The organism is Bradyrhizobium sp., assembly GCF_030646015.1.
In the GTDB taxonomy this organism is placed as follows: domain Bacteria; phylum Pseudomonadota; class Alphaproteobacteria; order Rhizobiales; family Xanthobacteraceae; genus Bradyrhizobium.
This window is the reverse complement of the sequence record NZ_JAUSLT010000057.1, coordinates 1-53,982: the sequence shown is the minus strand read 5'-3', so window position 1 is coordinate 53,982 and position 53,982 is coordinate 1. Positions and strand designations below refer to the sequence as shown.

Here is a 53,982-nt window from a genome sequence, read left to right as displayed (position 1 = left end):
CGCACCAGCGCTGCCACAGGAAACCGTGGCGCCGCCGTGTGCCGAAATCGGACAGCCGCAAGCCGTCCAGTTTTTGCAGGCGCTCGACCTTGGTCCACAGCTTGGCCTTGGCGCGGGCATAGAGCACGTCGAGGGCGAAGCGGCCCTGGCCCTTCATCGCCTGGCGCGAGCGCAACTCGTTGAGGATGGCGAGCGCCGGAATCTCCCACATCGTGGTGTGGGTCCACGGCCCGTGGAAGTGCAGTTCGTACTGGCCGTCGACCTTGCGCAGTTCGTATTCGGGCAGCCGGAACGCGGCCAGCCAATTGATGAAATCGGGCGAGAACATCTGGGTCTTGCCGTAGAAGGTATTGCCGGCGAGCCAGATCAGCTCCTTCTTGGCAAACCTGATCGAGCGGGCATGATCGAGCTGGGCGCGCAATTCCTGCTCGTCGATGATTTCGCCAAGCCGGACGTGGCGGCTGCGGTTGATCACCGAGAAGGTGACCTGCTGGTCCGGATAAAATTCCCGGATCATCTGCAGCATCAGCAGCTTGTAGAAATCGGTATCGAGCAGGCTGCGCACGATCGGGTCGAGCCGCCAGCCATGATTGTAGGTTCGGGATGCAATGTCGGTGACTGCCATAGGGGAACCCTAGCCCGCCGGGAGCCCCGCAACCAGTGCCGTTTCGGCCCGGCATGGCAGCTCAGCGCGATATCCGGTGCCTGGCCTGGCTGACGGCCGCCCGGACCCCAGTCCAGTCAGGCTTTTCCGGCGCAAATTGCCGCCGCAGGAAGGTCACCAGCTCGGCGAGCTGGTCGTCGTTCATGCTGTCCTTGAAGCCGGGCATGTAGCCGAGGTCGCTGGTCGCGGGTGCTGCGATGCCGTGCAGGATCACCTGGATCAGATTGTCAGGCACGGCGCTGTGCAGATTGCTGTTCAGCGCCAGCGACGGCCGGCTGCCGAACAGCGGCGCGCCGCCTACCGCATGGCACACCGCGCAGGCGCCTTCATAGAGCCGGGCGCCGAGGGGCGATGCCAAAGCCACCCGGGAAAGGGTCGATTTTTCCAGCTGGGCGGCGAGCGCGGCCTGTGCCGGCTGACCGATCGCAGTCTCGTTGAAGGACGCGAGATAGACCGCCATGGCGCGGATGTCCTGGTCGGGCAGGGCGGCAAGCTCCTTCACCACAGGCGCCATCGGCCCCGCGGCCACGCCGTGCAGGCGGGATTCGCCGGTTCGCAAATAAGCATAAAGCTCGTCTTCGCTCCACGGGATCGGTGCATGCGACAGCGACGTCAGCGGTGGCGCCTCCCAGCCCTCCGCAATACCGCCGGCGAGGTAGGCATCGGCTTTTTCCGCGCCCAGCGCATTGCGCGGCGAATGGCAGGCGCCGCAATGGCCGAGGCCCTCGACCAGATAGGCGCCGCGATTCCATGTCGCGGATTTGGTCGCGTCGGGCTGGAAGGTGCCGGGCTGGTGGAACAGCGCGTTCCATCCCGCCATCAACGGCCGCAGGTTGAAGGGAAACGCCAGCCTGGTCTCCGGCGTCTCGGCGCGCACCGCCGGCTGCGCCATCAGATAGGCATAGAGCGCCTGCAGGTCGGCATCGCTGGTCCTGACGAAGTGGGTATAGGGAAACGCCGGATAGAGATGCTTGCCGTCGCGATGGATGCCCTCGCGCATCGCGCGCTCGAAGGCGGGGTACGACCACGCGCCGATCCCGGTCTCGACATCAGGCGTGATGTTGGTGGCGTAGATGGTGCCGAACGGCGTCTCGATTCCCCGGCCTCCGGCGTTGACGGCGCCGTTCACCATGGTGTGGCAGACCGCGCAGTCGCCGAGTGCGGCGAGCTGCTGGCCGCGCGCGATCGTGGCCGCCGAATACGTCGACGGATCCGGCCGTGCGATCGGCGCGATCGCCCGCCATGGCAGCACCGCCGTTGCGACGCCCACCACAGCCACACATAGCGCCGCAGCGGTCGCGAAGGCGCCGCGCCGTCCGGCGGATGGATTTTTCCATCGGTCGTTCGGAGCGGGCGATTGCGGCGCGGGCAGCGGCATCGGAGTTGGCGCCACATCCTGTCCCCCGCGCAATCCCGCCAGGATGCGCTCCGGCGTGAACGGCAGTTCGCGAAACCGCACGCCCGTCGCGTCGAAGATGGCGTTGGCGATGGCGGCAGCACTCGGCACGGAAGCGGATTCGCCGACGCCGAGCGGCGGCTGGTCCTGCCGCGGCAGCATCAGCACGTCGATTTTGGGGACGTCGGGAAATTTTATGATGGGGTAGGCGCCCCATTCGCGCGCTGTCACCGCATGGCGGTCGAACGAGACTTCTTCCATCAGCGCGCGGCTGGTCGACTGGATCACGTTGCCATGGATCTGATGGCGCACGCCGTCCGGATTGATCATCAACCCGGAATCCTGCCCAGCCACCACGCGGGTGACGCTGACGTCGCCGGTTAGCTTGTTGACGGCCACGTCGGCGATCCAGGCCGACCATGCCGCGCCGTATCCTGGAAACTTGCTGTGGACATAGAGCGCATAGGCAAAGCCGCGCCCGCGCACGATGTCGCCTTCGGCTTCCGGTTCTTTCCAGACCGGGCGAGGGGCCCAGCCGGCGCGCTCTGCGACGGCGTTGACCAGATCGACCGCGCGCTGGTCCTTCAGGTAACGCAGCCGGTACTCGATCGGATCGACGCCGGCCTCGGTGGCGAGTTCGTCGATGTAGGATTCATGGGCAAAGGTATTGGGCAGCGCCGAGACGCCGCGAAACCAGGATGCCCGCACGATCGGGGGCATGTCATGCGCCACCACCCGCATCGCGTCGTAATCGTAGGGCGGGATCGCGGTGCGGTCGCCCATCTCGAACACGGCGGGGACCGGCGCGACGGCACCGGTCAACAGCAGCGCCAGCGTGGGTGCACCATTCGATGGATAGCGGGTTGTAAAATCGTAAGCTGCGACGCCGCCGTCGGCGTTCAACCCGCCGTTGACGTCCATCAACTGCGCGGTGCCCTTGGGCTCCCAGGCGTGTTCCTGTTCGCGCGTCAGCTGCACCCGTACCGGGCGGCCGACCGCGCGCGACAGCAGCACCGCATCCGCCGTGACATCGTCGGCGCAGTTGCGGCCGTAGCAGCCGGCGGCCTCCAGCCGGATCACGTCGATCTCGCTATCCGGTTTTTGCAGCAGCAAGGCGAGATCGGTGCGGAGGATGTGGGGATTCTGTGTGCCGGACCACACCCTGATGTGGCCGTCCTTGTAATCAGCGACCGCGCAGGACGGGCCGATCGAACCGTGCATCTGGTACGGCCAGATGTAGGTGCGCTGCATCGGCGTGTCGGCCGCTGCAATAGCGGCATCGACGTCGCCCTTGTCGATCAGAACGCGGGGCGCCGAAGGATTGGCGCGCAGCGCCTTCTCGATGTCCTTCAGGTCAGGCAGCGTCGGGGTCGGCTTCCAGCTCACCTTCAGCTGCGCGGCGGCCTTGATCGCGTTTTCCTCGCGCTCGGCGACCACGCCGACGAAATCGCCGATCCGCACCACCGCCACCAGTCCCTTGATATCGCGGACCGAGCTTTCGTCGACCGCGATCAAGCTGGTCCCGACAAAGGCGCCGACATCGACGCCGGCGTAAGGTGGCCGCACCACGCGGCCGTGCAGCATCAGGGGCACGCGCACGTCGTGGACATAGACCAGTTCGCCGGTCGCCTTTGCCGGCAGGTCGGTGCGCGGCACCGATTGCCCGACGATGCTGTAGGCCTCCACGGCTTTCACGGGGACGTCGTCGGCAAGCTCGAGGCGAATGGTCTCGCCGGATATCAGTTCGCCGTAAGAGACGCTGCGATTATCTTTGCCGCGGATCAGGCCGTCCTCGATGACGAGATCCCCGACCTCAAGCTCCAGCCGCTCCGCGGCGCGCGCCACCAGGAAATGCCGTGCCTGCGCCGCGGCCTTGCGCAGCGGCACCGCCGTAATCTGGATGGTCTCGCTGGCGATGGTCGCGCCCTGATTGGGAACGAGCGCGGTATCGCCGAGTACGACGATCACGCGGGCAAAGGACACGTCGAGTTCTTCGGCGACGATTTGCCCGAGCGCGGTGCGGATGCCGGTGCCGAGATCGACATGGCCATTGAAGGCCGTGACCGAACCGTCTGCCGTTATCTTTACAAACGTATCGAAGTCGCCGTTCGCGCCGGAGCCAGCCGGGCGAACCACCGACAAGGAGCCGGGCAACGTCTTCATCGGAGCGTCCGGATCGGTCATCAGCTCGCCGCCTCGGCGAGGTGGCCCGCCGCCCGCATCGCCGCGCGCATGATCTCGATATGCGCGCCGCAGCGGCACAGATGATAGCGCAGCGCTTCCATGACCTCGGCCTCGGAAGGATGCGGCGTGCGATTGAGCAGCGCCTTGGTGCTGATGATCATGCCGTTGAGGCAATAGCCGCACTGTGCGGCCTGTTCGGCGATGAAGGCCTGCTGCACCGGATCGGGCCGGTCGCGCGAGCCGAGACCTTCGAGCGTCTCGATGTCGCGCCCGACGCATCCCTCGATCGGGATCACGCAGGCGCGCGCCGCCACGCCGTCGATCAGCACGGCGCAGGCGCCGCATTCGCCGAGCCCGCAGCCGTATTTCGGTCCGTTCAGTTCGAGGTCGTTGCGCAGAACATAGAGCAACGCGGTATCGGGGTCGGCGTCGATGTCGTGGATCCGGCCGTTCACCGTCAGGCGGATCGTGCTCTGCGTCATGTCAGTGGTCCCGCTGCAACGGTTGCGCTGCAAAAACATCGCCTTGAAAGCCGAGGCGAAGATACCGTTTGCATACAAACGTGCAAGCGCACCGTCGCGTGGTCAAATCCATTGCCCGGTTTATGAACAAGGCTGCGAGGCAAACTGCGGTTTTTGGCGGCAGCGGCGGTTTTCGCATGCGCGGGCGCTTGACAGCTTTCGGCGGCGCGCGCAACATCGTTCGTATACGAACAAGATGGCGGTAGCGGCAAAACACGACAGGTTCGCTGCCGCAACGCCGTTGACGATACGCCGCACCTGATCTCCGACAGTTTGACGCTGGTTTTGAGAGCTTGTTCATGCTGACTGAACCGACAAGCGCTGCCGACGACAAGATCCGCTGCGATGCTTGTCCCGTGATGTGCTACATCAAGCCCGGTGCGGCGGGCGCCTGCGATCGCTATGCCAATCACAATGGCGAACTGGTGCGGGTCGATCCCCATATCCTCCTGGAACGAACGGTGTCGCATGGCGGACGGCTGGTGCCGTTCCAGGCCGGCGGCGACTGGGACGGCAAGCTGGTGCACGAGCCCGATGTCTTCGTCACCGCGATCGGCGCCGGCACCACTTATCCTGATTACAAGCCCGCGCCCTTCATCGTTTCCTCGGAAGTCGACGGCGTCGACATGGTCACCGTCGTGACCGAGGGCATCTTCAGCTATTGCGGCGTCAAGGTGAAGATCGACACCGATCGCTACCTCGGCCCGGAAACCGCGACGGTTCGCGCGCAGGGCGAGGCGATCGGCCATGTCTCGACCAGCGAATATGGCTCGCAGATGCTGTCGCTGGGCGGCGTGCACCACCTCACCGGCGGCTCGAAGAAGGAAGGCCGCGTCACCTGCGACGCGCTGATGGACCTCAGTAACTGCAAGCCGGTCGAGCTCACCATCGACGGCGGCGCCACCGTGGTGGTGCAGGCCGGTTATCCCCCCATCGTCAACGGCGTGCCCGAGGAGCGCATGCGGGTCGGCTGCGGCTCGGCGACCATCGGCATGTTCGCCAAGCAATGGCACGGCAAGGTCGATGAAGTCGTCGTCGTCGACGACCACATCACCGGCGTGCTCTCGGAGCACCAGGCCGGCAAGGTGCTGGATATCCCCGACAGCGGCATCAAGATGAAAGGGCGGCGCTCGACGCCGGGCCGTTATTTCCAGGTCGCCGAACCCGGCACCGGCTGGGGCGGCACCAGGATTTCCGATCCGTTGTCGGTGCTCGGTCCGTTCGATGCCAGGAAGGCGCGCCCGGGCTTGACCATGCTGATGGTCTCCACCACCGGCGAGCACGCGGCTTACTACGAACTCGACGCGGCGCTGCAGCCGGTCGAAAGGCCCATGCCGGTGGATCTAAGATTGTCGGTCGAGCGGATCCAGGAGAATTGCGAGCCGGCGCTGTGCACCGTGCTGTTCATGGGCGGGGCGGGCGGATCGTTGCGCGCCGGGGTCACCGACAATCCGGTACGGCTGACGCGATCGGTCAAGGACGCGCTGACGCGCGTCACCAGCGGCGGCGCGCCGGTCTATGTCTGGCCCGGCGGCGGCATCACCTTCATGGTGGACGTCACGATGTTGCCGGCCGGGGCCTTCGGCTACGTTCCTACTCCGGCGCTGGTGGCGCCCATCGAGTTTACCCTGAAATTGTCGGACTATGCCGCGCTGGGCGGCCATATGGACCATGTGCGTCCGCTGACGTCGTTGAAGGACAGCACGGAAACGCGCATCATGCCTTCGCCGCAATCCAATGGGGAACCGCGGTCATGACGCGCCTTCCGCAAATCAGGTTGCTGGCGGACGGCAAGCGGCTGCATCTGCAGGACGGTCCGATCGACCTGATCGTGGAGGCCGTCGGCAGCGAGGCCGACCGGCGTGCGGCCTACGACGCGGCAGTGCGGCGCTTTACCGGATTGCTCGACGAACTCTGCAGTGAATTGCCGCTGTTGCGGCGGGTGGCCGATGCAGACCGGTGCCTGCTGCAAGGCGTGGTCGCGCGCCGCATGCATGCCGCGGTAGCACCTTTTGCTGCCGCACACTTCATTACGCCGATGGCGGCGGTGGCAGGCTCCGTCGCCGAGGAGATTCTCGGTGCGATGACCGGTGTGGCGCGCCTCGATCGCGTCTATGTCAACAATGGAGGCGACATCGCGCTGTATCTGGCCGACGGCGAACGCTTTTCGGTTGGCCTGATGGACCGGCCGGACGCCTCGGGAACGATGCGAACGATTTCGATCGATGCCGATGAACCCTCGCGGGGGATTGCGACTTCGGGACGCCACGGGCGCAGTTTTTCGCTCGGCATCGCCGATGCGGTAACCGTGCTGGCAGAGACCGCGTCGCAGGCCGACGCGGCCGCCACTATCATCGCCAATTCAGTCGATCTGCCCGGACACCCCGCCATCATGCGTTGTCCGGCGCGGGATTTGCAGCCCGACAGCGATCTCGGCGCGCGGCTTGTCACCCGCGGCGTCGGCGAATTGTCGGAAGCCGAGATTGCGGCGGCGCTCGAAGCCGGTGCGGCGTGTGCGCGCAGGCTGCTCGCGATGGGGTTGATCGACAGCGCCATATTGCGCTTGCATGGCGAAAGCCTGGTCGTGGCGCCGAAGGCGATCGAACCGACCGTATTGCAGGCGCCGGCCGCTGCAAGCGCGATGGAAAGGTTGATGCATGCGTAGGCGAGTTCGAAAACAAGGCGTAGCACGATGAGCGCGATCATTCGCAAGATCGTCACGGTGGTCGAGGAGACCTTTCTTGAAATGGGTCAGACGGTCTCGCCGCCGACCCGGCGCGCGGCGGCGATCGCCGTGATCGAAAATCCATTTGCCGGCCGCTACGTCGAAGACCTCTCGCCCCTGATTACGATCGGCGAGGAACTCGGCGAGTTGCTGTCGAAAAAGGCCGTGGCCGCGCTCGGGATCGACGGCGCCAGGGCGCAGAGCTACGGCAAGGCGGCCGCGGTCGGCGAGAACGGCGAACTCGAACACGCCGCCGCGATCCTGCATCCCAAGATGGGCGCGCCGGTGCGCAAGGTTCTGGGCAAGGGCGCGGCCCTGATCCCGTCCTCGAAGAAGCGCAGCGGGCCGGGCACGACACTGGATATCCCGCTCGGCCACAAGGATGCGGCGTTCGTGCGCAGCCATTTCGACGGCATGGAAGTCATGATCAACGACGCGCCGCGCGCCAACGAGATCATGGTCGCGGTCGCGGTGACCGACAGCGGCAGGCCGCTGCCGCGGGTCGGCGGATTGACGGTCGCGGAAGTCAAAGGCGAAGACGGTCTACGGTAATTCTTTCAACAGTGGAGGGTTAAGGGATGCGACGCAGATATTTGTTAGGCGCGGGATTGGCGGTCATGGTCGCGGGCATGGCGCATTCCGCCTTTGCCCAGAGCGGCGAAATCAAGATCGGCGAAATCAACAGCTACTCGCTGTTGCCGGCATTCACCGAACCCTATCGCAAGGGCTGGCAGCTGGCGCTCGAGGAAGTCAACGCCGCCGGCGGCATCAACGGCAAGAAGCTCGTGGTCGTCTCCAAGGATGACGGCGGCAAGCCCGCCGACGCGCAGACCGCCGCCAACGAGCTGGTGTCGAGCGAGAAGGTGGTGATGCTGACGGGCACGTTCCTGTCCAACATCGGTCTTGCCGTCTCCGACTTCGCCAACCAGAAGAAGGTGTTCTTCCTCGCGGCCGAACCCCTGACCGACGCCATCACCTGGTCCAAGGGCAACCGCTACACCTTCCGCCTGCGTCCTTCCAACTACATGCAGGCAGCGATGCTGGTGGAGGAAGCCGCAAAGCTGCCCGCAAAACGCTGGGCGACGATTGCGCCGAACTATGAGTACGGCCAGTCCGCGGTCGCGGTGTTCAAGAAGCTGATGTCGGAAAAGCGTCCCGACATCCAGTGGGTCGACGAGCAGTGGCCGCCGCAGGGCAAGATCGACGCCGGCCCGGTGGTGCAGGCTGTCGCCGCCGCCAATCCGGAAGCCATCCTCAACGTCACCTTCGGCGCCGACCTGGTCAAATTCGTGCGTGAAGGCAACACCCGCGGCCTGTTCAAGAATCGCGCGGTGGTGTCCTTTCTGACCGGCGAGCCGGAATATCTCGATCCGCTCAAGGAAGAAACGCCCGAAGGCTGGATCGTGACGGGCTATCCCTGGTACGACATCAAGACGCCGGAGCACGACAAGTTCATCAAGGCCTATCAGGCCAAGTTCAGCGATTATCCGCGGCTCGGCTCGATCGTCGGCTACCAGACCATCAAGGCGGCCGCGGCGATCCTCGCCAAGGCCAATTCCGACGATCCGGAGAAGCTGATCGCGGCGGCTGAAGGCTTGTCGATGCCGTCGCCGTTCGGCGAGATCACCTTCCGCAAGATCGATCACCAGTCGACGCTCGGCGCCTATGTCGGCAAGACCGCGGTGAAGGACGGCAAGGGCATCATGGTGAACTCGGTCTATCGCAAGGGCTCGGATTATCTGCCGAGCGATGCGGAAGTCTCGAAGATGCGCCCGAAGGAGTGAGTTCTTTCTTCTCCCTCTCCCCGTTCTTCACGGGGAGAGGGTTGGGGTGAGGGGCTCTCTCGACAGATTCGATCTTGCGGATAGTCCCCCTCACCCGGATTGCTTCGCAATCCGACCTCTCCCCGCAAGCGGGGAGAGGTGAAGGAACGACCTCATCCTGAAGAGCGCAATCTTGCGCGCGCCTCGAAGGATGAGCGCCATCGTAAAGAACGCGCCTAACCCGGACCATCAATGGCCTTTTACTTCGTCCAGTTCCTGACCGGTCTTGCCAGCGCGGCGTCGCTGTTTCTGGTGGCGTCGGGGCTGTCGATCATCTTCGGCGTGACGCGGATCGTCAATTTCGCCCATGGCGCGTTCTACATGCTCGGCGCCTATGTGGCGTTCACGCTGACCGAACGGTTTTCCGGCGCGCTGGGTTTCTGGGCCGGCATCGTGCTGGCGTCGCTGGTGGTGGCGGTGGTCGGCGTTCTCGTCGAGATGGTGCTGTTGCGGCGAATCTATCACGCGCCCGAACTGTTCCAGTTGCTGGCGACCTTCGGGCTGACCCTGATGGTGCAGGATCTCGTGGTGATGATCTGGGGACCGAACGACCTGCTCGGCCGCCGCGCGCCCGGGTTCAAGGGCGCGGTCGAGTTCTTCGGCCAGAACATTCCGACCTACGATCTGTTTCTGATCGCGCTCAGCCCGATCGTGCTGGGATTGCTGTGGCTGCTGTTCCAGCGCACCCGCTGGGGCGTGCTGGTGCGCGCCGCGACGCAGGACCGCGACATGGTGGCGGCGCTCGGCGTCAATCAGAAATGGCTGTTCACCTCTGTGTTTGCGCTCGGGGTGTTTCTCGCTGCATTGGGCGGCGCGCTGCAGATCCCGCGCGACGCGGTGCATCACGCACTCGACCTGCGCATCATCGTCGACGTGTTCGTGGTGGTGGTGATCGGCGGCCTCGGCAGCATCGTCGGCGCCTTCGTCGCCGCCGTGCTGGTGTCGGAGTTGAACGCGTTCGGAATCCTGATTTTCCCGAAAATTTCCATCATCCTGGTGTTCCTGGTGATGGCGGTGGTGCTGATCGTGCGGCCATGGGGGCTGTTCGGCAAGCCGGAGGCCGCCGCGCGCCGCACGCCGGGACTGACCGTCAATCCCTGGCGTCCCCTGACATCAGGCGAACGTCTCGCCGCGTGGGCTGGCCTTGCCGTGGCGGCGATGCTGCCGCTGGTCGGCGGCAATTATGCGCTGACGGTCGGCTCGGAAATCGCGATCTTCGTGATCTTTGCCGCCAGCCTGCATTTCCTGATGTCGGTCGGCGGCCTCGCCTCGTTCGGCCACGCCGCCTATTTCGGGCTCGGCGCCTATGGCATCGCTTTCCTCGCCAAGATGGCGGGCTTGCCGATGATCGTCTGCCTGCTGCTCGGCCCGCTCTTGGGATGTCTCGGTGCCGCGATCTTCGGGTTCTTCGCGGTGCAGCTGTCCGGCGTCTATTTCGCGATGCTGACGCTGGCCTTCGCGCAGATCGTCTGGTCGGTCGCGTTCCAGTGGGTCGCGGTGACCGGCGGCGACAACGGCATTTTGGGCCTCTGGCCCGAGAAATGGGCGGCAGGGCCGGCCAGCTTCTACTGGCTGTCGATCGGCGTCGCCGCACTCGCGGTCGCGGCATTACGCATCATCGTATTCTCGCCCTTCGGCTACGCGCTGCGGGCGACGCGCGATTCACTGTTGCGCAGCGAGGCCATCGGCATCGACGCCAAGCGCATCCAGTGGACCGCGTTCGTCATTGCCGGCACCGTCGCCGGTGTTGCCGGCGCGCTGTTCGCCTACCTCAAGGGCAGCGTGTTTCCCGACAGCCTCGGCATCTCGCTGTCGGTCGATGCGCTGGTCATGGTGCTGCTCGGCGGCGTCGAGACGGTGTCGGGCGCCGTGATCGGCGCCATCGTCTACAAGATGCTGTCGATCTGGCTGGTCAGCCAGACCGACCTTTCAAAACTGGTGCTGGGCGGCGTCATCGTGCTGATGGTGGTCGCGTTCCCGAAGGGCATCGTCGGCATGCTCGAAACGATCCGTAACCGGCGCCGGCCCGAACTGCCAAAACCCGCGGTGCTGAAATCCGGGATCGAGAGCGCCGAATGAGCACCGCGCCCACATTGCTGTCGGTCGAAGGCCTGAGCAAATCCTATGGCGGCGTGCATGCCGTGCGCAACGTGTCGTTCGCGCTTCAGGCCGGCGAAATCCTGGCGCTGATTGGCCCCAATGGTGCCGGCAAAAGCACCTGCTTCGACATGCTGAACGGCCAGACCACCCCCGGCGCCGGCCGCATCACCCTGCTCGGCGGCGATACCACCGGCAAGAAGCCGCGCGAGATCTGGCGGCTCGGCGTCGGCCGTACCTTCCAGATCACCGCGACGTTTCCGACCATGACGGTGCGCGAGAACGTCCAGGTCGCGCTGGTGTCGTATGGCCGGCAGTTGTTCAACCTGTTGAAATCGACGCCGCAATTCGCGCGCGACGAAGCCGGTCGCCTGCTCGAACTGGTCGGCATGAGCGGCTATGCCGAGCGGCCCTGCGGCGAACTCGCCTATGGCGATCTGAAGCGGCTCGAACTCGCCATCGCACTCGCCAACCAACCGAAGCTTCTGCTGATGGACGAGCCTACCGCCGGCATGGCGCCGCGCGAGCGCATCGAGCTGATGCGCCTCACCGCCGGGATCGCGCGGGAAAAATCGATCGGCGTGCTGTTCACCGAGCACGACATGGACGTGGTGTTCGAACATGCCGACCGTATCCTGGTGCTCAACCGCGGCAGCCTGATCGCCGAGGGCTCGCCGGAAGAGGTCCGGCGCAACCCGCAGGTCCGCGCCATCTATCTCGGCGAGGGGCTGGTCTACGACGCGCGGCATCGCGAGGGGGCGCCTTCATGAAGCTCAGCGTTCACGATCTCAACAGCCACTACGGTCCCGCCCACATCCTGTTCGATGTCGCGCTCGAAGTCGGCGAGGGCGAGGTCGTGGCATTGCTCGGACGCAACGGCGCCGGCAAGTCCACCACCTTTCGCTCGATCGTCGGGCTGGTGGCGCAGCGCAGCGGCCGTATCGTGTTCGAGGGCAAGGACGTTTCGGACCAGCCGACCCATACGATCGTCAGCCTCGGCCTCGGCTATGTGCCGGAAGAGCGGCGTATCTTCACCGACCTCACGGTCGACGAAAATCTCGAAGTCGGCCGCCAGCCGGTCAGGCCGAACGCGCCGCACTGGACCCGGGAAAAGCTGTTCGCGCTGTTTCCGAACCTCGCCGAGATGCGCAACCGTCCCGGCGGCCGCATGAGCGGCGGCGAACAGCAGATGCTGACCATCGCGCGCACGCTGATGGGCAATCCGTCGCTGGTGCTGCTCGACGAGCCGTCCGAAGGGTTGTCACCGAAAATCGTGGAGCAGATGGTGGCGGCGATCCTGACCATGAAGCAGGCAGGCGTCAGCATCGTCCTCTCCGAGCAGAACCTGCATTTCGCCCGATTGATCTGCGACCGTGCCTATATCATCGAGCGCGGCCGGATCTGCTATTCCGGCACCATGGCCGAACTCGACGCGCGTCCCGATATCAGAGACACGCATCTGGCGCTGTGAAGAGGGGCGGGGAACACGCATGACCAGGAGTGTTTCGCCGAAGCGCAGCCCGAAGCCCTCGCGGCCACCTTATGTGCTCGAGGAGCAGGTCGGCTTTATTCTTCGCCAGGTCTGGCAGCGCCACGCCACCATTTTCGCCAAGGAAATCGGCATCAATCTCACGCCGACGCAATGGGCGGCGCTGGCAAGACTCACCGAGACCGGACCGTGCTCGCAAAACGCGCTCGGTCGCCTGACGGCGATGGATGTCGCCACCATCAAGGGCGTGATCGACCGCCTCACCGCGCGTGGCCTCACCGAAACCAGCCCCGATCCCGAGGACGGCCGCCGCCTGCTGGTCAGCCTCACCCGCGCCGGCCAGCAGATGGCGGAGAAGGCGGCACCGAACGCGCTGGCGATCACGCGTGAAACGCTGGCGCCATTGGATGCGAAGGAACGCGAGACGCTGCTGGCGCTGCTCAGCAAGCTGCGCTGATCAGTTCGCCGTAGGGTGGGCAAAGGCGCCCTTGCGCCGTGCCCACCATCTTTCCAGGAAACGAAGAGCGGTGGGCACGGCGCGAAGAGCGCGCCTTTGCCCACCCTACGCGTTCTACGCTTTCTTATTCTTGTCGTTCCTGTTGCTCGACCTCGCTGCGGCCTCCTGAATCCGATCCAGCAGCCGCAACAGCTCTGCCGTGTCGTCTTCTATCGGCCTCGAGGGTTTGGGGAAGGGGATCACGTCAGACATTGGCTGGTTCCTTACTCTACACGTCCGCGCCGTATCTCCGTTCTCGCCCGCGATTGCTGCGTTTCTGCGACATCAGTTCTTCGTTGGATCAGAAGTTCGCCACAATTTTCTCAAACTTCGACAGGTGCGGCCTGACAGGTTGCGCTGATCGGGCGCGGTGGCGACGTGTGCTGGCAGGCCGGTTGCGAGGCGTGCGGCGGCTGGGCAGGGCGGTTCACTCGTCCGCGACCGGATTGCGCAGCACGCCGATGTTTTCGATCTCGACCTCGACCACGTCGCCGGGCTTGAGGAAAACCGGCGGATTGCGGGTGAAGCCGACGCCGGCCGGCGTACCCGTGGCGATCACGTCGCCCGGCACGAGGTCGAAAATGGTCGAGCAATATTCGATCAGTCGCGGGATCGAGAAAATGAGCATCGAGGTATTGCTCGATTGCACCACGGCGCCGTTGACACGCGTTTCGAGCTTGAGCTTGGTCGGGTCGCCGATCTCGTCCGGCGTGACCAGCCACGGCCCGAACGGACCGGTGCCGACGAAATTCTTGCCCGAGGCGATCTGCTGCGCATGCCGTTGCCAGTCGCGGACGCTGACGTCGTTGTAGATCGAATAGCCGGCGATGTGATCCCAGGCGTCGGCCTGGCTGATGTGGCGGCCGGCCTTGCCGATCACCACGGCGAGCTCGCCTTCCCAGTCCAGATTGTCGGACACTTTGGGCCGGATCACCGGCGCATTGTGGGCGACTTGCGAGCGCCAGACCCGCAGGAAGATCGGCGGGAATTCGGTAATCTCGCGTTTCATGCCGAATGCCACCGCCTCGTTGTGATGATCGAGGTAGTTGCGCACGGCGCAGACGATTTTTTCCGGCCGCGGGATCACGGGCAGAAAATGTATGCCGGCCAGTTTCAGGTCCGGTCTGTGGGCGGCGACGATCGCTTCGCGTTCGGCGAATTTGGGGCTGGCGATGAAATCAACCAGCGAGCCGCCGAGAACCTTGCCGAGGTCGACGACCTCATCGCCCCGCACGGCTCCCCATGTTTCCGTTTCCTGGCGCAAGAACGAAATGAGCTTCATGACGTGCGATCCCCTGATCTAACCGAAATCCGATTTGCGCAAAAAATACTATTTTCGAAAATGATACAAGCGAATTCCGGAAGAGGGCACGGAACGGGCGCGTCTGGAGCCTGACCCGGGTCCGGCCGGCCTAGCTGTCGCTGAACAATTCCGATGCGTATTTGACGACGTTGTCGGTCGTCGTCTGGATGTGGCGGGCGATCAACTCGCAGGCGCGGTCGGCGTCCCGGCCGATCGCGGCCTTCATCAGCGCCCGGTGCTCGCCGACCTTGTCGCGCGGTCGCGGCCGCAGCCTTGCCGAGATATTCCGGTAACGCTCGGCACGTTCGAACAGCGACTGCCGTATCCCGAGCAGCGTCGGCGAGCCGCATGCGCCGACCAGGGATTCATGAAACTCCCGATGCGCCACTTTCCATTCGGGATTGTCGGCGTAGTCCTCCACGGCGCGGCCTTCGATGATTCCAAGCCGGTGGATTGACGAAATGACCGCTATTTCCCAGTCATCTCCGCCATTTTCGATGGAGCGGCGGATCAGGTCGACGTCGATCAGGATGCGGGCGCGCGTAAGGTCGATCAGATCCGCGATGGAGACCGGCGCCACCTTGAAGCCGCGCTGCTCCTCGGCCACCACCAGCCCCTCGGCGACCAGGTTGGTCAGCGCCTCGCGCAGCGTCGTGAAGCTCGCGCCATAGGACAGCCGCAGCGCATCGAACTTGAGCACCTCGCCGGGCTTCAGCCCGCAGCTTACGATTTCACTGCGCATCCGGTGCGCGATATCGGAAGCGAGCGTCTTTCCGAATTCCTTTCGGCGCTTGAAGGCCGTCACGTTCATGTGGAATCGCTCTCCGACTGGCGGGCACTCTAGCGGTGCAAAATTGCTGTTGCAATAATTTTCGCAAGAGCTAGTATTTTCGAAAATCAAGGGCAGGAGCGGGGCGAAACGCGTATGAAGGCAGTATTGGTGCATCGTCCCGGCGGCCCGGAAGCCCTGCAATATCAGGACGTCCCGCCGCCCCAGCTCGGCGACAGCGACGTGCTGATCAGGGCAGAAACCTTCGGGGTCGGCCAGCCCGACAAACTGATCCGCAGCGGCGTCTACAAATGGATGCCGCCGCTGCCGGCCAATCCCGGCAACGATTTGGCGGGCCGGATCGAGGCCATCGGCAGCGGTGTGCGCGACATCAAGGTCGGGCAGAAGGTCTTGCTGAGCGCCCGCGATCTTCACCAGCGCGGCGGCTGTTACGCCGAACAGGTAGCCGCGCCGGCGGACGCCATCCATCTGCTGCCGGAACAGGTCGATCTCGAAGACGCGGTGTGCCTCGCCAATTACCAGGTGGCGTGGGCGTTGCTGAATGAATGCGGCGCGGCGCGGCCGCCAAAATCGGTTCTCGTCATCGGCGCCGCCGGAGGCGTCGGCTCATCGCTGGTGCAACTGGCGAAGCTGGCGGGAATGACCGTGATCGGAACCGTCAGCTCGCCGGAAAAATCCGCCTTTGCGAAGTCGATGGGCGCCGACGGCATCATCTACTACCGCGATGAAGACGTCGTGGCACGCACCCGCGAGCTGACCGAAGGCCGTGGCGTCGATCTCGTACTCGACCATGTCGGCGGTCCCGATTTCTTCCGTCATCTGGGCGTCCTCGACAAATGGGGCACGGTGGTCTCGTACAACGCCTTCGACGGATTGCCGACGCAGAATATGATGGAGGAAATGCGCAAGCACCTCGACGTCTGCCCGGCGATCCGGTGCTTTTCATTTCACATCTACGATCACGACCGCGACGGCCGCCGCAACATCATGCGTCGCATGATCGGGCATCTGGCGGACGGAACGATCAAGCCGGCGATCTCGGCGCGCTTCAGGCTTTCCGAGGTGCGCCAGGCCCACGAGCTCCTGGACTCCGGCAAGGCGCTCGGAAAAATCATTATGCGGCGCGACTGACGCGCGGGGCGGCGAGAAGCAGATTCAACAAAGTGCTCTTGGGGTGGGATGCGATGATAGCGGTAAAACGTCTTCGGCATGCGACGTTCGTGACTGATAATATCGAACAGCAGGTCGAATATTATCAAGGGATCATCGGGCTCGGCATCGTCGAAAGACAGGCTGACCGCGTATGGTTTGCTTCGGAAGCCGGCGAACTCACGCTTGTCCTGCAGAAGGGGAGCGCGTCCGGCTGCACCGGCATGGCCTTCGAGATTGGTCCGGGCGCCGAACTTGGCGAGGTGGGCCGGCAACTCCAGGCCGCCGGCATCAATTCGGAGATCCGCTCCGACCATTTGCCCGGCATCGCGCGGACGCTGGTCTTTACCGATATCGATGGACGGCGGATCGAACTGTTTTCGCAATGGCAATTCACCGTGCCGGACGAGCAGGTGCGGGGGATTGCCGTCAGCAAACTCGGCCACATGGCGCTTTACGCGCCGGATCCGCATCAGACTGCGAATTTCTACCAGGATGTTCTCGGGTTTCGCGATTCCGATCGCATCGAGGAAAATTTCGTCTTCATGCGCTGCGGGTTCGAGCATCATGCCCTCAATTTTGCCCGCGGCAGCGATGCCCGCCTGCATCACATGGCGTTCGAGCTGCGCGACGCATCGCACATGCAGCAGGCATGCGATCTGCTCGGGCGCAGGAAGATCAACCTTCTGTGGGGACCGGTGCGACACGGCCCCGGGCACAACATCGCAGCCTATCATCGCAATCCCGACGGATACCTCATCGAGCTGTTCTACGACATGGATCGCATGGTCGATGAGGAGCTTGGATATTACGAACCGCGCCCCTGGCATCGCGACCGGCCGCAGCGCCCGAAGACCTGGATCGGGTTGCCTCGCGACGTATGGGGGGTAGGTCCATCGCCGGAAGCGACTGAATTCTCGCCGAGGATGCGCGGCGCGAAGTGAACGCGACAGATTTCTTGAAAAAAACAACAATCGACATCGGGGGAAACGGGAATGAACGCAACCGCGCGCAATTCGGATCGCCGTCGCTTTGTCAGGCGGCTGTTCGCCATGCTGTTGGCCGGCGCCATCGCAGCGTCGGTCGCACCGGCGATGGCGGATGACTATCCCAGCCGGCCGATCCGGCTGCTGCACGGCTTCGCGGCCGGCGGCGCCGCCGACACCATGTCGCGCATCATGGCGAACGGACTTTCCAAACGTCTGGGCCAGCCGATCATCATCGAAGCCAAGCCGGGCTCCGGCGGCAATCTCGCCGCCGGCGTCATCGCGAAGGCGGAGCCGGATGGCTACACCATCGGGTTGGTCACCGGCGCTCACGCGATTTCCGGGGCGCTCTACAAATCGCTTCCCTACGAGTCGGTCGACAGTTTTGAGATGATTTCGACCATGGTCTATTATGCGCTGGTGGTCGCCGTTCGCGCCGATTTCGAGGCGAAATCGCTGCAGGAGCTCATCGCACTAGCCAAGGCGAAGCCGGGTAACCTCAGTTTTGGCTCGGTCGGCTTCGGCAGCACCCATCATCTCGCCGGCGAGCTGCTGGATATGATGGCCGGCATCAAGATGGTCCACGTTCCCTACCGCGGCGATTCCCTGACCGTCACGGCGCTTCTTGCCGGGGATATTCCCTTGATCATCGGAACCACGGTCCTGCTGGCGCCGCAGATTGAAAGCGGTGCGGTTCGAGGACTGGCTGTCACCTCGCCGACCCGCACGCCGTTGCTTCCGAACGTGCCCTCGGCCGACGAAGCGGGCGTCAAGGGATACGATGTCCGGACCTGGGCAGGGCTGCTGGCGCCCAAGGGCACGCCAGCGGCGATCGTCAAACGTCTCCACACCGCGGTTCGCGAAACGCTCGCGGACCCCGAAACCAAAGCCGCGCTGGAGAAGGCGACCGGCGGGGACGTGCAGGCGAGCACGGCGGAGGAGATGCGCGCTTTGATCCAGTCTGAAATCAAGAAATGGGCCGATGTGATCGAGGCCGCAAAGATTCCCCGGCTCTGACGATCAGGCGGCTTCAAGGGTTCTGCGCGTTTCGCGGCGCTGATCGGCTGGCGGCCGCGACGGTTCAATCGCGTCCGGGCCACTTCGCCCGATAGCGGATCTCGCTGCCGTCGGGGTGCGTTTGCCACGGTCCGAGTTAGGGGGCATGCGGCGCCTTGCCGGACAGTCCGATACGAAATACGCGATCGGGCTGGCCCTTGATCTTGACCTGCAGCTGGCGAGTGGCGGTGCGAAAGGCGAGTTCGACGTCGCCGACGATCACGCTTCGATCGCCATCGCGGCGGAACTGGTTGAACCTGGTTTCGCCCGGCATAAGGTTCCGATCGGTCTGCAATTCGATCGCGATGTCCTGCGCGGCAGCCGGCAGTGCCGCGCCCGCGGGTAGGCGAACCTCGAACTGGAGAATCGGGTTGGCGGCATTCGGGTTGAGCCAGGGCGTGGCGGTCGAAACCGCGTACCAGAAATACGCACCGCCCGCGACGGCGCAGAGCGCCACGACGACGCCGAACGCCTTGAGGCTGTTGCGGGCAAGCCCGCCGGCATCGTTGCGGCCACGCCATCGCATGCCGAGCCAGGTGCCGATCACCAGGCCCACCAACGCGCCGGCCGGTGCGAATACCAACAGCGCCAGCAGGCCTGACATAATCGGGTCGGCCTGATTTCCGAAGCCGCCGAGTTCGAGTACCAGCAGCGTGGCGAGGAAGTCCGCCACTGCGCCGATGACGCCGCCGATGATGTGGAGTGAATTCTTCATCCTTTGCCTATAACTGACGTCGGCGGCGATGGCACGGTATTGTGGCGAACACTGAATTGCGTCAGATTCGCGATACAACCGGTCGATTTCGAATGCCGGCAACATGGGTGGGGCAGGCCATGATTACACGTCGTTTCTTTTGTGGGTGTCTTGCCGGAGCACTTCAGTTCGCCGCAACCGCGGCTCGGGCGCAGACGACCGAATGCGCGGTGTTCACGCCGGATCGCCAGAAGTCGACCGCGCCTGACGATGCGATTGCGCGGCTCAAGGCCGGCAATGAGCGGTTTACGGCGGGCAAGTCGATCAATTGCGATCTGATGGCGCAGGTGAAGGAAACCGCCAGCAGCCAGTCGCCTTACGCCGCCATTGTAGGCTGCATCGATTCTCGCGTGGCTCCCGAACTGGTGTTCGATCAGCGTATCGGAGATGTGTTCTGCGCGCGCGTGGCCGGCAACTTCGTCAACACGGATATCATCGGCAGCCTGGAATATTCGGTCAAGGTTGTGGGCGCCAGGGCGATCGTCGTGCTGGGCCATAATTCGTGCGGCGCCATCAAGGCCGCGGTGGACAACGTCAAGCTCGGCAATATCACGGCCATGCTGAAGAATTTTCAGCCGGCGCTGGCCACCCTGACCAAGGCGGACGGCCACCGCGACTCGCATAATTATCCGCTGGTTCAGAAGGTCGCCGAGGCGAGCGCGCGGCTGACGGCGGAGAGCCTGCCCAGGCGCAGCCCGATCATCAAGGCGCTGGTCGACGCCAAGCAGCTGAAGATCGTCGCCGCGATGCACGACATCACGACGGGCAAGGTGAGCTGGCTGTCCTGATTACTGGATACCGAGGCGCGCCGTGACCGGCTGCTGTTTGCCAGCCGGCGCCGGCGCGCCCGACGGCGCGCTTGCGACCGTCGCTTCCGTGCGATAGCGCGGCAGCTGATCCTCGAGCGAGTAGAACACGCACAGCGCGAGGCTGGACCATACCGCCAGGCTGAAATACAGCGACATCCACGCGATCTCGTCCTTCCACTCGGCCAGGTCGTGGGTCACGACCCAGCGCGTGCTGACGTCACGCAGGCCCTCGAGATGTGTCAGAAGCGAGCTGCCGTCGCCCTCGGCTCGCCACCGGTTCAGATACATCGGGACGTCGACGGTCATGAGAAACGCCAGGTAGGCCGCGATGCCGATAATCGAGATGGCGAGCACCACGGGGACCGCGCCATCGAATTCGGGCAGCAACCGGCAAAGGCCAATGCCGACGATGAAGAAGGCCACCGCCCATATCGAGTTTTCGATGGCGTTGCCCAGATAGTTCCTGGTCAGCACCGCATGCCATGAGAAGCATTCCGCGACGACGATCAGCGGCACGATCGCCCACGCGGCGTTCACGGTGGTGTCCGCACCGGTCATGCTACCGAGCTGGTGCAGGATGATGGCCCACTGCGCCGCGAAGGCGATCTCGGCCACGGTCGCGACCGACCGGCCGACGAAGACGCTCGACAGCCAGGTGTCGAACAGGCAGATCCGCTGCACATCCGCGCGCGGCAGGAACGACCTGAAGGCGCAGCCGAACACATAGGCCGCGCAAAGCAGCAGCATCAGCTGGATGCCGAAGCTGTTGCCGAGAGAGCCGGTCGGCGCCTGGTGGAGCTGGCGGTACAGCAGAAACCAGACCGCGATGTTGACGCCACTGACCAGGCTCAACAGGCCCCACCACCATGCCACGGGATTTGACCAGGCAAGGTAATTTGATCGGGTAGGTGACTGCTCCGCACGCCATTCCAAACTCATCAACTGCTCCACGCGTAATCGAATTGTCATTTGATTGTAACGAAACTGTCACAAATCTGATTGTAATTATTCTGTCACGAATCGCGATCGATCACGACACAAATTTATGTGCGGCGGGTGCTCGCGGGCGGGGGCTTGTCAGCGACGACGCCCGCTATTGTGAAGAGTTGCGGAGGCCGGCCCCATGTTGCCGGCACGGCATTCCGCCCGCAGCAACGCCCTATCGCGCGTGCGGTTTGGTCCCTTGACCCAAAGCGGACATTTGATGTCGGGCTGGAAGGCACGTAATCTGGCAATTCGTCCTCGCTGGAGATCCAACATGAAAACTCGCCTTGCAGCCGTTGCGGCCTGCAGCCTGTTGATGACGCATGTGGTCCAGGCTGCCGAAATCAAAATGCTTGCCGCGGGAGCCGTCAAAGAGGCTTTTCTCGAACTCGTCCCGCAGTTTGAAAGCACCACCGGCAACAAGGTGACGGCAACATGGACTGGCTCCGCAGACATAAGAAAGCGCATTGGTGCGGGTGAGGTTTTCGATCTCGTTATCGTGGGCGCACCGGACGTTGATGCGTTCGTCAAGGACGGCAAGATGATGCCGGGTAGCCGCGTTGACATCGCCCGATCCGGTGTCGGCGTGGCGGTCAAGGCTGGCTCGCCCAGGCCCGACATCAGTTCGAGCGAGGCGGTTAAGAAGGCGCTGCTTTCCGCTAGGGCGGTTGCCTATTCGACAGGTCCAAGCGGTGTCTATATCCAGCGCCTGTTCGATCGCCTGGGGATAGCCGACCAGATGAAGGACAAGTCGAAACAGCCGGCACCCGGCACACGCGTGGCTCAATATCTTGCGAACGGCGAAGCCGAACTCGGTTTCCAGCAGGTGAGCGAGTTGGTCCACGAAGCGGGCATCGACTTCCTGGGTCCGCTGCCCGCAGAAATCCAGAACGTCACAGTTTACTCCAGTGGTGTCCCCATCGGTTCGAATGCCTCAGAGTCCGCCAAGGCACTGCAGGCGTTTCTGTCCGCACCCGCCGCCGCGCCCGTGTTCAGGAAGAACGGTATGGACCCAAGTCATCCATGATGCAGATCGACTGGGGTAAGCGCGCATCGGGTGATATCCGCGGACATTCCAGACAATCGGCTGCATCTTGTGCGAGGTGCTACGAGATCGCGATGATCTCGAGCTCCTGAGCGGATGCACCGACGACATCTCCGACAGCTTTACCCATCAGCGACCTCGCCACCGGCGACGCGAAGGAAATGGTGCCGGCCTTGGGGTCCGCTTCGTCCTCTCCGACGATCCGATATTTCTGGACGCGTCCGTCGTCTCGCCTGAAGGTCACCGTCCTGCCAAAGGCGACCGTGTCCGTCGAGGTCGGATCGGGCATGACCTGTGCCGTCCGAACTCTCGCTGCGAAATAGCGCGCATCACGCAACGGGGTTGCGGCCTGCCGCCGTCGTTCATTGACGTCTTCAATCTTCTGCGCGGCCTCGTAGGCCTCGCGTGCCTCCTGGAGCTGGAATTCCAGAGCCTTTAATCCCGCTTCCGTCACGAGGTTCGGATGCGGTGAAACCGGGCGGTCGGGAAGCAACGTCTCCGACGCCGTTTCGGCACTGTCTTCCTTGGTGAAGGCAACGCTCAAGCTCAGGACTCCTGTTAAGCGGGCGATGCAAAAAGCGGTCGGCGACAGCAGCGCGGACGCGTCAAAGGAACGGTGGCGCAACGCCCAGCGACTCCGAGCGATCATACACCGCGGAGCCAGACCGGCGCCATGATCATGGGGCCGAACTGCTGCAGCCTTGCTCCACTGCCAGTTCCTCGGCATGGGGGTCGCCCGGTGCGGTCGCCCAGGCCAGTTCGACGAGCGTCACGATCCGCCGTCCGGCGCCGTCAAGCTGGCAGACGATCAGGCCCTGCTCCTCGATGTAGCTCAAGAGACGCCGGGCACGGCGCAACGAATGCGAGCCATAGGCGCGGGCAATCGCCGCATCGCCCGGGCAGGGCCAGCCTTCCTTCGCGGCGCGGGCGATCATCATGAAGACGCCCTGCATATCCTCCGGCAGCAGCGAGGCTCGCACCGAGACATCCTGCCACCCGTCATGTTCTGCCATATCGGAGCCGAGCCCGGCGCGGGCGCGCGTCAGCATGCGACGGAAGTCGGCCAGATCCGGCACGGCCAAACCGAGGCCCTCGATCCGGCAGCGCACCACGAACTCCTGATAGAGCACGCCGACGGCGCGGAATCCCGCGTCGGGTTCCGCCATCACGGCTCGCAGGATACGGTCGACGCGCTCATGCCGCTCCGCCAGTTGCTCGGCGCTGAGCGGCTGCTCCACCGCTTCGGGACGGATCTCCAGCGCCGCTGACTTCGCCGCCATCAGCTGGCCGAGCAGGTCGGGCGCCGACCGGCGCTGCGGCCGGTTATTTTCGGGCGGCGGTGCCGCCATGACGATGGCGTGTGCGTCCAGTGTTGCTTCCGGCATCGGCATCAGGCGCGGGATCGCGTTGCGTGGCGTGGTATCCGTCGGACCGATGCGCAGCTCCAGCGGGCGGCGGGAGAGGGCGGGTCCCAGCGCCATGAATTGCCCGCGCTGCAGATCCCGGAAGGCCTCGGCCTGTCGCCGCTCCATGCCGAGCAGGTCGCCGGCGCGCGCCATGTCGATGTCCAGAAAGGTTCGGCCCATCAGGAAATTGGACGCCTCGGCCGCGACGTTCTTGGCGAGTTTCGCCAGTCGCTGGGTGGCGATCACCCCCGCCAGCCCGCGTTTGCGGCCACGGCACATCAGGTTCGTCATGGCGCCGAGCGAGAGTTTGCGCGCCTCGTCCGAAACCTCGCCCGCGACGGCCGGCGCGAACAGCTGCGCCTCATCGACCACCACCAGCATCGGGTACCAGTGGTCGCGGGCGACCTCGAAAAGCCCGCCGAGGAAGGCGGCGGCGCGCCGCATCTGGTTCTCGGCGTCGAGCCCCTCGAGATTGAGCACCGTGGAGACGCGATGGATGCGCGCCCGTTCGCCGGCGACCTGCAGGCCCCGCTCGGTGTGTTCCTCGGCGTCGATCAGCAGGTGGCCGAATCGGTCTGCAAGCGCCACGAAGTCGCCTTCGGGGTCGATCACGGTCTGTTGCACCCAGGGGGCGCTCTGTTCCAGCAGCCGGCGCAGCAGATGGGATTTGCCGGAACCCGAATTGCCCTGCACCAGCAGGCGCGTTGCCAGCAGTTCCTCGAGGTCCAGAGTAGCCTGGGCGCCCGCGGTCGTGTGTCCCATCTCGATCGCAACGGTCATGTCTCGACTCAAAGGCTCCCCGGGGAGGCGGGCTTAACAACCCGATCGCAGCCCGTCGAGCGCCCATGGCCGGTCACGCCGTGTTCTCCACGGCCGGTCGAAAGCCATCGGCTTGGATGGAACATTTCAGGCGCCGGAGGCGGCTGCCGAGGTTGTGGACGAAGGGAAAGCGATTTTCGCGTTCACGAAGCGCTAGGCTTTGGCGTTTATCAACCTGTCACCCAAACGTCCCGCGGCGGAAGACATGATGACCCGCACAGCAAGACCTGATGACCTCTGCTCGAGCCTCGAATGCACCGAGGTCAGCCGTCGAGGATTTCTGAAATCCGCCGGTGTTGCGGCTGGCTCATTCGCGATGTCGATGGGGGGGCATGATCCTGCCCTTGCACTGCCGGCCCGGAAGTCACGGGCGAATCCGGGCGGGGCGGTCCGCGTGTCCAGGGAGCGGCTCAACGCGCTGGCAACGAAGTTCTATTCGGTCTTCAACGAAAACAACATTCTCGGCCCGATTTCCGTCGAGAAGCATTCCGCGCGTTTCGACGTCGAGCTGAGGCGCATCACCACTTTCACGCGGGTGCCGGAAACGGGAGAGAGGGTCAAGGTCAGTGGGCTTCTCGCAGTCCCGGCCGGCAAGCACGGGTCGCTGCCCGTCATATCATGGCAGCACGGCACGATCCTTTCATTCGACCAGGTTCCTTCGAACCTCACCCGGCTCGAAGCCGAGAGCTACGAACTGCGCGACAATGTGGATTCGATCGAGACGCTCTTCAATATCCAGCGCTTCGCAGGCAACGGCTATGCCGTCATCGCCGCGGACTACCTGGGAAAGGGACCCTATCGGAATGGCCGCGGTGAAGCCTACGCGGTGAAAGATGCAACGGTCCAATGTTGCCTCGACATCCTGAATGCCGGATTGCAGGAACTCGGCAAACTGGGTCTGCGCAAATCCACCCTGTTCCTGAATGGCTGGTCGCAGGGCGCCCTGAACACGCAGTGGCTCAAACAGGAGTTGCAGCGCCGCCGCATCAAGATCGCGGCAAGCGCGACCCAGAGCCCGTTCAACAATCTCCCCGAAAGCTTTCGCTACTGGGTGAGCCCCAAATCCTGCATTCCGTCCACCGGTACGGCCTACCCGATGCCGCCAGCCTGGATCACGCCGTGCCTCGTCGTTCTGCTCGGCAGCTATCGGCAATATTATGGATTGAACAGACTGTTCGATACGGCGATCAAGCCGCAATACCGCGCTTTCGCCGAGAAGTACTGGTCCGACTACAGCCTCGACGGGGAGGTCGCAAAGACCATTCCGGCAGCCTCCGACTTCCTGGCAGACGGCTTCTTCGAACGCTTCACCGACGATACCAACAGCAAACTCCTGCGCCGCCTGGGCGCGAACAGCGCGACCTATTGGGACTACGATTCTCCCATCAGGTTCTATTACGGACTGGCCGATGAGGCCTTGCACCCGAGCCTGGTCAGGATGGCGCCCGCCTCGGGCGGACACTTTGCGGATGGCGTTGCGGTCAGTGGCGCGAGCCACCGCGGCACTTTCCTGGCGAGCCTCTACGGCGACGGCACCGTCCTGAACGGTCAGACGACGGTATTCGATTGGTTCAATTCGCTGCTGTGAGCGAACTCGACGGCCGGAGCATTTGCTGCGGCGAGCGCCCGTCCTACGGCGTCGCCGGCATGGCGTCGCGCACGATAGCTCGCTCGGGAATGTATTGCACGGCGAGCTTCTGCAGCTTCGGCGCGGCGAGGCGGCAGAAGAACAGCGTCGAATTCCATGGATCATTCCTGCAGGGTCAAGCCACGTGCGCTTTCAAGCGGGGACCGCGGCGCGGCCGGCGCGGGTACGGGCGATGATGGTCTTCATGATCTGGGCCGTGCCGTCGCCGATCTGGAATCCGAGCACGTCGCGCAGGCGCTGCTCCATGGGCCCGCGGTCATAGCCGCCGTGGCCGAACATCAGCAGGCATTGATGAATGACATCGTAGGCGAGTTTGGGCGCCCACCACTTGCACATCGCCGCCTCCGCGCTGTGCGGCAGATCCCTGTCTTTCATCCACAGCGCCTGCAGGCAAAGCAGGCGTGCCGCCACGACCTGTGTTTCGAGCTCGGCGAGCGGATGCGACACTCCCTGAAAGGCCGACAATGGTTGGTTGAACGCTTGCCGCTGCGCGACATATGTCCAGGTTTCCTCCAGCGCGACGCGCGCGACGGCGAGGACCTGGAGTCCAATCAGGGCGCGCGAGAAATCGAAGCCCTGCATCACCTGCACGAAGCCCTTGTTCTCGTCGCCGAGGCGATGCGATACCGGCACGCGAACGTTTTCGAAGAAGATGGAGCCGCGTCCGATTGCGCGTTGGCCATGACAATCGAAGCGGTTCCGCGTGATGCCCGGCAGATCCATCGGAATGAGCAGCGCCGTGACGCCATGCGCGCCGGATTCCGGCGTTCCGGTGCGGCCGAACACCACCGCTGCATCCGCCTGATCGGCAGCCGAAATCGATGTCTTTTCGCCGTTGACGACGTATGCGTCGCCAATCCGTTCGACCTGGAGGCGCAGATTGGCGGCGTCGGAACCACCTCGCGGTTCAGTCAGCGCGATCGCCAATAGCGCCTCGCCGCCCGTCAGCCGGGCGAGCCAGGGGCGGACGACATCCGGCCGGCCGTGCTGGGACAGGATCTGGCCGTTCAGCGAGGCCAGCAGGTTGAGATAGGAAATACTGAGGTCGGCGCGGGCGACTTCTTCATGGATGACTCCGGCCGCGAGACAGCCCAATCCCAGGCCGCCGAATTCCTCGGGCAACTCCGGCGCGATGAACCCCATCTCGCCCATCGCTTTCATCAACTGGCGATCGAGAACGCGCGTCCTGTCGCGCTCCTGGAAGCCGGGAGCGACGCGATCCGCGGCGAATCGCCGAACCTGATCGCCGAGCGCGATCATCTCTTCATCGAGATACGGGTTCACCTGCTTGCCTCCCACGGAGATACGACCGCTCAGTCGCCTGAAGGCGATCCTGAATGTGGTTCGTTATTTGGAAAAATTACTTGGAGAATTTTCGGAAGTCGGGCTTGCGCTTCTCCTGCAGAGCCTTGACGCCCTCACGGGATTCCTCGGTGTCGTAATATAGCTTGAGTGCATACATGCCCATGCCGGCGATGCCGGCCTGATGGGCAGTATCCATGTTGAAACTGCGCTTGGCGATCGCGATCGCAGTCGGGCTGCGCTCGCACAATTCCTCGCCCCACTTCTGAACTTCGGCGTCGAGCTCATCATGCGGGACGCAGGTATTGGCGAGGCCCATCGCGACCGCCTCCTGGCCGGAGTAGCGGCGGCACATATACCACATCTCGCGGGCCTTCTTTTCGCCGACGACCCGCGCCAGGAACGCGGTGCCGTAACCGGGATCGACCGAACCCATCTTGGGGCCGACCTGACCGAAAATGGCCTTTTCGGAGCAGATCGTCAGGTCGCAGATCGTGCACAGCACGTTGCCGCCGCCGATGGCGTAGCCCTGCACGCGCGCGATCACCGGTTTCGGCACGTCGCGTATCGCCGTATGCAATTCTTCCATCGGCAAGCCGATCGTGCCGCGGCCGTCGTAGTTGCCGTCATGGGTGGATTGGTCGCCGCCGGTGCAGAACGCCCGGTCTCCAGCACCGGCGAGCACGATGGCGCCGACGTCCTTGTCGTAGCCGGCCTTGTACAAGGCCTTGATCAATTCGTCGCAGGTCTGGCCGCGAAATGAATTCATCTTCTCCGGCCGGTTGATGATGATCCAGGCGACGCCGTTGCGGATCTCGTAGATGAGGTCGTCGAATTTCATGTTGATTCCTCCCGCGGGCTCGAGCGCCCGATCAACCGTTCATCGTCAATCCGCCGGACACGCTCAGCACCTGGCCCGTCACATAGTTCGCGTCGTCGCTGGCGAAGAACAAAATGGCGCCCGGCAGATCGTCGGGCTGGCCGATGCGGCCGAGCGGGATCGAGCGTTTGAAGGCTTCCTCCAGCTTTTCCGGATTGCCGGCACCCTCCTTGTAGTCGGCAAACAACGCGGTATCGGTCGGGCCGGGGCACACGACGTTGACGGTAATGCCGTGACGGGCATGCTCGCGGGCGATCGTCTTCGAGAAAGCGACAAGTCCGCCCTTGCACGCGGCATAAACCGCTTCGCCGGACGAACCGACGCGCGCGGCATCGGATGAGATGTTGACGATACGCCCGGATTTGCGCGCGACCATGCCGGGCAACACCGCATGATGCATATGCAAGGCGCCGGTCAGGTTGATGGCGATGAGCTTGTCCCACTGGGCCGGCTCCGTCCTGGTGAAGGGACGGAAGATATCCCAGCCCGCGTTGTTCACCAGCACGTCGATTGGCCCGAGCCTGGATTCCGCCGCGGCAACCGCGGCGTCGACACTCGCTCTGTCCGTGATGTCGCAACGGATAGCCTCGGCCGTGCCGCCGCTCGCCCGGATCGAAGCGGCGACCTTCTCGGCCGCTTCGACATTGAGGTCGAATACGGCGACGCGCGCTGCCTCCTCCGCAAACCTGCGGCAGGTCGCTCCTCCGATGCCGCCGCCGCCGCCCGTCACGACGACGGTCCTGTTGTCGAAACGTTTCATGACGCCTCCCATTTCGATGGACCCGTTGCCAGTCACACGTTATTATAGCAATATGTTGTCATAATATGTCTACCGAAGCAAGGCCCTTGGAAATGAAAGAATCGCATCGGGTACCCAAAACAAGGGATGCGGCCATGATGGAACTGGCCAACCGGTTGTTTTTCCGGCTCTATCAATGCGCCAATATGTTGCATAAGACCGGCAGCCGGGCCGTCGAAGCGGAGGGTCTGACGACGCAGCAATGGGCGGTGCTCGGCGCGTTGTCCCGGGACGAGGCGGAGGCCGGGATGGGTATCGGCGAACTCGCCAGGTATCTGATGGTGAGCCGGCAGAACCTGGCGGGACTGATCAGCCGCATGGCACGCGATGGACACCTGTCGATCGCCTCCGACGCGCGCGATCGGCGCTCGCGGATCGTGACAATGACTGAAACCGGCCGTCACGTCTGGCAGGTGCGGGCTCAGCCCAAGATCCGCGCCTACTACAAGGAAGTGCTCGCCGATTTCTCAATCAACGATACGACCCATACGCTGCATTATCTGCTCAAGATACTCGAGAACATGAAGCGCCTGGATCACGAGCATCTCGAGGACCATGACGAGGGTCCAACGGAGCAATTTCCGCTGAACGCACGCAAGCGACCACGGGCGTGATGCCGGTGGTCGAGGATTAAAACCCGATCTGCTCGGCCATGTCTGGAGCGTCATTTTGCATGGTACGGCACGTGCTTTTCTCGGGACTATTGTCCTCATGGCCATTGTCCCAAGGCTGGGCACGACATCTGGACTGGCGATGCAATCGGTGCCAGGTCGGGTTTTGACCTGAGGCCTCGTTGATCCAAATCGACGTGGCTTCGGAAAGCGAGATGTTCTAACAATTGATAGAGTGGTCGAGAGATTTTTCATGCCTGGATCAAATGCAATAGCGTTGACTGCTGTCTTGACAGGAAAATGGGCCGCTGTTGTTGCCCGGTGCTGCCTGGTCGCTCATCCCTTGAGCGGGCATGCTCTTGTTGCAGCGTTGCTGCTGGCGATGGTCGGGCCAGGTTTGGCGGCAGACCTTGCCGTGACTGACGGCGATACGATCCGGCTGGATCGCACGACCTATCGGCTGGGGAGCATCGATGCACCCGAAATCGACCAGACATGCGTCAATCAAGCTGGCGAGATCTGGCCGTGCGGGGTTGCGGCGCGAGATCGATTGACCGCTCATATTGGAAATCGCGCGGTTCGCTGCAAGGACGAGGGCCCGGACCCGGACCACAAGCACCGCCAGATCGGGATATGCTCGATCGAAGGCGAGACTGCCACGCTCAATGAGTGGCTGGTTCGCGAAGGATGGGCGATCAGGTTCGGGTCTTCGGCAACCGGCCGCTTCGCGCCGGAGGAAGCTGACGCACGCGAGAACCGGCGCGGACTGTGGAGCGGATGTTTCGCGGAACCGCTTGACTTCCGAAGATGGAATCTCAGTGGAGCGCGACTTGTGGGCGGCGGTTGCCAGCTTGGTCATCAGAATCGGACACGTGTCAAACTATTCCGCGTCGACACCGACATGCCGCCGGGATGCCCGATCAAGGCCAAGTTTGCGCTGCGGGCCGTAGGTTACGAAGGCATTTATCACCTGCCGGCTTGCGGGAGCTATCCACGCCTGAAGCGGGCTCAGCGGTGGTTCTGCTCCGAGGAAGATGCTTCGGCAGCGGGCTTTCGCAAGGCACTGACCTGTCGATAGTTGATGCGGCCCGGCAGATGGCACAGGTTTCCCGTCGGAGGTATAGAGTGATCCGCGCCATGGTCCGACGTGCACTGATACTGACGGCAGCTGTTGCCGCGGGGCTGACGCCGGTCGCGTGCCTTGGCCAAAGCAGCACCCGGTTGCCGGCCAAGGCAACGCAGGAACTGCCTCCCGCGCTGCTCTCGCTGCTCCAGCAGAAGAACATGCCGAAACATTCACCTGTCGTGGTGCGCCTGTTCAAGGAAGAGGCGGAGCTCGAAGTCTGGAAACAGGACGCCAGCGGCCGTTTCCAGATCCTCAAGACCTATCCGATCTGCCGGTGGTCGGGCGATCTCGGGCCGAAGTTGTGGGAGGGCGACCGCCAGGCGCCCGAGGGATTCTACACGGTTACACCCGAGTTGATGAATCCCAACTCCAACTTCTATCTTTCGATCAACCTCGGCTACCCCAACAAATTCGACAAGGCGAACAAGCGCGACGGCAGCTTCCTCATGATCCACGGCGACTGCTGGTCGAGCGGCTGCTATGCAATGACCGACGAACAGATCAGCGAGATCTATTCGCTGGCGCGCGACTCGCTCGGCGGGCGGCCGTCGTTCCAGGTCCAGGCCTATCCATTCCGCCTGACGCCGGCGAATCTGGCGCGGCATCGCAATAGTCCGAACCTCGCCTTCTGGAAAATGCTCAAGATCGGCAACGATCATTTCGAGACGACGCAACGCGAACCCAGGGTGGATGTGTGCGATCGCCGCTATGTATTCGATGCGCAACCTCCGCCAAATTCGCCGCATCCCCTTGTGTTCGATGCCGCCAAAAAATGTCCCGCCTTTGTCGTCAATCCGGAAATCGGGCGGCGGGCGCTGGAAAAGCAGCGCGCCGACGAGCTCGAATACGCGCGATTGCTTGAAGACGAGGTGCCGGCTGCCCCGATCTACAGCGGACTGGACGGCGGAATGAACAAGGCTTTCCACGCCCGGTTTCCCTACAGGGTGACGCTGGCGAAAGTGATGCCCTATGCATCCTACCTGCCGCACTTGCCGCCGATCCCCTGGATCGACAACGACAGCTCGTTGACGAGCAAATGGTTTGGCGTCTCGTTCGTCCAACCGATCGTGTGTGATCTGGCTCGTGCCGGCTTGCCATCGAGCCGGTGCTGAATGCTCGAGCGGCGATCCACCCGACTCCCGTGGATTGTGCGGGCTCCCCCGAAAGCGGACTCCAGGCTGACGGATCGGCGCGTCCGCTGAGTGCCAGTGTTAGCTATTCAATCACCTCGTCGGCGCGGGCGAGCAGCGCCGGCGGAATGGCGAGAGCCATCGCCTTGGCGGCCTTGAGGTTGATCACGAGCTCGAACTTGGTCGGCTGCTGCACCGGCAGGTCAGCCGGCCTGGCACCCTTGAGAATCCTATCCACGTAAGGTGCGGCATTCCGGTATCTGTCCGCAAGACTCCCCGAATACGACATTAGCCCGCCCGCGTCGGCGAACGCCCGGTTGCCCGAGACAGACGGGAGGCGATATTTCTGCACCAAAGCGATGATCGGTGCACGTGGGAGCGTCGGCTGTACGATCACGGCATCGATCCGCTTTGCTGCCATTCCTGCAAAAACGGCGTCGAATTCTTCGGTCCCGCGGAGCATGACGACCTCTATTTCAATGCCGATGGTCCGCGCCGCAAGATCGATTTGCTCCAGGAAAGGCCTGGTGAAGGCGTTGGTCGGGTCCGCCAAGGCGGCCACGCGGCTCGCCGTGGGCATCATCTCCCTGATCAGTTCGAGACTTTTGCCTGCGAGTTCTGCGGTCGCAGCGGATAGTCCCGTAACATTGCCGCCCGGCCTGGCCAGACTGGCGATGAGACCCGTTCCAACCGGATCGCCGGAGGGCGCCATGACGATTGGAATTTCACCGGTTGCGCGCTTGGCTGCCTGAACGGATGGCGTTTCCGACGCCACAATGACGTCGACCTTGAGACGCACGAACTCCGCGGCCAATTCGGGGAGGATATTCAGCTTTCCTTCAGCCGACCGAAACTCGACCTGGATGTTTTTCCCCTGGATATAGCCAAGTTCGCGGAGCCCTTCCCAGAACAGCGTTGAGAATGGCTCCCGATTCCCTACAAGAAGGACGCCTAACCTGGGCAGGTTTGCCTGCTGCGCCCGTGCCGCAACCGGCCACGCCGCCGCGCCGCCGAGAAGCCTGATGAACTCGCGCCTTTGCATGTCGGCCCCCAAGCTCAGGAGACGGCATCTTAATGCCTGGAACCAATATTTTGATAGAGGGCTGAACTCGGAATCGAGAGCATCGCCATCGGCGCAGCCCCGTGTCGCCTTCTGGTCATTTCGGAAATCGGACTTATGACAGGGGCCGTCCGGTCCCCCCTCAAGTGCAGACATTGCGAGTTATGTTGCAGGTCTGAAAGGTGCCAATAGGCGACATTCCGATTCTACTCTATCACCTCGTCGGCGCGCGCAAGCAGCGCCGGTGGCACAGTCAGCCCGAGTGATTTGGCCGTCTTTAAATTGATGGCCAGTTCGTATTTCGTCGGCGCTTGCACCGGCAGATCGGCTGGCCTCGCACCCTTAAGAATACGATCCACGTAGCCAGCAGCGCGGCGGTAAATTTCGAACTGATCGGGCCCATAGCAGACCAGTCCTCCGGCGGTGACGTTGGTTCTATACGGATAGATCGCCGGCAGTCGGTGGCGCTGCGCGAGCGATATGAACAAATCGCGATGAATGTTAGCGGCCGCGATGGCCGTGACGATCAAGCCTTCGTCCGAGCCGCGCGCGAATGCTGCCAGCGCCCGCTCTATCTCTCCGGCATCGCGCACGTCGAAAGGGCTGATCTCGACTCCCATTGTGGGCGCCACGGATCTGATCGCTTCTAATTGGCCAATCGCACCTACCGCATTATTGTCAATGGTGACCGCGACCCGCGTCAGACCCGGCGCAATCTCCTTCAGCAGTTCAAGATATTTTGCCGCCGTCGTAAATTCGAATGGCGTAAACCCAGTTGCGTTGCCGCTAGGGCGGGCCATGCTATCTGTGACGCCGGCTCCCACCGGATCGGCAACCAGCACGAACACAATCGGCAATGTGCGTGTTGCCCGTTGGAGCGAGACCGTGGGCAGGCTGCTAGTGACCATAATTACGTCCGGCGCAAGCGCGACAAGCTCCGCTGCATCTCTACGCGTGCGTTCAGCATCGCCCACAGCCCAGCGATACTCGATCTGGATATTGCCGCCGTCGATCCAACCCAGTTGATGCAGGCCTTCTAAGAATGCGCCAATGCGAGCGCGTGCGACCGGATCGTCACCGGCGAGCGGCATGAGCACACCGATGCGCCGCGTCCGCTGTCGCTGCTGTGCCCCGGCTTCTGCAGGGCGAAAGACAATCGTACCGCCGATTAATCCAATGAAATCGCGCCGTCGCATGCCCGTCCCCCCAGGAAGAAAGCGTTACTGTAACCGTGCACTTGGCCCATGGAAGCGACAGCGCCGGACGATTGGGAATATTCGGCTTCCGAAATGGGTCAATTCCGGACCAGGGTGGACGCAGTCGAGTTGTCCACTTTGCACCGATGAGCCGATATCGTCAATCGGAGCAGTCACGTTCGAAAGGCGTCATTGGCGAGGACGAAGATTTATTCGATCACCTCGTCGGCGCGAGCGAGCAGCGACGGCGGCATGTCGAGACCAAGCGCCTTGGCCGTCTTGAGGTTCACCGCAAGCTCGTAAGTGATTGCAGCTTGTACCGGAAGTTCGGCGGGCTTCTCGCCCTTGAGAATGCGGCTGACATAGCTCGCGGCACGGCGATACGGATTGGCGAGGTCGGGTCCATAGGCAACGAGGCCACCGGCGGCCACGAAATGCCGATATGCGAATACCGAAGGCATCCGATAGCGGGTCGCGAGAGAAATGATCTGTTCACGATGCAAGCCCGCCAATGGTGACGCCGTGACGACAATGCCGTCATTCTCTCGAGGCCCAAAAGCGGTAATGGCTCGTTCGATTTCTTCGGCATCGCGGATCCCTATCGGTCGCAGTTCGAGCCCGAACGACTGCGCTGCCGCCTGGATAACGCCGAACTGGCCCGCCCCGGCGGCGACACCGGCATCACGCAGGACGGCAACGCGCCTGGTGCCCGGCGCAACCTCCTTGAGCAATTCCAGCCACTTTCCGGCAATGGAGTACTCGAACAGCGTGAACCCCGTTACATTCGCGCCGGGGCGCGCCAGGCTGTCCACGAGGCCAGCTCCGACGGGATCGGCGACGAGTGTGAACACAATGGGAGTCGTCGCAGACGCTTGCCGCATCGCAGCCGTGGCAGAGCTGGCGGAGGCAAGGACGACGTCGGGATCCAGCGCCAGCAATTCAGCTGCGAGGGTACGGCTCTTTTCGGCGTTGTTCGCACCCCATCGGATGTCAAGCCGCACATTTCGCCCGTCGCTCCAGCCCAGGCCCACGAGCCCCTGAACGAAAGCTGCCAAACGCGATCGACTGGCGTCATTTTCCGGCAGGTCCATGAGGATGCCGATGCGCCGCATCCGCTCAGCCGGCTGCGCCCGCGCTGCCAGCGGCCACGTCGCCGAGCCAGCCAGGACACCGAGGAATTCCCGCCGTCTCATGTCCGCCCCCAAGGGTCCGAAAACGTCATCGTATCGACTCGACCACCGCTGTGAAAGGGGGTGGCCGCGGCGCGGCTTGGAACAGCAAAGCACCGGCGGGACCAATCGACAATTGCCGGCTGGAAAGCCCGCCCGATCTCAAACCTGCCCGTGGATCATTCCAGTTGAATGCGGACGCCCTTGCCGCCATTGAGCAACCGCCGCAAGTGAAAGCCAGCCAGCGCGTCGTCCGCATGCTGCCCGACAAGGGCAGCGAAGGCCGGCATCGCCGCAGCGTTATCGGCCTCCAGCTTGGCGAAGGCTTCGGAATACTGTTTCGTCGTCGGCGCCTCGAACACCGACGCCGGCAACGGCTCGTAGGCACGAAGCGGTTCGCTGCGCCCGCGCAGCATGAGATCGCCTACCGGCCTGCCTTTGAAATTTCCTGCAGCCTCGGCGACGGTGGCGCTGACGCAAATGCGGGTGCCAAGAAACTTGTTGGCGGCCTCCAGCCGCGCCGCGGTGTTGATGGTATCGCCGTAGGCGGTGTAATCGAAGAACCGGCTGCCACCGAAATTCCCGACCAGCGCCGGCCCGGCGTGAGCGCCAATCCGGGTCACGCCGAAATCCACGCCCCTGGCTTTCCAGCGCCGGCGAAACCCCTGCGCCCATTCATCGAGATCGTGGGCACAGGCGATCGCGCGGTTCGCATAATCCGGCTGGTCGCCGGGCGCGTTAAAGAGAATTTGGATCGCGTCGCCGATGATCTTGGCGACCGTCCCCTCATGCGCGAAGACAACGTCGGTCATGCCGCCGACATATTCGTTGAGCAGTTCGCCCAGCACCTCGGGCGCCGCTGTTTCCACCAGCGAAGTGAAGCCGGCGATGTCGGTGAAGATGACCGCGACGTCCCGCCGATGCACTTCCATGCCGTTGCTGTCGCCGATGGCCGCGAGGCGGCTGGCGATCTGCGGCGAAAAGTACCGCGACAGCGAGGCGTGCGCGCGCTCGGCCTCGGCCTGGCGGCGGCGCGCCTCTCGCATCATCTCGACATGCCTGACGGTCTTGTCGATGGTCAGTTCGAGATCGCCGAAGTCGATCGGTTTGGTCAGAAAATCGAACGCGCCGCGGTTCATCGCGGTCCGGATGTTGCTCATATCGCCATAGGCCGACACGATGATGGTTGATTTTTTGTCGTCCGCCTCCTGCAACCTCGCGAGCAGCGACAGGCCGTCCATTCTCGGCATGTTGATGTCGGACACCACCAAGTCGACATGCGGGTGGTCCGCGATCGACTGCAGCGCCTCGATGCCGTCATGGGCGAACAGAAAGGCCACGGCGCCGTCGCGGATCTGCCTACGGAATTTCTGCAGCACGAGAGCCTCGAGATCGGGCTCGTCGTCGACGACAAGGATCGTTGCGGTCATGCGGCCTGCCCGAGTCTGGTATCGATTTCGTGGCGCAGCAGCGCAAAATCGATCGGTTTGGTCAGTAATCCCACCGCGCCGCGCTCGATCGCCTTGCGCCGTGTTTCAGCGTCGCCATAGGCGGTGATCATGATCACGGGAACGTCGGGCCGCCTTGCGCGCACCTCCGGAAGCATTTCCAGCCCGCTCATGCCGGGCATGTTGATATCCGACAGAATCAGGATCAGCGACGGGTCCCTGACCTCGGCAGCACGCTCCAGCGCCGCCGGCGCCGACGGGGCGAATTCCATGGTGAAGCGCCCGGACTTCAGGTCGCGACGGAATTGCTGCCGGAACAGGACCTCGACGTCGGGTTCGTCATCAACGACAAGGATGTAAACGCTCAATTGGGGCCTCCAGCATCCGCATGTGCGACCGTAGTCCGCGGCAGCGTAATGATGAATTCGGTAAATGCGCCCGGCTCGGTCACCACGTCGATCTTGCCGCCATGTTGTTTCACCACGATGTCGTGGCTCATCGACAGGCCAAGTCCGGTACCCTCGCCCGCCGGCTTGGTGGTGAAGAAGGGGTTGAACATCTTCTCCTTCACCTCCAGCGGGATGCCGGTACCGTTGTCGCGGATCCGGATTTCCACCTTGTTGCCGAGGTTCTTCGTGGTCGCGCTCAGCATCGGCTCGAAGGCCTCGTTGCCGGCTTCCTTTCGCTTGGTGGCGGCGTAAAAGCCGTTGGAGATCAGGTTGAGGAACACTCGGGTAATTTCCTGCGGATACAGGTCGATCATTCCGGCGGCAGAATCGAAATCCCGTTGCAAGGTGATGTTGAAGCCGGACTTCTCGGCGCGTGCACCGTGATAGGCGAGATTCAGGCTCTCCTCGAGGATGGCATTGATATCCATGAGCCGATGCTCGCCAGAGCCTTCTCGTGAATGCAATAGCATGTTCTTGACGATAGAGTCGGCGCGCTTGCCGTGCTGGACCACCTTTTCCAGATTGCCCTTGAGCATATGCGTGAGCTCCTCGACCTCCTCGCGTGTCTTGTCATCGAGCGCTGCAGGTTTGAGAACGTCGTTCAGTTCATCAATGAGTTCTGCCGACAGCGCCGAGAAATTGTTGACGAAATTGAGCGGGTTCTTGATTTCATGCGCGATGCCGGCGGTGAGCTGGCCAAGCGAGGCGAGCTTTTCGGTCTGCACGAGACGATCCTGCGCGGTGCGCAATTCATCGAGGGAGAGCGAGAGATCCCTGGTGCGCTCCTGAACTTCTTCGAACAGCCTGACGTTTTCGATCGCAATCAGCGCCTGGTCGGCAAATGTGGTCGCAAGCTCGATCTGCTTTGCACTAAACGGCCGGACCATGTGGCGGGTCAATACGAATACACCGATCGGCACACCGTCGCGCAGCAGCGGCACACCGAGCATCGTCCGCACATTGGAACTCCTGCGGGTTGCCGATGGCGCGTATTCCGGATCCGCATGGACGTCGGGAACATGGATCGTTTTGCCCTCCAGCAAGGTACGTCCGACCACGCTTCCCCGCTCGGGCACAGTCGCGAATGTCGCGAGGTGATTTTTCTGGTCGGCTCCAAGTCCGTAGCTGGCCGCCAATCGATAGCTGTCATTCACGGGACGAAAGATCGTCCCTTCATCCGCGTCGCACAAGCGGGCCGCCGATTCGACGAGAGTGTCGAGCACGGTCTGGAGATCGAACGCGGAGCGGCTGATGACCTTCAGCACCTCCGCGGTCGCGGTCTGTTGCTGAAGGGATTCACTGAGTTCTGCAGTCCGCTGTTCGACCTTCTGCTCGAGGTCGGCGTAGGATTCCTGCAGCCGCGCGCCCATGTCGTTGAACTGGTTAGCGAGGCCTTCGAGTTCATCGCCGGTCTTGATCGCGATGCGCTGGTTGAAGTCGCCGCCGCCGAAACGCTCGGCGCCGGCGCGCAACGCCTGGATCGGGCCGACCATGCGACCGGCGAGAAACATTCCGGCCAGCACGGCGAACGCCAGGGCGGCCAGCAGCACCAGCGCCAGCCGCTGCAGCGACTGGTAAAGCGAGGCATAGGCTTCCTTGACCGGAAGCTCGACGAACATCCTCCAGCCGAGCGGCGCGATCGGCGCGGAGGCCGTCAGCACCTCCTGGCCCTGGATATTCAGGGAGCCTTGCAGCGCATCCGGCGTGTCGTCGCTGCGCCTGGCCTGCGCAGCCTGGACGTGCGCCAGCTTCGACATATCGGTGTTGCGCAGTACGAGGCTGATGTCGGGATGCGCTATCAGGCGTCCCTGCGCGCCGACCACATAGGCCTGACCGCGCTCGCCGACCTTTATCTGGGACACGATGTCCCAGATCAGCTTGAGATTGACCTCGGCGATGCTGACGCCGGCGTCCTTGCGGGTGCCGGCCAGTGATAGCGTCATGTAGGGCTCGGATTCCCGGCGGAAATACACCGGCCCGTAATAGACCTTGTGGGCGACGGCATCGGTGAATTTCGGATCAGCGGAGAGGTCGAGCCTGCTGTCCATGACGTCTATGGCGAGACGGGACACCCTCAAGCGCTCCTTGCCACTCGAATCGACCTGCGCCAGTTCGGTGATGGCCGGCACCTGCCGCAGCAGCCGCAACGCATCGAACCGGCGCTGCTCGATCGAGCCCGTTGACCACGGCAACTGGGTAGTCCAGCCGAGCTGGCTTTCGATCTCCCTGATGAACTGACTGATCTTTGCCGCCGCGGCCTCGGCCTGCTCCTGCTGAATGCGGATCAGCGACGCCTTATGCTCGCGGTAATAGAAGAAAACCTCAAAAATACCGTTGGACAAGAGCGCGACGCCGACCACCGCGACGAATAGCGCGACATATTTGATGAACAGCCGGCTGCGGGGCTTTGCCCCGAGCGATGCCTCGGCCGGCGCCGGCGATGCGGTCAAAGGCGGGCTTGGAGCGGGATGCACGGAAATGCTCATTACGTCCAAGCTAGCAAGAAGCCCGCAGCTTGTCTCTTGCTGCATTGCGGGATTTCTGTCGATCACCTGACCGGCGCAAACGAGCAACGTCGGCGGCAGGTGAGGCCGAGAGCCTTCGCGGTCTCGGGGTTGAAGAGCATGACGAATTCGGTGGCGAGATCTCCCGGCAAATCAGCCGGACTTTGAACACTTGAGAATCTTGTCAACGAAATTTGCGGATTCCCTCGCTTCAACTCGGCATCACAACGGTCTTGCTGACAGGCAAAAAGGAGGTCGGAGCCAGATCAGGACACGGTCGAGTGCAAGAGAAATGTCTCCTTTGGGTCAAAAGCCGATCTGGCGCGCCGCTCAATGCCCTACAATCTCCGGCACCTTCGTCGCCGGCGGCGTGTTGCGGCTGCGGGTGGTGCGGACGATGCCGTCGATGATGGTCATGCCGATGCCGGGGAGGTCGCCGAGCTGAACGCTGTCGAGGATGGTCTTGCCCGGCGAATGCTGCGCCTTGTCCATGATGACGAAATCGGCGGATCGGCCGATTTCGATCAGGCCGCAATCGAGCGCGCGCATCCGCGCGGTGTTGCCGGTGGCGAAGCAGAACGCCAGTTCGGCGGGCACGTCGCCGAGCGACGACAGCATCGACACCATGCGCAAAATGCCGAGCGGCTGCACGCCGGAGCCGGCCGGTGAATCGGTGCCGAGGATGACGCGGTTGAGATCGCCCATCTCGCGCGCGATCCGCAACGTGTAGAGCGCCGAGCGCTCGTTGCCATTGTGCACCAGCTCGAGGCCGCGCTTGCAGCCCTCGCAGATGCAGCGGATCTCGTCGTCGGGCAAAGCGGTGTGGCCGCCATTGATATGGCCGATCACGTCGGTGTCGGCTTCCAGCACCACGTCGGCGCCGATCAGGCCGGAGCCGGGGATCGAGGGGCCGCCGGTGTGGATGGTGCTCTGGATGCCGTATTTGCGCGCCCAGCCGACCATCTTTTTCGCGGTCGGGCCGTCCTTGACGCCGCCGAGCCCGACTTCGCCCAATAGCTTGACGCCCGCTGCGGCCAGCTCCTTGAAATCCTCCTCGACCATCTCGCATTCGATGACAGGCGCGCCGGCATGCACCTTCACGCCGCCGGGCCGCAGCGTCCAGAACGAGCGCTGCGCGAAAATCGCCATCGCCTTGAGGCCGACCACGTCGCGCGGGCGGCCCGGCATGTGGACCTCGCCGGCGGAAATCATGGTGGTGACGCCGCCATGCAGAAAGCTGTCGATCCAGCCGATCTGGTTTTGCCGCGGGGTCCAGTCGCCGGCGACGGGATGCACATGGCTGTCGATCAGGCCCGGCGCGACGGTGGTGCCCATGGCGTCGACGATGGTGGTGGCGCCCTCGGTGTCGACGTCTTTGGCCTTGCCGATGGCGGTGATCCTGCCGTTCTCGGCGACGATGGTGTCGGCATCCAGGATCGGCTTTTCCAGCGCGCCCGAGAGCAGCAGGCCGATATTGCGGATCACCAGTTTGGTCGGGCCGGCGGCCTGGGGGGCGTCGTGAGCCATGGGTTTTTCCTTTTCGTTCAATGCCTTCGCAGGGCCGCTGGGGCCATCTTGCCCGCGCCTTGACGTCGGGATCAAGCCGGATTATTCATTCGTAGACAAATGAATGTATACAAATGAATTGAGCGGCACAATCGGCCCTCCAGCGCGGGATCGGCAAGATGAGCAACTTCAATCAGGAAAGCGTCCTCAGCGTCCACCACTGGACCGATACGCTGTTCTCCTTCACCACCACCCGCGATCCCTCGTTCCGTTTCCGCAACGGCGAGTTCACCATGATCGGGCTCAAGGTCGGCGAGAAGCCGCTGTTGCGCGCCTACAGCGTCGCCAGCGCCAATTACGAGGACCGGCTCGAATTCTTCTCGATCAAGGTGCCGGACGGGCCGCTGACCTCGCGGCTTCAGCATCTGAAGCAGGGCGACGAGATCATCGTCAGCCGCAAGGCCACCGGCACGCTCGTCATCGACAACCTCGAGGACGGCCGCAATCTCTATCTGATCGGCACCGGCACGGGCCTCGCGCCATTCCTCAGCGTGATCAAGGATCCCGAAACCTACGAGCGGTTCGAGAAGGTGGTGCTGCTGCACGGCTGCCGCCGCGTCGCCGAACTCGCCTATGGCGAGATGATCACCGAACAGCTGCCGAAGGATGAGTTGATCGGCGAACTCGTCCGCAACCAGCTGATCTATTACCCGACCGTGACGCGCGATCCGTTCCGCAACCGCGGCCGCATCACCGACCTGATCACCTCAGGCAAACTGTTCAGCGATATCGGCCTCGCCGCGCTGGAGTCCGCACATGACCGCATCATGATCTGCGGCAGCCCGGCGCTGGTGCACGACACCCGCGAGCTGCTGACGGCCAGGGGTTTTGCGGAAGGCAATCACGGCGAGCCCGGCCAGTTCGTGGTCGAGAAAGCGTTCGCGGAGCGATAGGATCTCGCTGACCTCGCACTGCTTTCGGGGAGAGGTCGGCGTACTATATCTTGTGTCGCGACGAGTGCCGCCAGTCTAGCTATTCTTTGCATGGGGTTGTTTTCGCAATTTTTGTTCGGGCCCATCAGCCGTCATTGCGAGCGCAGCGAAGCAATCCATTCATTCTTTGCTGTCTCACGAAAGCTGGATTGCTTCGTCGCAAGCGCTCCTCGCAATGACGAGCCTCAAGAATCCTTCCTCTTCTCCGACAGCTTGTAAATCTCCAGCGCATCGGCATCGGCGCCGCGCGTGGCCTTCGCCATCCGGAACAGTTGCGCGGCCAGTGCCGTCATCGGCACCGGAGTCGAGGTGTCGTGCGCCACCTCGACCACGGTATCGAGGTCCTTCAGGATGCTGGCGATATGGCCGAGCGGCGGCGAGTGAATGCCCTGCGCCATCCGCGGCACGAACAGTTGCAGCGGAATCGAATCGGCAAAGCCGCCGGCCAGCGCTTCCGGCAATTTGGAAGCGTCGATGCCGGCATTGCTGGCGAGCCGCGTCGCCTCCGCCAGCACGGCCATGCTGCAACCGGAGATGATCTGGTTGCACAGCTTGGTGGTCTGGCCGGCGCCGGTCGGTCCCATATGCGTCAGCCGGCGCGCCATCGCCAGCACATAGGGCCGCACCCGCGCGATATCGGCGGCATCGCCGCCGGCCATCACCGCCAGCGTGCCTTCCTCGGCTCCCCCAGTGCCGCCGGACACCGGCGCGTCGATCCAGCCCATGCCGTTGGCTTGCTTCAGCCGTGCCGCGATCGCGCGCGCCGCATCCGGATGGATCGAGGAGAAGTCGACCACGAGTTTGCCGGCGCCGTCAGCGCTTGCCAGGCCGTCGAGACCGAACACCACGTGCTCCACGGCGGAAGCATCTAGGAGACACATGAAGACGATGCCGGCGGTCGCGGCGACCTCGCGCGGCGTGGCGGCAGGCTTTGCACCGGCCTCGACCAGTCCGGCGGCTTTGCCGGGAGACCGATTCCAGACCGTGACCTCGTGGCCCGCGTTCAGCAGCCGCCGCGTCATCGGAATTCCCATCAGGCCGAGCCCGAGATAGCCGAGCTTTTCCCGTCCGTCCGTGCCGCCCATGCTCGCCATCCCGTTTCTCCCTGCTTCCCCGCGCAACAAGCTTTGCCCGGCCCGCCGCTCTACCATAGATCCCCGCCGTGCAGGCAAAGCGCAGCGCTGGCCGCTTTCCTTGCCGCTTTCGCCGGCTTGCCTGATCATTTGAACCATGAAAGGCTTGGCGCAGTCAGTGGCGGCTGCGTCAGGGAAAATGGAGTGGGGATGATGCGTGTATCTTCGAAATGGATCTTGGCGGCCGGCGCGGTTGCTACCGTATTGGCCGGTGTCAGCGCCGCGCAGGCGCAAACGACCATCCGCGTCGGCTGGACCATCCCGGCCGAAGAGTCAAAATACTACATGATGCGCCGGCCGGCGGAATTTCCCAATCTCGGCAAGACCTACAATGTCGAATGGACGCAATTCCAGGGCACCGCGCCGATGACGCAGGCATTGGCTGCCGGCGCGCTCGACTGCGCCACCCAGGCGCCGCTGTCGCTGTCGAACGGCGTGGTCGGCGGTGGCCTGAAGGCCTACATCGTGGCCCAGCACGTCTATGAAAAGCCCGGCGGCTTCTCGGTCTATTGGGCGGTCAAGGACGATTCCCCGATCAAGATCATCGCCGATCTCAAGGGCAAGACCATTGGTATTTCGGTGATCGGCGGCGGCACCCAGGGTCCGTTCAACATGCTGCTGAAAAAGAACGGGGTCGATCCGGCCAAGGACATCAAGCTGGTCGAGGTCGGCTTCGCGGTGTCCGAGGATGCGCTGCGCCAGGGCCGCGTCGATGCCGTCAACATGAATCAGCCGTTCGCGGCGCGCGCCGAGGCCAAGGGCGGCACCCGAAAACTGTTTGCGCTGTCCGAGGCGATGCCGAACATCGTGCACATTCTGGAGGCATGCCGCGCCGACTTCGTCGACAAGAATCCGGAAGCGGTCAAGGCCTATGTCCGCGACATCACCGCCGGCATGAAGAAGGTGCTGGCCAATCGCGAGGAAACGCTGAAGGTTGTCTCCGAGCAGCTGAAGGCGCCGATCCCGGTCTTGGAAACCTATCTGCTCAAGGACAACGATTTCGGCCGCGATCCCGGCGCCGCCCCCAACTTCCCGGCGATCCAGAAGATGCTCGACATCTATGCCGAGACCGGAATGCTGCCCAAGCTCGACGTCGCCCAGTTCAAGCACCCGACCATCGTCGCGCCACTGCAGTAGGGCAATCTTTATCAACGGGCAGTTCCTTCCCCTCTCCCCTTGTGGGAGAGGGTGGCGCGATGGGAAGCATCGCGACGGGTGAGGGGTCTGCATTCGCGGATAGAGACCCCTCATCCGGCGCGGACTGCGTCCGCGCCACCTTCTCCCACAAGGGGAGAAGGGAAGAGGACATCTTAGAGAGACCACCCCATGAAAAAACCGCGCTCCCGCGTGACGACCGATGGGCTGGATCGTGCGCCGCACCGCGCCTTCATGCGCGCGATGGGGCTCGACGACGCTGATATCGCCAAACCGATGATCGGCGTGGTCAGCATGAAGGGCGAGCAGACGCCCTGCAACATGACCCACGATTTCCAGGTCGATGCCGCCAAGGCCGGGATCGCGGAAGCCGGCGGCACGTCGCGCGAGTTCACCACCATTTCGGTTTCCGACGGCATCAGCATGAACCATGAGGGCATGAAGTTCTCGCTGGTGTCCCGCGAGCTGATCGCCGATTCGATCGAGGCCGTGGTCCATGGCCTCGCCTATGACGCGCTGATCGGATTCGGCGGCTGCGACAAGACGCTGCCCGGCGTGATGATGGGCATGATCCGCTGCAACGTGCCGTCGATCTTCATCTATGGCGGCAGCGCGCTGCCCGGGCGGTTCGCCGGCAAGACGCTGACGGTGCTGGATTCCTACGAGGCGGTCGGCGGCTTCATGACCGGCGAGATCGACAAGGATACGCTGGAAGGCATCGAGCGGAGTTGCCTGCCGACCATCGGCGCCTGCGCAGGCCAGTTCACCGCCAACACCATGGCGATGGTGTCGGAGGCGATGGGGCTGACCATGCCCAATGTCTCGATGGTGCCGGGCGTCTATGCCGAGCGCGCGCAGATCGCGCGCCAGGCCGGGCGGCTGGTCATGCAGATGCTGGCGCGCGGCGGCCCGTTGCCGCGCGAGATCGTGACGCGGAAGGCGCTGGAGAACGGCGCCGCCATCGTCGCCGCCACCGGCGGATCGACCAACGCCGCGCTGCATCTGCCGGCGCTCGCCAACGAGGCCGGCATCGCCTTCACGCTGGACGATGTCGGCGAGGTGTTTTCGCGCACGCCGCTGATCGGCAATCTGCGCCCCGGCGGCAAATACACCGCCAAGGACGTCTATGATATCGGCGGCACCGCCGTGGTGATCCGCGCGCTGGTCGAAAGCGGCCACATCGACGGCTCTTGTCCCACGATATCGGGCCGCACCATCGCGGAAGTCTATGGCGGGGCCAACGCGCCCGATGGCGAGATCATCTTCAACACCGCCACGCCGATCATGCCCGATGGCGGTGTCGCGGTGCTCAAGGGCAATCTCTGCCCCGATGGCGCCGTCATCAAGGTGGCGGGCCTGAAGAACCTGGTGTTCGAAGGCACGGCGCGGGTGTTCGAGGACGAGGAAGGTTGCGTCGACGCCGTCCGCAACCGAAAATACGCCGCGGGCGATGTTTTGGTGATCCGCAACGAAGGCCCGGTCGGTGGTCCCGGCATGCGCGAGATGCTCGGCGTCACCGCGCTGATCTACGGGCAGGGCATGGGCGAGAAGGTTGCCCTCATCACCGACGGCCGCTTTTCCGGCGCGACGCGGGGCATGTGCATCGGCTATGTCTCGCCGGAAGCCTTTATCGGCGGCCCGCTGGCGCTGGTGCGCGAAGGCGACCTCATCCGGATCGACGCCGCCGCGCGCCGCATGGATCTCGTGATCGACGACACCGAATTCGCGGCGCGGCGGCAGGCCTGGAAACAGCGTCCGCCGCGCCATCGCGCGGGAACACTGGCAAAGTATGCCCGTCTGGTCGGCCAGGCCCCCGGCGGCGCGGTCACCCATGACGGTGCCGCGGAGTGGCCGTGGTTCGACTAGACGATGCTGCTGGCTTCTTCACCTCGCCCCGCTTGCGGGCCGCGAGTCCGAATGCGTGGAGAGTCCCCCTCACCCCGACCTTCTCCCCGCAAGCGGGGAGAGGGAGAAGAAGTCCAAGCTCGGCGTCCTGATGCTGGCATCAGGCATGGCGATGCCCTATAGGAGCGTCATCGGGGAACATGTTTCATGACGTTGTTTGCAAGGATTTTCACCACGAAGACGCTGCTGCGCATCGTCTTCGTGCTGGCGGCGACCGTCATGATGAAGGCGCTGAGTGCTCATTTCGATTTCAGCTGGGCCAAGGCGCTCGCGCAGGGCTGAGCCATTCGAGCGGCCCGTCCAAGATGGACGAGGGGCTCTCATTGATCTGACCTAGATGATCGGCGCCCGCATGAAGCGCACCATCATCCAGGGCGCAATGAACCAGGAGAGCGGGGCCGAGATGACGAAGCTGGCCGTTACAAGCGCCGGCATCCAGAAAAAGGCATGGGACATCACCGCGGGCAGGCTCACAATCAGGATCGTGCCCACACCAAAGATGACCGCATTCACCATGCAATAGATCAGCGCGGCGACCCGCAGCCCGCTCATCTTTCTCCATGATGCGTCGCTTCCTTGGCTGTCTCGGCGGCCAGCAGCCGCATCAGCACCTGGTATCGCGCCTGATCATCCGCCACGCCGGGTTCGGCCAGCAGGCGTCGATAGTGCGCGAGATTTTCGCGGTGGACGAAGTGTTCCATGGCAGACCTCGAAAGTCATTGAGGCGGGAGCGCGACCGAACTCTCAGTCACCGAAAGGTGCCACATGAAGGGCGGTGATAAGAACGAACATGCGGGCTGGCGACCGAGAGCCCTGATCAATATTGCTCATGTCGCTTGAAATAAAGCTGTAACGGACATCATTATTATTGGAACCATTGACGCAGTGGCGGATCGTCGCGCGTAACGCAGCCATGCGCGGGGCATTGCAGCCTGCAGGACATCGGGGAATAACAGCCGTCGCAACTTTCGGCACCGATGCAGAGCTTGTGATGCCGCGGTTTCGAGTAACAGGTGCGCAATTCCGGATTCGCAATTCCGGGATCTCGCACCACGCCGCTTGATGCGAGCCCTCCTGACGCGCTCAAAGCGCACCCCGGCCAACGTTCCGGTGCCCGGGGAATGTGAGTCGCCCCATCACCCCCGAATGCTTCCGATCCGGCCAGCCCGTGCCCCCAAAACAGCATCGCCAAGCCCCGCCGCTTTCCGCTATGGTCGCCCGGTAACTCACGGAATGAAGCCGGGAAGCAAAGCGGGAATGAAGGGTGTGTCATCGCGGCCGGATCTGCGGACTGAACCAGCGCCGGCGCGCGGGCCGGCTTCCGCCATGATCGAGATCGACCATGTCTCGCAGATTTTTCGCACCTCCGGCCGTCAGGCCCATCTGGCGTTGTCGGATATTTCGCTGACAATCGAGGATGGCGCCTTCGTCTCGATTCTCGGCCCTTCCGGCTGCGGCAAATCGACATTGCTGTACATCGTCGGCGGGTTCGTCAGCCCGACCGAGGGCGTGGCGAGGGTGAAGGGCAGGGCGATCACCGGGCCCGGCCCCGATCGCGGCCCGGTATTCCAGGAATTCGCGCTGTTTCCCTGGAAGACCGTGCTCGGCAATGTGATGTATGGCCCGCGCCAGCAGGGCGTGAAGGCTGCGGAAGCCGACGCTCAAAGCCGGCGGCTGATCGAGATGGTCGGCCTCAAGGGCTTTGAGAATTTCTACCCCAAGGAACTGTCGGGCGGCATGAAGCAGCGGGTCGCGCTGGCGCGCACGCTGGCCTACCACCCCGCGGTCTTGCTGATGGACGAACCGTTCGGCGCGCTGGATGCGCATACCCGCACCCGGCTGCAGAACGACCTGCTCAATATCTGGGAACGCGACCGCAAGACGGTGCTGTTCGTCACCCATTCCGTCGACGAGGCGGTTTTCCTGTCCGACAAGGTCGTGGTGATGACGCGCGCGCCCGGCCGCATCAAGCAGATCGTCGACATCGAGCTGCCGCGGCCGCGCCGCCGCGCCGAGCTGTTGCTCGATCCGCGCTACCAGAAATACGTGGTCGAGATCGAACGCATGATCGACGACACCAGCGAAGACGGGTTGCGGCCATGATGGCGCGCGTGCTCTCGCGTCTGGCGCCGCTGCTCGCCTGTCTCGGCCTGCTCGCGATCTGGCAGGCCGGGTCGCTGATGCTGAATACCGAAAGTTTTCCGACCGCGATCGAAGCGGTTCGCGCGGTGCCGTCGATCCTCGGCGACAGGGAATCAGTGATCAACATTCTGGATTCACTGCGCCGCATGGCGATCGCCTTCGCAGCGGCGCTGTTGTTCGCCATTCCGCTGGGGTTGATGATGGGCCGCTCGCGGCTGGTGGCCTCGTTCTTCAATCCGCTGCTGATGATCACCTATCCGGTGCCGAAGGCGGCGCTGATGCCGATCATCATGCTGTGGCTCGGCGTCGGCGATCTCGCAAAAATGCTGGTGATCTTTCTCGGCGTCAGTCTGCCCGTGATCTATCACAGCTTTCAGGGCGCCAAAGCGGTCGAGGAAAAGATGCTGTGGTCGGGCGCCGCCATGGGCCTCTCGGCGCCGCAGCGCATGATCCGAATCGTGCTGCCGGCGGCCTTGCCGGAAATCCTCACGGGCTGCCGCACCGGCCTCGTGCTGGCGCTGATCACCATGGTCACTTCGGAGATGATCGCGCGGCAATCGGGCGCCGGCAACATCCTGTTCAACGCGCTCGACATGGGACAGTACGACACCGTCTACGCCATGATCATCATCATCGGCGCGATGGGGATCGGCCTCGATGCCGCGTTCGAAAAACTGCGCAGCCGGCTGGTGCGGTGGTCGGAGCCCGGCTTCGACATTCCCCTGAGTTTCGCATGAACGCCCGCGCGCTCACATCGGAGGTTCTGCTCGGGATCATACCGATCGCGCTCGCGGTCGCGCTGTGGCAGGCGATCTCGTCGTTCGGCTATGCGCCGGTGACGCTGCTGCCGCCGCCCGGGCTGGTGTTTTCTCGTCTGGCCCAGCAACTCGGCACCAGCAATTTTCAGCATGAGATCGCCTCGACGCTGTTCCGGCTGTTCGCGGGATTTTCCATTGCGGTCATTCTCGGCGTCGGCATCGGGCTTGCTGCGGCGACAAACCCTGTTGTCAACGCCGTGGTGCGCCCGATCGTGCGAGTGCTGGCGCCGCTGCCCAAGGTCGCGCTGTATCCGGCACTGTTGTTGCTGCTCGGCTTCGGCCACGAATCCAAGATCACGCTGGTCGCTGCCGACGCGCTGTTTCCGATCCTGCTGTCGACCTATTACGGCGCCTCGATGGTGGAACAGAAGCTGATCTGGTCGGCGATGGCGGCGGGCACGCCGCGCCGCCAGATCCTGTTCAAGGTGGTACTCCCGGCGGCGGTGCCGTCGATCCTGACGGGCTGCCGCATCGGCCTTGTGATTTCCTGCATTGTGGTGTTTCTCGCCGAAATGATCTCGTCGACCGACGGCCTCGGCCACATGCTGGTGACGGCGGCGCGAACCTTTCAGGCGGTCGACATGTTCGTGCCCCTGATCACGATCTCGCTGCTCGGCCTGATCCTCAACGGCCTGCTGCAGGGGCTGAGGTCTTATCTGCTGCGCGGCTTTCCGGAAGTCTGATGCAATTCTTGAAGTGGAGACGACGATGTTGGCCGACCGGATAGAAGCAAAATGGATCGATGCGTTCTGCGAGATTTTCGAGCGCTGCGCGGTCAAGCCGGGCGACACCGCGGCGATCCTGTCGGAGACGCAGTCGCGCGCGCTCAACGTTCATCTCGCCGAACTTGCGCTGCTGCGGATGGGAGCGAAACCGTTTCACATCGTGGTGCCGACGCCGCGCAACCGCGAGGTGGTTCCGGTCCGCTCCACCGGCGCCAGCATCGCGATCCAGAAGCTCGGGCCGGTGGTCGGCGCGCTGCAGCAGGCCGGCTTTGTCGTCGACTGCACCATCGAGGGGCTGATGCACGCGGCGGAAACGCCGGAGATTTTGAAAGGCGGCGCGCGGATCCTTAACATCTCGAACGAGCATCCTGAAGCGCTCGAGCGCATGGTGCCCGACACCGCGCTGGAAAAGCGTGTCCGCGCGGCGGTCAAAATGCTGCGCGGAACGAAAAAGATGCGCGTGACCTCGAAGGCGGGCACCGAGCTCGACGTCGACATGGTGGGCGCCCAGACCGCCGGGGTCTGGGGCTGGACCGACCGGCCGGGCACGCTGGCGCATTGGCCGGGCGGCATCGTCGTCAGCTTCCCCAAAAGCAAGACCGTCAACGGCACCATCGTGATGGCCCCCGGCGACATCAACCTCACCTTCAAGCGCTATCTGGCGACGCCGATCAAAATGACGCTGAAGGACGATTACGTCACCGACCTCGAAGGCGACGGCGCGGATGCGGCGATGATGCGGTCCTATCTGGCGGCCTGGGGCGACCGCGAGGCCTATGCGGTGTCGCATGTCGGCTGGGGCATGAACCCCGGCGCGCGCTACGAGGCGCTGACCATGTACGACAAGAACGACACCAACGGCACCGAGCTGCGCGCCGTGTCCGGAAACTTCCTGTTCTCCACCGGCGCCAACGAATTCGCCGGCCGCTACACTTCAGGACATTTCGACCTGCCGATGATGGGCACCACGATCGAACTCGACGGCGTCGCGGTGGTGAAGGAAGGCGTGCTGCAGGACGTGTTCGGGTAGGGCGGTTCTTACCCTCCCCTGGAGGGGAATTATATACTTGACAAAAAAGACTAAAATCCTAGAGTCGGGTAGACAGGGCGGCGCATACCCTACCCACCGTCAGTTTATGACTTGGGCGAACGAATTTTGGGTAGCTTCAGGGATTTTGGGAAAAGGAGCCGAAGGTTTGCGGCTCTTGTCGTCGCCTGCTGAATTGAGCCGGCGAGTTGAGTCAGGGTCGTTGGCGTCCAAGCGACGGGGCGCGAAGAAATCCTCGCTTCGCCTGAGAAAGTCACCAGCGTGAACTTGCCGTTTTTGGTGCCGTAGAACCCGTGGGCAAGATTGTTGCGATCGTCTGACAGGTCTTCGACTTCTTTCAGAATTTCGTTTAAGGTCTTGTAGTTACCCGGTATCAGACAATCCTTTCCGACGCGGCGCAGTAGGCTCGTTTTTGCGCGCAACCCTATGGGGCGGACTAGGGCGCGTTCCTGTACTCTAGTGAGGCCAAATATTTTGGCCGTGCTGATTGTCAATGCGTGTTCACAGATGGCGAATGAGACAATTACGCGTCCTACTGCTTCGCAAAGCTCTTTGACGTACTCTGGGGATGGTTGATGGCGTCGTCGCATGGTGGTTCCAAAAAGAATGAGTTGGAGGGGACCAGGGCGTTAATGGGCGCTCTCGTGCGTATGAAGCCAAAGCCGCACGAGGAAATGAAAGTTGGCAAGAAAGCGAAGAAGCCTGTGGCGCGTAAGGCAAAGAAGAAATGAAGGGGCACCTATCGTGGTGCGCGTTACATAACGGACCCGCCATGATGCCCCGCCGGTGCAACTGCGGGATTATCGCTCGCAGTAAATCCGGTCCATTGCTGGGTCGTTTCGATTATATTCTATCTGCACGGGGCCGACTTTGGTTGAGCTTATGGAAAGCAAGGATGCTTTATCTAGCCGAAAAAGCTTCCAATCTGCCGGAAGCGGCCACGTTTGCCACGCACGCAAAAGTTCGTTCCCTTCCTTCGATATGCCGTAGGCATATGGCTCAATGGTTCGCTGCTTGTGGTCGTAATAAATACTTAGGGCGACTCCTTTGGAAATCGCCTCACAAATGATCGGATAGCGCTGCATTTTCTCCCCCTGACTTATACGCCAGAGACTATCAGGGGTTGCGCTTTCGCCAAGCCCTAAAGCGCTTAGCTGCTTGCTTGGGGTGACTGATCTTAGTTAGTCGGCCGATACGTCAGGCGCTTGCCCTCAATACCCTTGAGAGCATTTGCCGTCCGTTCCCCATCGGTTACGCCAAGGGCAGAGCGGTTATTGTAGCGGAAATCGAACTCCGCCAGATAGCGCTTCAAATGGGCTTCGCTGACGTGGTGGTAGGTGCCAACGATGCCGCGCTTGAGGACTGAGAAATAGCCTTCCACTGTGTTGCTGTGAGCATCGCCGCGAACGTATTCGCCAATGCCGTGGTCAACCATGGCGTGGCGGTCGAACTCTTTGCCGACGCCCATGTAGCCGCCGGCGGTATCGGTCATGAGCGTTGATTTGCGGCTGACGTGAGCGGTGAGAATGGGGCGCAACGTCTTGCCGCTGATGTTGGCAATGTGATGCGAGCGGGCCTTGCCTTCGCGCTCGACAAGCGTGTGGACGATCTGCTTGCCCTTGCCGCCGATGTTCTTTGAGTCGCGCTTGTTGCGATGCTTGTTGCTCTCTTTGCCGCCGACGTAAGTGGTATCGGCTTCGACAATCTTGCCGGAGCCGCCCAAGGGGCCAGTGGGCTTCAAATCGGCCATGGCTTCGCGAAGCCTGTGCATCATGAACCAAGCGGTTTTGTAGGTAACGCCAATCGTGCGGTGGACCTGATGGGCGCTAATGCCTTTCTTACTCGAATTGAGAAGATGGGCGGCAAGCCACCACTTGGTCAAAGGCACTTTGGACCGCTCGAATACGGTGCCAACGGTCACGGTGAACTGGCCTTTGCACTCGTTGCAATAATACAGGCCGGGACGGTGAGACTGCTTCGTGCCTTCGATCTTGGCGATTTTGTCCTGATGGGAGTTACCGCAATGAGGGCAATAGGGACCATCGGGCCAGCGCAGAGCCTCAAGGGCTTCGCGGGCCTTGTCCTCGTCGGTAAACATGGGCGCGTTGAATGCGGTCATCGATTTGCTCCAATGACCACGTTTTATGGGCCTAGCTTACTTTTGTCAAGTATATAATTCCCCCCTGGAGGGGGAGGGTCGACGCGCGTGCAACGCGCGGCGGGGTGGGGTGACGGTCCATCAACGCGTACACTGCGCGAAACGCGAGACTTTCACCCCACCCCGATCGCTACGCGATCGACCCTCACCCTCCTGGGTAGGGTGAAAACGACCCGACGGGCAAATCACTTCTGTTTATCAGAAATAAAAGTCAAGCCCTTCGCGCAAAAATATTTCGCTTAACACGTCGGGCAAATCACTCGTAGTGATTCGCCCGTCTTACCCGACAAGGGGCGTTGCGCACGTCACGAACGCGCGGTGGGATGCGATGGACGCGACAGCGTCGGGCGCGCAAGGGATTGCAGGGCGGAATGAACTCCGTGAGCGATTATCCGGCGCGCAGACGAACGGCGCTGCAAACTGTCTTCGACGAAACTCGCCGGATAGGGACGAGGTCCGGCGAGAGCTTTGGCGGGACAGGCGCGGACGGCGAAGTCGTGTGGGCCTGACGCCCCGACGCTGGCGTCAAGTCCTGTGGAGATGCCTCCGGCCCAACCGGGTTCAGATGCATCGTCAATCCGC

At 63.1% G+C, this 53,982-nt stretch carries 48 protein-coding genes and 1 pseudogene; 25 read left to right on the top strand and 24 right to left on the bottom strand.

Annotated features, from left to right (window positions below):
• The 3 genes and pseudogenes from Q7T45_RS08310 to Q7T45_RS08300 form a co-directional block, all read right to left on the bottom strand.
• Window positions 1–625, bottom strand: a pseudogene (locus Q7T45_RS08310) (nicotinate phosphoribosyltransferase); the annotation flags it as partial.
• A gap of 61 nt (window positions 626–686) precedes the next feature.
• Window positions 687–4,244, bottom strand: a complete 3,558-nt coding sequence (locus tag Q7T45_RS08305; RefSeq protein ID WP_304869590.1) for a molybdopterin cofactor-binding domain-containing protein — start codon at window positions 4,242–4,244, stop codon at window positions 687–689.
• Window positions 4,244–4,726, bottom strand: a complete 483-nt coding sequence (locus tag Q7T45_RS08300; RefSeq protein ID WP_304869588.1) for a (2Fe-2S)-binding protein — start codon at window positions 4,724–4,726, stop codon at window positions 4,244–4,246. Before Q7T45_RS08300 ends, Q7T45_RS08305 begins: the two co-directional genes overlap by 1 nt.
• Before the next feature lie 338 nt (window positions 4,727–5,064).
• Here Q7T45_RS08300 and Q7T45_RS08295 point away from each other — a divergent pair, with 338 nt between their 5' ends.
• From Q7T45_RS08295 to Q7T45_RS08260, 8 genes are all read left to right on the top strand, one after another.
• The gene (locus Q7T45_RS08295; protein ID WP_304869587.1) at window positions 5,065–6,522 is read left to right on the top strand and encodes a 6-hydroxynicotinate reductase; all 1,458 of its coding nucleotides are present in this window, start codon (window positions 5,065–5,067) and stop codon (window positions 6,520–6,522) included.
• Window positions 6,519–7,430 carry a UPF0280 family protein gene (locus Q7T45_RS08290; RefSeq protein ID WP_304869586.1) on the top strand — a complete coding sequence of 304 codons (912 nt, stop codon included), beginning with the start codon at window positions 6,519–6,521 and terminating at the stop codon, window positions 7,428–7,430. Before Q7T45_RS08295 ends, Q7T45_RS08290 begins: the two co-directional genes overlap by 4 nt.
• 27 nt (window positions 7,431–7,457) lie before the next feature.
• Window positions 7,458–8,042 carry an amino acid synthesis family protein gene (locus tag Q7T45_RS08285; protein WP_304869585.1) on the top strand — a complete coding sequence of 195 codons (585 nt, stop codon included), beginning with the start codon at window positions 7,458–7,460 and terminating at the stop codon, window positions 8,040–8,042.
• Between the two features lie 26 nt (window positions 8,043–8,068).
• Window positions 8,069–9,274, top strand: a complete 1,206-nt coding sequence (locus Q7T45_RS08280; protein ID WP_304869583.1) for an ABC transporter substrate-binding protein — start codon at window positions 8,069–8,071, stop codon at window positions 9,272–9,274.
• A 231-nt stretch (window positions 9,275–9,505) separates the two neighbouring features.
• Window positions 9,506–11,392: an ABC transporter permease gene (locus Q7T45_RS08275; RefSeq protein ID WP_304869581.1), complete on the top strand. Its 1,887-nt coding sequence runs from the start codon at window positions 9,506–9,508 to the stop codon at window positions 11,390–11,392.
• Complete coding sequence (locus Q7T45_RS08270; protein ID WP_304869578.1) at window positions 11,389–12,180, top strand: ABC transporter ATP-binding protein; 792 nt, start codon at window positions 11,389–11,391, stop codon at window positions 12,178–12,180. The genes Q7T45_RS08275 and Q7T45_RS08270 overlap by 4 nt, the downstream gene beginning before the upstream one ends.
• Window positions 12,177–12,881: an ABC transporter ATP-binding protein gene (locus Q7T45_RS08265; protein ID WP_304869576.1), complete on the top strand. Its 705-nt coding sequence runs from the start codon at window positions 12,177–12,179 to the stop codon at window positions 12,879–12,881. Before Q7T45_RS08270 ends, Q7T45_RS08265 begins: the two co-directional genes overlap by 4 nt.
• Before the next feature lie 19 nt (window positions 12,882–12,900).
• Window positions 12,901–13,356 (top strand): MarR family winged helix-turn-helix transcriptional regulator, encoded by a 456-nt coding sequence (locus Q7T45_RS08260; protein WP_304869574.1) that lies wholly within the window; start codon window positions 12,901–12,903, stop codon window positions 13,354–13,356.
• A 466-nt stretch (window positions 13,357–13,822) separates the two neighbouring features.
• Here the strand turns inward: Q7T45_RS08260 and Q7T45_RS08255 are convergent, their stop codons facing one another.
• Window positions 13,823–14,677, bottom strand: coding sequence for a fumarylacetoacetate hydrolase family protein (locus tag Q7T45_RS08255; RefSeq protein ID WP_304869572.1), 855 nt, complete (start codon window positions 14,675–14,677; stop codon window positions 13,823–13,825).
• Between the two features lie 130 nt (window positions 14,678–14,807).
• Entirely contained in the window at window positions 14,808–15,509 is a 702-nt protein-coding gene (locus tag Q7T45_RS08250; RefSeq protein ID WP_304869570.1) for a GntR family transcriptional regulator, read from the bottom strand.
• A 114-nt stretch (window positions 15,510–15,623) separates the two neighbouring features.
• Between Q7T45_RS08250 and Q7T45_RS08245 the strand changes: the two genes are divergently transcribed.
• The 3 genes from Q7T45_RS08245 to Q7T45_RS08235 all read left to right on the top strand — a co-directional run bounded on the left by Q7T45_RS08245 (window position 15,624) and on the right by Q7T45_RS08235 (window position 18,640).
• Window positions 15,624–16,619 carry a zinc-dependent alcohol dehydrogenase family protein gene (locus tag Q7T45_RS08245; RefSeq protein ID WP_304869569.1) on the top strand — a complete coding sequence of 332 codons (996 nt, stop codon included), beginning with the start codon at window positions 15,624–15,626 and terminating at the stop codon, window positions 16,617–16,619.
• An 89-nt stretch (window positions 16,620–16,708) separates the two neighbouring features.
• Window positions 16,709–17,581, top strand: coding sequence for a VOC family protein (locus Q7T45_RS08240; RefSeq protein WP_304869567.1), 873 nt, complete (start codon window positions 16,709–16,711; stop codon window positions 17,579–17,581).
• A 51-nt stretch (window positions 17,582–17,632) separates the two neighbouring features.
• The gene (locus tag Q7T45_RS08235) at window positions 17,633–18,640 is read left to right on the top strand and encodes a tripartite tricarboxylate transporter substrate binding protein (protein ID WP_304869565.1); all 1,008 of its coding nucleotides are present in this window, start codon (window positions 17,633–17,635) and stop codon (window positions 18,638–18,640) included.
• Window positions 18,641–18,776: 136 nt separating this feature from the next.
• Here Q7T45_RS08235 and Q7T45_RS08230 read toward each other — a convergent pair whose 3' ends face one another.
• Window positions 18,777–19,394, bottom strand: coding sequence for a hypothetical protein (locus tag Q7T45_RS08230; RefSeq protein WP_304869563.1), 618 nt, complete (start codon window positions 19,392–19,394; stop codon window positions 18,777–18,779).
• Window positions 19,395–19,513: 119 nt separating this feature from the next.
• On the opposite strand from Q7T45_RS08230, the gene Q7T45_RS08225 reads away from it, so the two are divergent.
• Entirely contained in the window at window positions 19,514–20,221 is a 708-nt protein-coding gene (locus tag Q7T45_RS08225) for a carbonic anhydrase (protein WP_304869561.1), read from the top strand.
• On the opposite strand, the gene Q7T45_RS08220 is transcribed toward Q7T45_RS08225, so the two are convergent.
• Window positions 20,222–21,181, bottom strand: coding sequence for a hypothetical protein (locus Q7T45_RS08220; protein WP_304869597.1), 960 nt, complete (start codon window positions 21,179–21,181; stop codon window positions 20,222–20,224). It abuts the gene before it with no gap.
• A 319-nt stretch (window positions 21,182–21,500) separates the two neighbouring features.
• On the opposite strand from Q7T45_RS08220, the gene Q7T45_RS08215 reads away from it, so the two are divergent.
• A complete protein-coding gene (locus Q7T45_RS08215) occupies window positions 21,501–22,253 on the top strand; it encodes a substrate-binding domain-containing protein (RefSeq protein WP_304869559.1) in 753 nt (250 codons plus the stop codon).
• Between the two features lie 79 nt (window positions 22,254–22,332).
• On the opposite strand, the gene greA is transcribed toward Q7T45_RS08215, so the two are convergent.
• Together greA and Q7T45_RS08205 are read right to left on the bottom strand one after the other, a co-directional pair.
• Window positions 22,333–22,815 (bottom strand): transcription elongation factor GreA, encoded by a 483-nt coding sequence (gene greA / locus Q7T45_RS08210; protein ID WP_304869558.1) that lies wholly within the window; start codon window positions 22,813–22,815, stop codon window positions 22,333–22,335.
• Between the two features lie 133 nt (window positions 22,816–22,948).
• A complete protein-coding gene (locus Q7T45_RS08205) occupies window positions 22,949–24,457 on the bottom strand; it encodes an ATP-binding protein (RefSeq protein WP_304869556.1) in 1,509 nt (502 codons plus the stop codon).
• Between the two features lie 244 nt (window positions 24,458–24,701).
• Here Q7T45_RS08205 and Q7T45_RS08200 point away from each other — a divergent pair, with 244 nt between their 5' ends.
• Window positions 24,702–26,084 (top strand): S9 family peptidase, encoded by a 1,383-nt coding sequence (locus Q7T45_RS08200; protein ID WP_304869554.1) that lies wholly within the window; start codon window positions 24,702–24,704, stop codon window positions 26,082–26,084.
• Window positions 26,085–26,276: 192 nt separating this feature from the next.
• On the opposite strand, the gene aliB is transcribed toward Q7T45_RS08200, so the two are convergent.
• The 3 genes from aliB to badH all read right to left on the bottom strand — a co-directional run bounded on the left by aliB (window position 26,277) and on the right by badH (window position 29,086).
• Window positions 26,277–27,404 carry a cyclohexanecarboxyl-CoA dehydrogenase gene (gene aliB / locus Q7T45_RS08195; RefSeq protein WP_370691237.1) on the bottom strand — a complete coding sequence of 376 codons (1,128 nt, stop codon included), beginning with the start codon at window positions 27,402–27,404 and terminating at the stop codon, window positions 26,277–26,279.
• A 100-nt stretch (window positions 27,405–27,504) separates the two neighbouring features.
• A complete protein-coding gene (gene badI / locus Q7T45_RS08190) occupies window positions 27,505–28,287 on the bottom strand; it encodes a 2-ketocyclohexanecarboxyl-CoA hydrolase (RefSeq protein ID WP_304869550.1) in 783 nt (260 codons plus the stop codon).
• A 31-nt stretch (window positions 28,288–28,318) separates the two neighbouring features.
• The gene (badH, locus tag Q7T45_RS08185; protein ID WP_304869548.1) at window positions 28,319–29,086 is read right to left on the bottom strand and encodes a 2-hydroxycyclohexanecarboxyl-CoA dehydrogenase; all 768 of its coding nucleotides are present in this window, start codon (window positions 29,084–29,086) and stop codon (window positions 28,319–28,321) included.
• A gap of 134 nt (window positions 29,087–29,220) precedes the next feature.
• Between badH and Q7T45_RS08180 the strand changes: the two genes are divergently transcribed.
• From Q7T45_RS08180 to Q7T45_RS08170, 3 genes are all read left to right on the top strand, one after another.
• Window positions 29,221–29,739, top strand: a complete 519-nt coding sequence (locus tag Q7T45_RS08180; RefSeq protein ID WP_304869546.1) for a MarR family winged helix-turn-helix transcriptional regulator — start codon at window positions 29,221–29,223, stop codon at window positions 29,737–29,739.
• A 250-nt stretch (window positions 29,740–29,989) separates the two neighbouring features.
• The gene (locus Q7T45_RS08175) at window positions 29,990–30,814 is read left to right on the top strand and encodes a thermonuclease family protein (protein WP_370691236.1); all 825 of its coding nucleotides are present in this window, start codon (window positions 29,990–29,992) and stop codon (window positions 30,812–30,814) included.
• Between the two features lie 17 nt (window positions 30,815–30,831).
• On the top strand, window positions 30,832–31,974 hold the full coding sequence (locus Q7T45_RS08170; RefSeq protein ID WP_304869594.1) for a murein L,D-transpeptidase family protein: 1,143 nt from the start codon (window positions 30,832–30,834) through the stop codon (window positions 31,972–31,974).
• Between the two features lie 103 nt (window positions 31,975–32,077).
• Here the strand turns inward: Q7T45_RS08170 and Q7T45_RS08165 are convergent, their stop codons facing one another.
• The 7 genes from Q7T45_RS08165 to Q7T45_RS08135 form a co-directional block, all read right to left on the bottom strand.
• Window positions 32,078–33,034, bottom strand: a complete 957-nt coding sequence (locus Q7T45_RS08165) for an ABC transporter substrate-binding protein (protein WP_304869544.1) — start codon at window positions 33,032–33,034, stop codon at window positions 32,078–32,080.
• Window positions 33,035–33,258: 224 nt separating this feature from the next.
• Window positions 33,259–34,248, bottom strand: coding sequence for an ABC transporter substrate-binding protein (locus Q7T45_RS08160; protein WP_304869542.1), 990 nt, complete (start codon window positions 34,246–34,248; stop codon window positions 33,259–33,261).
• Between the two features lie 209 nt (window positions 34,249–34,457).
• The gene (locus tag Q7T45_RS08155) at window positions 34,458–35,441 is read right to left on the bottom strand and encodes an ABC transporter substrate-binding protein (protein ID WP_304869541.1); all 984 of its coding nucleotides are present in this window, start codon (window positions 35,439–35,441) and stop codon (window positions 34,458–34,460) included.
• Window positions 35,442–35,596: 155 nt separating this feature from the next.
• On the bottom strand, window positions 35,597–36,847 hold the full coding sequence (locus Q7T45_RS08150; RefSeq protein ID WP_304869540.1) for an adenylate/guanylate cyclase domain-containing protein: 1,251 nt from the start codon (window positions 36,845–36,847) through the stop codon (window positions 35,597–35,599).
• Window positions 36,844–37,233, bottom strand: a complete 390-nt coding sequence (locus Q7T45_RS08145; protein WP_304869539.1) for a response regulator — start codon at window positions 37,231–37,233, stop codon at window positions 36,844–36,846. Before Q7T45_RS08145 ends, Q7T45_RS08150 begins: the two co-directional genes overlap by 4 nt.
• The gene (locus Q7T45_RS08140; protein WP_304869537.1) at window positions 37,230–39,800 is read right to left on the bottom strand and encodes an ATP-binding protein; all 2,571 of its coding nucleotides are present in this window, start codon (window positions 39,798–39,800) and stop codon (window positions 37,230–37,232) included. The genes Q7T45_RS08145 and Q7T45_RS08140 overlap by 4 nt, the downstream gene beginning before the upstream one ends.
• Before the next feature lie 348 nt (window positions 39,801–40,148).
• Window positions 40,149–41,345, bottom strand: a complete 1,197-nt coding sequence (locus Q7T45_RS08135) for an amidohydrolase family protein (protein WP_304869536.1) — start codon at window positions 41,343–41,345, stop codon at window positions 40,149–40,151.
• Between the two features lie 158 nt (window positions 41,346–41,503).
• Between Q7T45_RS08135 and Q7T45_RS08130 the strand changes: the two genes are divergently transcribed.
• Window positions 41,504–42,277 carry a ferredoxin--NADP reductase gene (locus Q7T45_RS08130; RefSeq protein ID WP_304869535.1) on the top strand — a complete coding sequence of 258 codons (774 nt, stop codon included), beginning with the start codon at window positions 41,504–41,506 and terminating at the stop codon, window positions 42,275–42,277.
• A gap of 224 nt (window positions 42,278–42,501) precedes the next feature.
• Here Q7T45_RS08130 and Q7T45_RS08125 read toward each other — a convergent pair whose 3' ends face one another.
• Window positions 42,502–43,410 carry an NAD(P)-dependent oxidoreductase gene (locus Q7T45_RS08125; RefSeq protein WP_304869533.1) on the bottom strand — a complete coding sequence of 303 codons (909 nt, stop codon included), beginning with the start codon at window positions 43,408–43,410 and terminating at the stop codon, window positions 42,502–42,504.
• A gap of 189 nt (window positions 43,411–43,599) precedes the next feature.
• On the opposite strand from Q7T45_RS08125, the gene Q7T45_RS08120 reads away from it, so the two are divergent.
• The 3 genes from Q7T45_RS08120 (at window position 43,600) to Q7T45_RS08110 (ending at window position 46,791) form a co-directional block, all read left to right on the top strand.
• Complete coding sequence (locus tag Q7T45_RS08120) at window positions 43,600–44,586, top strand: ABC transporter substrate-binding protein (protein ID WP_304869531.1); 987 nt, start codon at window positions 43,600–43,602, stop codon at window positions 44,584–44,586.
• A 189-nt stretch (window positions 44,587–44,775) separates the two neighbouring features.
• Window positions 44,776–46,470 (top strand): dihydroxy-acid dehydratase, encoded by a 1,695-nt coding sequence (gene ilvD / locus Q7T45_RS08115; RefSeq protein ID WP_304869529.1) that lies wholly within the window; start codon window positions 44,776–44,778, stop codon window positions 46,468–46,470.
• A gap of 186 nt (window positions 46,471–46,656) precedes the next feature.
• Window positions 46,657–46,791, top strand: a complete 135-nt coding sequence (locus Q7T45_RS08110; RefSeq protein ID WP_304869527.1) for a hypothetical protein — start codon at window positions 46,657–46,659, stop codon at window positions 46,789–46,791.
• Between the two features lie 51 nt (window positions 46,792–46,842).
• On the opposite strand, the gene Q7T45_RS08105 is transcribed toward Q7T45_RS08110, so the two are convergent.
• A complete protein-coding gene (locus tag Q7T45_RS08105) occupies window positions 46,843–47,061 on the bottom strand; it encodes a hypothetical protein (RefSeq protein ID WP_304869525.1) in 219 nt (72 codons plus the stop codon).
• On the bottom strand, window positions 47,058–47,210 hold the full coding sequence (locus Q7T45_RS08100) for a hypothetical protein (protein ID WP_304869523.1): 153 nt from the start codon (window positions 47,208–47,210) through the stop codon (window positions 47,058–47,060). The genes Q7T45_RS08105 and Q7T45_RS08100 overlap by 4 nt, the downstream gene beginning before the upstream one ends.
• 556 nt (window positions 47,211–47,766) lie before the next feature.
• On the opposite strand from Q7T45_RS08100, the gene Q7T45_RS08095 reads away from it, so the two are divergent.
• From Q7T45_RS08095 to Q7T45_RS08080, 4 genes are read left to right on the top strand one after another with little or no spacing between them, the layout of a single operon-like run.
• Window positions 47,767–48,612 carry an ABC transporter ATP-binding protein gene (locus Q7T45_RS08095; RefSeq protein WP_304869520.1) on the top strand — a complete coding sequence of 282 codons (846 nt, stop codon included), beginning with the start codon at window positions 47,767–47,769 and terminating at the stop codon, window positions 48,610–48,612.
• On the top strand, window positions 48,612–49,388 hold the full coding sequence (locus Q7T45_RS08090; protein ID WP_304869592.1) for an ABC transporter permease: 777 nt from the start codon (window positions 48,612–48,614) through the stop codon (window positions 49,386–49,388). Before Q7T45_RS08095 ends, Q7T45_RS08090 begins: the two co-directional genes overlap by 1 nt.
• On the top strand, window positions 49,385–50,152 hold the full coding sequence (locus tag Q7T45_RS08085; protein WP_304869518.1) for an ABC transporter permease: 768 nt from the start codon (window positions 49,385–49,387) through the stop codon (window positions 50,150–50,152). The genes Q7T45_RS08090 and Q7T45_RS08085 overlap by 4 nt, the downstream gene beginning before the upstream one ends.
• A gap of 25 nt (window positions 50,153–50,177) precedes the next feature.
• A complete protein-coding gene (locus Q7T45_RS08080) occupies window positions 50,178–51,224 on the top strand; it encodes a peptidase M29 (protein ID WP_304869516.1) in 1,047 nt (348 codons plus the stop codon).
• Between the two features lie 104 nt (window positions 51,225–51,328).
• On the opposite strand, the gene Q7T45_RS08075 is transcribed toward Q7T45_RS08080, so the two are convergent.
• Window positions 51,329–51,832 (bottom strand): hypothetical protein, encoded by a 504-nt coding sequence (locus tag Q7T45_RS08075; RefSeq protein WP_304869514.1) that lies wholly within the window; start codon window positions 51,830–51,832, stop codon window positions 51,329–51,331.
• Between the two features lie 587 nt (window positions 51,833–52,419).
• On the bottom strand, window positions 52,420–53,361 hold the full coding sequence (locus Q7T45_RS08070; protein WP_304869512.1) for an IS1595 family transposase: 942 nt from the start codon (window positions 53,359–53,361) through the stop codon (window positions 52,420–52,422).
• Between the last annotated feature and the right edge of the window lie 621 nt (window positions 53,362–53,982).

Bases quoted from the DNA above. Each gene is read 5' to 3' on its own strand.
- Q7T45_RS08180 (WP_304869546.1), top strand. From the start codon at position 29,221: ATGATGGAACTGGCCAACCGGTTGTTTTTCCGGCTCTATCAATGCGCC.
- badH (WP_304869548.1), bottom strand. From the start codon at position 29,086: ATGAAACGTTTCGACAACAGGACCGTCGTCGTGACGGGCGGCGGCGGC.
- Q7T45_RS08220 (WP_304869597.1), bottom strand. From the start codon at position 21,181: ATGAGTTTGGAATGGCGTGCGGAGCAGTCACCTACCCGATCAAATTAC.
- Q7T45_RS08085 (WP_304869518.1), top strand. From the start codon at position 49,385: ATGAACGCCCGCGCGCTCACATCGGAGGTTCTGCTCGGGATCATACCG.
- Q7T45_RS08070 (WP_304869512.1), bottom strand. From the start codon at position 53,361: ATGACCGCATTCAACGCGCCCATGTTTACCGACGAGGACAAGGCCCGC.
- Q7T45_RS08305 (WP_304869590.1), bottom strand. From the start codon at position 4,244: ATGACCGATCCGGACGCTCCGATGAAGACGTTGCCCGGCTCCTTGTCG.
- Q7T45_RS08150 (WP_304869540.1), bottom strand. From the start codon at position 36,847: ATGACCGCAACGATCCTTGTCGTCGACGACGAGCCCGATCTCGAGGCT.
- Q7T45_RS08245 (WP_304869569.1), top strand. From the start codon at position 15,624: ATGAAGGCAGTATTGGTGCATCGTCCCGGCGGCCCGGAAGCCCTGCAA.
- Q7T45_RS08290 (WP_304869586.1), top strand. From the start codon at position 6,519: ATGACGCGCCTTCCGCAAATCAGGTTGCTGGCGGACGGCAAGCGGCTG.
- Q7T45_RS08225 (WP_304869561.1), top strand. From the start codon at position 19,514: ATGATTACACGTCGTTTCTTTTGTGGGTGTCTTGCCGGAGCACTTCAG.
- Q7T45_RS08110 (WP_304869527.1), top strand. From the start codon at position 46,657: ATGACGTTGTTTGCAAGGATTTTCACCACGAAGACGCTGCTGCGCATC.
- ilvD (WP_304869529.1), top strand. From the start codon at position 44,776: ATGAAAAAACCGCGCTCCCGCGTGACGACCGATGGGCTGGATCGTGCG.
- Q7T45_RS08130 (WP_304869535.1), top strand. From the start codon at position 41,504: ATGAGCAACTTCAATCAGGAAAGCGTCCTCAGCGTCCACCACTGGACC.
- Q7T45_RS08285 (WP_304869585.1), top strand. From the start codon at position 7,458: ATGAGCGCGATCATTCGCAAGATCGTCACGGTGGTCGAGGAGACCTTT.
- Q7T45_RS08135 (WP_304869536.1), bottom strand. From the start codon at position 41,345: ATGGCTCACGACGCCCCCCAGGCCGCCGGCCCGACCAAACTGGTGATC.
- Q7T45_RS08120 (WP_304869531.1), top strand. From the start codon at position 43,600: ATGATGCGTGTATCTTCGAAATGGATCTTGGCGGCCGGCGCGGTTGCT.
- Q7T45_RS08255 (WP_304869572.1), bottom strand. From the start codon at position 14,677: ATGAAGCTCATTTCGTTCTTGCGCCAGGAAACGGAAACATGGGGAGCC.
- Q7T45_RS08230 (WP_304869563.1), bottom strand. From the start codon at position 19,394: ATGAAGAATTCACTCCACATCATCGGCGGCGTCATCGGCGCAGTGGCG.
- Q7T45_RS08090 (WP_304869592.1), top strand. From the start codon at position 48,612: ATGGCGCGCGTGCTCTCGCGTCTGGCGCCGCTGCTCGCCTGTCTCGGC.
- Q7T45_RS08265 (WP_304869576.1), top strand. From the start codon at position 12,177: ATGAAGCTCAGCGTTCACGATCTCAACAGCCACTACGGTCCCGCCCAC.
- Q7T45_RS08080 (WP_304869516.1), top strand. From the start codon at position 50,178: ATGTTGGCCGACCGGATAGAAGCAAAATGGATCGATGCGTTCTGCGAG.
- Q7T45_RS08280 (WP_304869583.1), top strand. From the start codon at position 8,069: ATGCGACGCAGATATTTGTTAGGCGCGGGATTGGCGGTCATGGTCGCG.
- Q7T45_RS08140 (WP_304869537.1), bottom strand. From the start codon at position 39,800: ATGAGCATTTCCGTGCATCCCGCTCCAAGCCCGCCTTTGACCGCATCG.
- aliB (WP_370691237.1), bottom strand. From the start codon at position 27,404: ATGATCGCGCTCGGCGATCAGGTTCGGCGATTCGCCGCGGATCGCGTC.
- Q7T45_RS08100 (WP_304869523.1), bottom strand. From the start codon at position 47,210: ATGGAACACTTCGTCCACCGCGAAAATCTCGCGCACTATCGACGCCTG.
- Q7T45_RS08275 (WP_304869581.1), top strand. From the start codon at position 9,506: ATGGCCTTTTACTTCGTCCAGTTCCTGACCGGTCTTGCCAGCGCGGCG.
- Q7T45_RS08300 (WP_304869588.1), bottom strand. From the start codon at position 4,726: ATGACGCAGAGCACGATCCGCCTGACGGTGAACGGCCGGATCCACGAC.
- Q7T45_RS08200 (WP_304869554.1), top strand. From the start codon at position 24,702: ATGATGACCCGCACAGCAAGACCTGATGACCTCTGCTCGAGCCTCGAA.
- Q7T45_RS08125 (WP_304869533.1), bottom strand. From the start codon at position 43,410: ATGGCGAGCATGGGCGGCACGGACGGACGGGAAAAGCTCGGCTATCTC.
- Q7T45_RS08270 (WP_304869578.1), top strand. From the start codon at position 11,389: ATGAGCACCGCGCCCACATTGCTGTCGGTCGAAGGCCTGAGCAAATCC.
- Q7T45_RS08155 (WP_304869541.1), bottom strand. From the start codon at position 35,441: ATGAGACGGCGGGAATTCCTCGGTGTCCTGGCTGGCTCGGCGACGTGG.
- Q7T45_RS08095 (WP_304869520.1), top strand. From the start codon at position 47,767: ATGAAGGGTGTGTCATCGCGGCCGGATCTGCGGACTGAACCAGCGCCG.
- Q7T45_RS08175 (WP_370691236.1), top strand. From the start codon at position 29,990: ATGCCTGGATCAAATGCAATAGCGTTGACTGCTGTCTTGACAGGAAAA.
- Q7T45_RS08105 (WP_304869525.1), bottom strand. From the start codon at position 47,061: ATGAGCGGGCTGCGGGTCGCCGCGCTGATCTATTGCATGGTGAATGCG.
- Q7T45_RS08160 (WP_304869542.1), bottom strand. From the start codon at position 34,248: ATGCGACGGCGCGATTTCATTGGATTAATCGGCGGTACGATTGTCTTT.
- Q7T45_RS08260 (WP_304869574.1), top strand. From the start codon at position 12,901: ATGACCAGGAGTGTTTCGCCGAAGCGCAGCCCGAAGCCCTCGCGGCCA.
- Q7T45_RS08075 (WP_304869514.1), bottom strand. From the start codon at position 51,832: ATGCGACGACGCCATCAACCATCCCCAGAGTACGTCAAAGAGCTTTGC.
- Q7T45_RS08295 (WP_304869587.1), top strand. From the start codon at position 5,065: ATGCTGACTGAACCGACAAGCGCTGCCGACGACAAGATCCGCTGCGAT.
- Q7T45_RS08235 (WP_304869565.1), top strand. From the start codon at position 17,633: ATGAACGCAACCGCGCGCAATTCGGATCGCCGTCGCTTTGTCAGGCGG.
- badI (WP_304869550.1), bottom strand. From the start codon at position 28,287: ATGAAATTCGACGACCTCATCTACGAGATCCGCAACGGCGTCGCCTGG.
- Q7T45_RS08215 (WP_304869559.1), top strand. From the start codon at position 21,501: ATGAAAACTCGCCTTGCAGCCGTTGCGGCCTGCAGCCTGTTGATGACG.
- Q7T45_RS08250 (WP_304869570.1), bottom strand. From the start codon at position 15,509: ATGAACGTGACGGCCTTCAAGCGCCGAAAGGAATTCGGAAAGACGCTC.
- Q7T45_RS08165 (WP_304869544.1), bottom strand. From the start codon at position 33,034: ATGCAAAGGCGCGAGTTCATCAGGCTTCTCGGCGGCGCGGCGGCGTGG.
- Q7T45_RS08205 (WP_304869556.1), bottom strand. From the start codon at position 24,457: ATGACCGTTGCGATCGAGATGGGACACACGACCGCGGGCGCCCAGGCT.
- Q7T45_RS08170 (WP_304869594.1), top strand. From the start codon at position 30,832: ATGGCACAGGTTTCCCGTCGGAGGTATAGAGTGATCCGCGCCATGGTC.